General features: G+C 72.3%; 59 protein-coding genes, 2 tRNA genes and 2 pseudogenes (2 of these 63 running past the window's edge). 39 read left to right on the forward strand and 24 right to left on the reverse strand.

Going from position 1 to position 54,724, the window contains the following annotated elements; all coding sequences use genetic code 11:
* Window positions 1-807 carry the 3' portion of an SDR family NAD(P)-dependent oxidoreductase gene (locus AB0M79_RS12315; protein ID WP_357543687.1) on the forward strand. The gene continues 30 nt to the left of window position 1, outside the view, so 807 of the gene's 837 nt are visible here — the last part of the coding sequence; its start codon lies beyond the left edge, outside the window; it ends in the stop codon at window positions 805-807.
* 34 nt (window positions 808-841) lie between these two features.
* On the opposite strand, the gene AB0M79_RS12320 is transcribed toward AB0M79_RS12315, so the two are convergent.
* From AB0M79_RS12320 to AB0M79_RS12330, 3 genes are all read right to left on the reverse strand, one after another.
* Window positions 842-1,051 carry a DUF4190 domain-containing protein gene (locus tag AB0M79_RS12320; RefSeq protein ID WP_364211489.1) on the reverse strand — a complete coding sequence of 70 codons (210 nt, stop codon included), beginning with the start codon at window positions 1,049-1,051 and terminating at the stop codon, window positions 842-844.
* 318 nt (window positions 1,052-1,369) lie between these two features.
* On the reverse strand, window positions 1,370-1,777 hold the full coding sequence (locus AB0M79_RS12325) for a CoA-binding protein (protein WP_364211492.1): 408 nt from the start codon (window positions 1,775-1,777) through the stop codon (window positions 1,370-1,372).
* A gap of 27 nt (window positions 1,778-1,804) precedes the next feature.
* The gene (locus AB0M79_RS12330) at window positions 1,805-2,419 is read right to left on the reverse strand and encodes a TetR/AcrR family transcriptional regulator (RefSeq protein WP_364211495.1); all 615 of its coding nucleotides are present in this window, start codon (window positions 2,417-2,419) and stop codon (window positions 1,805-1,807) included.
* 89 nt (window positions 2,420-2,508) lie between these two features.
* Here AB0M79_RS12330 and AB0M79_RS12335 point away from each other — a divergent pair, with 89 nt between their 5' ends.
* Window positions 2,509-2,943 (forward strand): VOC family protein, encoded by a 435-nt coding sequence (locus AB0M79_RS12335; RefSeq protein ID WP_364211498.1) that lies wholly within the window; start codon window positions 2,509-2,511, stop codon window positions 2,941-2,943.
* Window positions 2,944-2,946: 3 nt separating this feature from the next.
* On the opposite strand, the pseudogene AB0M79_RS12340 reads toward AB0M79_RS12335, so the two are convergent.
* Window positions 2,947-3,983 (reverse strand): annotated as a pseudogene (locus tag AB0M79_RS12340) (Rv2578c family radical SAM protein).
* Window positions 3,984-4,024: 41 nt separating this feature from the next.
* Window positions 4,025-5,047 carry a LacI family DNA-binding transcriptional regulator gene (locus AB0M79_RS12345; protein ID WP_357543683.1) on the reverse strand — a complete coding sequence of 341 codons (1,023 nt, stop codon included), beginning with the start codon at window positions 5,045-5,047 and terminating at the stop codon, window positions 4,025-4,027.
* Between the two features lie 191 nt (window positions 5,048-5,238).
* On the opposite strand from AB0M79_RS12345, the gene AB0M79_RS12350 reads away from it, so the two are divergent.
* Genes AB0M79_RS12350 through AB0M79_RS12360 form a run of 3 tightly spaced genes read left to right on the forward strand, consistent with a single transcriptional unit; the run spans window position 5,239 to window position 7,692 of the window.
* Window positions 5,239-6,402, forward strand: coding sequence for a Gfo/Idh/MocA family oxidoreductase (locus tag AB0M79_RS12350; protein ID WP_364211502.1), 1,164 nt, complete (start codon window positions 5,239-5,241; stop codon window positions 6,400-6,402).
* A gap of 28 nt (window positions 6,403-6,430) precedes the next feature.
* Window positions 6,431-7,243, forward strand: coding sequence for a sugar phosphate isomerase/epimerase family protein (locus AB0M79_RS12355; RefSeq protein ID WP_364211505.1), 813 nt, complete (start codon window positions 6,431-6,433; stop codon window positions 7,241-7,243).
* 32 nt (window positions 7,244-7,275) lie between these two features.
* A complete protein-coding gene (locus AB0M79_RS12360) occupies window positions 7,276-7,692 on the forward strand; it encodes a DUF393 domain-containing protein (protein WP_364211508.1) in 417 nt (138 codons plus the stop codon).
* Here the strand turns inward: AB0M79_RS12360 and AB0M79_RS12365 are convergent.
* From AB0M79_RS12365 to trxA, 3 genes are all read right to left on the reverse strand, one after another.
* A complete protein-coding gene (locus tag AB0M79_RS12365; RefSeq protein ID WP_364211511.1) occupies window positions 7,659-8,573 on the reverse strand; it encodes an HTTM domain-containing protein in 915 nt (304 codons plus the stop codon). The two genes, AB0M79_RS12360 and AB0M79_RS12365, sit on opposite strands and share 34 nt — an antisense overlap.
* Window positions 8,558-8,995 (reverse strand): hypothetical protein, encoded by a 438-nt coding sequence (locus AB0M79_RS12370; RefSeq protein ID WP_364211514.1) that lies wholly within the window; start codon window positions 8,993-8,995, stop codon window positions 8,558-8,560. The genes AB0M79_RS12365 and AB0M79_RS12370 overlap by 16 nt, the downstream gene beginning before the upstream one ends.
* Window positions 8,996-9,105: 110 nt before the next feature.
* On the reverse strand, window positions 9,106-9,468 hold the full coding sequence (gene trxA, locus AB0M79_RS12375; protein ID WP_357543677.1) for a thioredoxin: 363 nt from the start codon (window positions 9,466-9,468) through the stop codon (window positions 9,106-9,108).
* An 800-nt stretch (window positions 9,469-10,268) separates the two neighbouring features.
* Between trxA and AB0M79_RS12380 the strand changes: the two genes are divergently transcribed.
* The 10 genes from AB0M79_RS12380 (at window position 10,269) to AB0M79_RS12425 (ending at window position 17,952) form a co-directional block, all read left to right on the forward strand.
* Window positions 10,269-10,790, forward strand: a complete 522-nt coding sequence (locus AB0M79_RS12380; protein WP_364211517.1) for a hypothetical protein — start codon at window positions 10,269-10,271, stop codon at window positions 10,788-10,790.
* 94 nt (window positions 10,791-10,884) lie between these two features.
* The gene (locus tag AB0M79_RS12385) at window positions 10,885-11,508 is read left to right on the forward strand and encodes an RNA methyltransferase (protein ID WP_364211520.1); all 624 of its coding nucleotides are present in this window, start codon (window positions 10,885-10,887) and stop codon (window positions 11,506-11,508) included.
* A gap of 89 nt (window positions 11,509-11,597) precedes the next feature.
* Complete coding sequence (locus tag AB0M79_RS12390; RefSeq protein ID WP_364211957.1) at window positions 11,598-12,287, forward strand: DUF6758 family protein; 690 nt, start codon at window positions 11,598-11,600, stop codon at window positions 12,285-12,287.
* Window positions 12,288-12,402: 115 nt separating this feature from the next.
* On the forward strand, window positions 12,403-12,561 hold the full coding sequence (locus AB0M79_RS12395) for a hypothetical protein (protein ID WP_212826204.1): 159 nt from the start codon (window positions 12,403-12,405) through the stop codon (window positions 12,559-12,561).
* An 8-nt stretch (window positions 12,562-12,569) separates the two neighbouring features.
* The gene (locus AB0M79_RS12400) at window positions 12,570-13,436 is read left to right on the forward strand and encodes a PH domain-containing protein (protein ID WP_357543673.1); all 867 of its coding nucleotides are present in this window, start codon (window positions 12,570-12,572) and stop codon (window positions 13,434-13,436) included.
* Between the two features lie 102 nt (window positions 13,437-13,538).
* Complete coding sequence (locus AB0M79_RS12405) at window positions 13,539-14,174, forward strand: SigE family RNA polymerase sigma factor (RefSeq protein ID WP_364211525.1); 636 nt, start codon at window positions 13,539-13,541, stop codon at window positions 14,172-14,174.
* Entirely contained in the window at window positions 14,171-15,448 is a 1,278-nt protein-coding gene (locus tag AB0M79_RS12410; RefSeq protein WP_364211528.1) for a hypothetical protein, read from the forward strand. The genes AB0M79_RS12405 and AB0M79_RS12410 overlap by 4 nt, the downstream gene beginning before the upstream one ends.
* On the forward strand, window positions 15,445-16,323 hold the full coding sequence (locus tag AB0M79_RS12415) for a PHP domain-containing protein (protein ID WP_364211530.1): 879 nt from the start codon (window positions 15,445-15,447) through the stop codon (window positions 16,321-16,323). Before AB0M79_RS12410 ends, AB0M79_RS12415 begins: the two co-directional genes overlap by 4 nt.
* 25 nt (window positions 16,324-16,348) lie before the next feature.
* Window positions 16,349-16,963 (forward strand): MarC family protein, encoded by a 615-nt coding sequence (locus AB0M79_RS12420; protein ID WP_357543669.1) that lies wholly within the window; start codon window positions 16,349-16,351, stop codon window positions 16,961-16,963.
* Between the two features lie 152 nt (window positions 16,964-17,115).
* On the forward strand, window positions 17,116-17,952 hold the full coding sequence (locus AB0M79_RS12425) for a PD-(D/E)XK nuclease family protein (protein WP_364211960.1): 837 nt from the start codon (window positions 17,116-17,118) through the stop codon (window positions 17,950-17,952).
* A 9-nt stretch (window positions 17,953-17,961) separates the two neighbouring features.
* Here AB0M79_RS12425 and AB0M79_RS12430 read toward each other — a convergent pair whose 3' ends face one another.
* Window positions 17,962-18,840 carry an oxygenase MpaB family protein gene (locus tag AB0M79_RS12430; protein WP_364211534.1) on the reverse strand — a complete coding sequence of 293 codons (879 nt, stop codon included), beginning with the start codon at window positions 18,838-18,840 and terminating at the stop codon, window positions 17,962-17,964.
* Window positions 18,841-18,946: 106 nt separating this feature from the next.
* On the opposite strand from AB0M79_RS12430, the gene AB0M79_RS12435 reads away from it, so the two are divergent.
* Entirely contained in the window at window positions 18,947-19,429 is a 483-nt protein-coding gene (locus tag AB0M79_RS12435) for a DUF2231 domain-containing protein (protein WP_364211537.1), read from the forward strand.
* A gap of 4 nt (window positions 19,430-19,433) precedes the next feature.
* Here the strand turns inward: AB0M79_RS12435 and AB0M79_RS12440 are convergent, their stop codons facing one another.
* A complete protein-coding gene (locus AB0M79_RS12440) occupies window positions 19,434-19,766 on the reverse strand; it encodes a translation initiation factor 2 (RefSeq protein ID WP_364211540.1) in 333 nt (110 codons plus the stop codon).
* A 100-nt stretch (window positions 19,767-19,866) separates the two neighbouring features.
* Here AB0M79_RS12440 and AB0M79_RS12445 point away from each other — a divergent pair, with 100 nt between their 5' ends.
* Window positions 19,867-20,064 carry a hypothetical protein gene (locus AB0M79_RS12445; RefSeq protein ID WP_364211963.1) on the forward strand — a complete coding sequence of 66 codons (198 nt, stop codon included), beginning with the start codon at window positions 19,867-19,869 and terminating at the stop codon, window positions 20,062-20,064.
* Between the two features lie 84 nt (window positions 20,065-20,148).
* Here the strand turns inward: AB0M79_RS12445 and AB0M79_RS12450 are convergent, their stop codons facing one another.
* The 3 genes from AB0M79_RS12450 to AB0M79_RS12460 all read right to left on the reverse strand — a co-directional run bounded on the left by AB0M79_RS12450 (window position 20,149) and on the right by AB0M79_RS12460 (window position 21,997).
* Entirely contained in the window at window positions 20,149-20,682 is a 534-nt protein-coding gene (locus tag AB0M79_RS12450; RefSeq protein WP_364211543.1) for a flagellar biosynthesis protein FlgA, read from the reverse strand.
* Window positions 20,683-20,885: 203 nt separating this feature from the next.
* A complete protein-coding gene (locus AB0M79_RS12455) occupies window positions 20,886-21,263 on the reverse strand; it encodes an FmdB family zinc ribbon protein (protein ID WP_364211546.1) in 378 nt (125 codons plus the stop codon).
* Window positions 21,264-21,367: 104 nt separating this feature from the next.
* Entirely contained in the window at window positions 21,368-21,997 is a 630-nt protein-coding gene (locus AB0M79_RS12460; protein WP_364211549.1) for a 5-formyltetrahydrofolate cyclo-ligase, read from the reverse strand.
* An 84-nt stretch (window positions 21,998-22,081) separates the two neighbouring features.
* Here AB0M79_RS12460 and AB0M79_RS12465 point away from each other — a divergent pair, with 84 nt between their 5' ends.
* The 6 genes from AB0M79_RS12465 to AB0M79_RS12490 all read left to right on the forward strand — a co-directional run bounded on the left by AB0M79_RS12465 (window position 22,082) and on the right by AB0M79_RS12490 (window position 28,720).
* Window positions 22,082-24,400 carry a diguanylate cyclase gene (locus AB0M79_RS12465; RefSeq protein ID WP_364211552.1) on the forward strand — a complete coding sequence of 773 codons (2,319 nt, stop codon included), beginning with the start codon at window positions 22,082-22,084 and terminating at the stop codon, window positions 24,398-24,400.
* 9 nt (window positions 24,401-24,409) lie between these two features.
* Window positions 24,410-25,372 carry a UTP--glucose-1-phosphate uridylyltransferase gene (locus AB0M79_RS12470; RefSeq protein ID WP_364211555.1) on the forward strand — a complete coding sequence of 321 codons (963 nt, stop codon included), beginning with the start codon at window positions 24,410-24,412 and terminating at the stop codon, window positions 25,370-25,372.
* A gap of 61 nt (window positions 25,373-25,433) precedes the next feature.
* Complete coding sequence (gene glp / locus AB0M79_RS12475) at window positions 25,434-26,747, forward strand: gephyrin-like molybdotransferase Glp (protein ID WP_357543657.1); 1,314 nt, start codon at window positions 25,434-25,436, stop codon at window positions 26,745-26,747.
* Window positions 26,747-27,385 (forward strand): GNAT family protein, encoded by a 639-nt coding sequence (locus AB0M79_RS12480; RefSeq protein WP_364211559.1) that lies wholly within the window; start codon window positions 26,747-26,749, stop codon window positions 27,383-27,385. Before glp ends, AB0M79_RS12480 begins: the two co-directional genes overlap by 1 nt.
* Window positions 27,386-27,584: 199 nt before the next feature.
* The gene (locus AB0M79_RS12485; RefSeq protein ID WP_364211562.1) at window positions 27,585-28,376 is read left to right on the forward strand and encodes a hypothetical protein; all 792 of its coding nucleotides are present in this window, start codon (window positions 27,585-27,587) and stop codon (window positions 28,374-28,376) included.
* Between the two features lie 270 nt (window positions 28,377-28,646).
* Window positions 28,647-28,720 (forward strand) — tRNA-Ala (locus tag AB0M79_RS12490).
* A 60-nt stretch (window positions 28,721-28,780) separates the two neighbouring features.
* On the opposite strand, the gene AB0M79_RS12495 is transcribed toward AB0M79_RS12490, so the two are convergent.
* On the reverse strand, window positions 28,781-29,260 hold the full coding sequence (locus AB0M79_RS12495) for a hypothetical protein (protein ID WP_364211565.1): 480 nt from the start codon (window positions 29,258-29,260) through the stop codon (window positions 28,781-28,783).
* A gap of 132 nt (window positions 29,261-29,392) precedes the next feature.
* On the opposite strand from AB0M79_RS12495, the gene AB0M79_RS12500 reads away from it, so the two are divergent.
* Window positions 29,393-30,559, forward strand: coding sequence for a histidine kinase (locus AB0M79_RS12500; RefSeq protein ID WP_364211568.1), 1,167 nt, complete (start codon window positions 29,393-29,395; stop codon window positions 30,557-30,559).
* A complete protein-coding gene (locus AB0M79_RS12505) occupies window positions 30,556-31,212 on the forward strand; it encodes a response regulator transcription factor (protein WP_364211571.1) in 657 nt (218 codons plus the stop codon). Before AB0M79_RS12500 ends, AB0M79_RS12505 begins: the two co-directional genes overlap by 4 nt.
* Here AB0M79_RS12505 and AB0M79_RS12510 read toward each other — a convergent pair.
* Together AB0M79_RS12510 and AB0M79_RS12515 are read right to left on the reverse strand one after the other, a co-directional pair.
* Window positions 31,209-32,048, reverse strand: a complete 840-nt coding sequence (locus AB0M79_RS12510; protein ID WP_364211574.1) for an oxygenase MpaB family protein — start codon at window positions 32,046-32,048, stop codon at window positions 31,209-31,211. The genes AB0M79_RS12505 and AB0M79_RS12510 overlap by 4 nt on opposite strands.
* Before the next feature lie 56 nt (window positions 32,049-32,104).
* Window positions 32,105-33,061 carry a LysR family transcriptional regulator gene (locus AB0M79_RS12515; protein WP_364211577.1) on the reverse strand — a complete coding sequence of 319 codons (957 nt, stop codon included), beginning with the start codon at window positions 33,059-33,061 and terminating at the stop codon, window positions 32,105-32,107.
* A 412-nt stretch (window positions 33,062-33,473) separates the two neighbouring features.
* Between AB0M79_RS12515 and AB0M79_RS12520 the strand changes: the two genes are divergently transcribed.
* Together AB0M79_RS12520 and AB0M79_RS12525 are read left to right on the forward strand one after the other, a co-directional pair.
* Window positions 33,474-33,854 (forward strand): metalloregulator ArsR/SmtB family transcription factor, encoded by a 381-nt coding sequence (locus AB0M79_RS12520; RefSeq protein ID WP_364211580.1) that lies wholly within the window; start codon window positions 33,474-33,476, stop codon window positions 33,852-33,854.
* A gap of 67 nt (window positions 33,855-33,921) precedes the next feature.
* Window positions 33,922-34,449: an SRPBCC family protein gene (locus AB0M79_RS12525; protein ID WP_364211583.1), complete on the forward strand. Its 528-nt coding sequence runs from the start codon at window positions 33,922-33,924 to the stop codon at window positions 34,447-34,449.
* A 28-nt stretch (window positions 34,450-34,477) separates the two neighbouring features.
* Here AB0M79_RS12525 and AB0M79_RS12530 read toward each other — a convergent pair whose 3' ends face one another.
* From AB0M79_RS12530 to AB0M79_RS12550, 5 genes and pseudogenes are all read right to left on the reverse strand, one after another.
* On the reverse strand, window positions 34,478-34,714 hold the full coding sequence (locus tag AB0M79_RS12530; protein ID WP_357538928.1) for a helix-turn-helix domain-containing protein: 237 nt from the start codon (window positions 34,712-34,714) through the stop codon (window positions 34,478-34,480).
* A gap of 107 nt (window positions 34,715-34,821) precedes the next feature.
* The gene (locus AB0M79_RS12535) at window positions 34,822-35,184 is read right to left on the reverse strand and encodes an MmcQ/YjbR family DNA-binding protein (RefSeq protein WP_357538927.1); all 363 of its coding nucleotides are present in this window, start codon (window positions 35,182-35,184) and stop codon (window positions 34,822-34,824) included.
* Between the two features lie 71 nt (window positions 35,185-35,255).
* A complete protein-coding gene (locus tag AB0M79_RS12540) occupies window positions 35,256-35,915 on the reverse strand; it encodes a dienelactone hydrolase family protein (protein ID WP_364211587.1) in 660 nt (219 codons plus the stop codon).
* 98 nt (window positions 35,916-36,013) lie between these two features.
* Window positions 36,014-36,667 carry an HNH endonuclease family protein gene (locus AB0M79_RS12545; RefSeq protein WP_364211590.1) on the reverse strand — a complete coding sequence of 218 codons (654 nt, stop codon included), beginning with the start codon at window positions 36,665-36,667 and terminating at the stop codon, window positions 36,014-36,016.
* Between the two features lie 436 nt (window positions 36,668-37,103).
* Window positions 37,104-38,885 (reverse strand): annotated as a pseudogene (locus AB0M79_RS12550) (phospholipid carrier-dependent glycosyltransferase); the annotation flags it as partial.
* A gap of 199 nt (window positions 38,886-39,084) precedes the next feature.
* On the opposite strand from AB0M79_RS12550, the gene rsmI reads away from it, so the two are divergent.
* Window positions 39,085-39,939: a 16S rRNA (cytidine(1402)-2'-O)-methyltransferase gene (gene rsmI, locus AB0M79_RS12555; protein WP_364211592.1), complete on the forward strand. Its 855-nt coding sequence runs from the start codon at window positions 39,085-39,087 to the stop codon at window positions 39,937-39,939.
* A gap of 95 nt (window positions 39,940-40,034) precedes the next feature.
* Here rsmI and AB0M79_RS12560 read toward each other — a convergent pair whose 3' ends face one another.
* A complete protein-coding gene (locus AB0M79_RS12560) occupies window positions 40,035-41,822 on the reverse strand; it encodes a hypothetical protein (RefSeq protein ID WP_364211595.1) in 1,788 nt (595 codons plus the stop codon).
* Window positions 41,823-41,985: 163 nt separating this feature from the next.
* Here AB0M79_RS12560 and metG point away from each other — a divergent pair, with 163 nt between their 5' ends.
* The 8 genes from metG to AB0M79_RS12600 all read left to right on the forward strand — a co-directional run bounded on the left by metG (window position 41,986) and on the right by AB0M79_RS12600 (window position 50,607).
* Window positions 41,986-43,788: a methionine--tRNA ligase gene (gene metG, locus AB0M79_RS12565; RefSeq protein WP_364211598.1), complete on the forward strand. Its 1,803-nt coding sequence runs from the start codon at window positions 41,986-41,988 to the stop codon at window positions 43,786-43,788.
* 118 nt (window positions 43,789-43,906) lie between these two features.
* Complete coding sequence (locus tag AB0M79_RS12570) at window positions 43,907-44,836, forward strand: TatD family hydrolase (RefSeq protein WP_364211601.1); 930 nt, start codon at window positions 43,907-43,909, stop codon at window positions 44,834-44,836.
* A gap of 73 nt (window positions 44,837-44,909) precedes the next feature.
* Complete coding sequence (locus tag AB0M79_RS12575) at window positions 44,910-45,374, forward strand: hypothetical protein (protein WP_364211603.1); 465 nt, start codon at window positions 44,910-44,912, stop codon at window positions 45,372-45,374.
* A gap of 47 nt (window positions 45,375-45,421) precedes the next feature.
* Window positions 45,422-46,291 (forward strand): 16S rRNA (adenine(1518)-N(6)/adenine(1519)-N(6))-dimethyltransferase RsmA, encoded by an 870-nt coding sequence (gene rsmA, locus AB0M79_RS12580; RefSeq protein ID WP_364211606.1) that lies wholly within the window; start codon window positions 45,422-45,424, stop codon window positions 46,289-46,291.
* Window positions 46,292-46,384: 93 nt separating this feature from the next.
* Complete coding sequence (locus AB0M79_RS12585; protein WP_364211609.1) at window positions 46,385-47,341, forward strand: 4-(cytidine 5'-diphospho)-2-C-methyl-D-erythritol kinase; 957 nt, start codon at window positions 46,385-46,387, stop codon at window positions 47,339-47,341.
* Window positions 47,342-47,649: 308 nt separating this feature from the next.
* Entirely contained in the window at window positions 47,650-49,485 is a 1,836-nt protein-coding gene (locus AB0M79_RS12590; protein WP_364211612.1) for an ABC-F family ATP-binding cassette domain-containing protein, read from the forward strand.
* A gap of 86 nt (window positions 49,486-49,571) precedes the next feature.
* Window positions 49,572-50,027, forward strand: a complete 456-nt coding sequence (locus tag AB0M79_RS12595; protein WP_364211615.1) for a DUF4383 domain-containing protein — start codon at window positions 49,572-49,574, stop codon at window positions 50,025-50,027.
* A gap of 112 nt (window positions 50,028-50,139) precedes the next feature.
* Window positions 50,140-50,607: a DUF4383 domain-containing protein gene (locus tag AB0M79_RS12600; RefSeq protein WP_364211618.1), complete on the forward strand. Its 468-nt coding sequence runs from the start codon at window positions 50,140-50,142 to the stop codon at window positions 50,605-50,607.
* A gap of 21 nt (window positions 50,608-50,628) precedes the next feature.
* On the opposite strand, the gene AB0M79_RS12605 is transcribed toward AB0M79_RS12600, so the two are convergent.
* Window positions 50,629-51,222 (reverse strand): TetR/AcrR family transcriptional regulator, encoded by a 594-nt coding sequence (locus AB0M79_RS12605; RefSeq protein ID WP_364211966.1) that lies wholly within the window; start codon window positions 51,220-51,222, stop codon window positions 50,629-50,631.
* 290 nt (window positions 51,223-51,512) lie between these two features.
* Window positions 51,513-52,481 carry an acyl-CoA desaturase gene (locus AB0M79_RS12610; RefSeq protein ID WP_364211621.1) on the reverse strand — a complete coding sequence of 323 codons (969 nt, stop codon included), beginning with the start codon at window positions 52,479-52,481 and terminating at the stop codon, window positions 51,513-51,515.
* Window positions 52,482-52,619: 138 nt separating this feature from the next.
* Here AB0M79_RS12610 and AB0M79_RS12615 point away from each other — a divergent pair, with 138 nt between their 5' ends.
* The 3 genes from AB0M79_RS12615 to glmU form a co-directional block, all read left to right on the forward strand.
* Complete coding sequence (locus AB0M79_RS12615; RefSeq protein ID WP_364211624.1) at window positions 52,620-53,324, forward strand: helix-turn-helix domain-containing protein; 705 nt, start codon at window positions 52,620-52,622, stop codon at window positions 53,322-53,324.
* A gap of 46 nt (window positions 53,325-53,370) precedes the next feature.
* Window positions 53,371-53,442: transfer RNA gene (locus tag AB0M79_RS12620), tRNA-Gln, on the forward strand.
* Between the two features lie 108 nt (window positions 53,443-53,550).
* Window positions 53,551-54,724 carry the 5' portion of a bifunctional UDP-N-acetylglucosamine diphosphorylase/glucosamine-1-phosphate N-acetyltransferase GlmU gene (gene glmU / locus AB0M79_RS12625; protein WP_364211626.1) on the forward strand. It continues 344 nt past the right edge of the window, so the window shows 1,174 of its 1,518 coding nt (coding positions 1-1,174); its start codon is at window positions 53,551-53,553; the stop codon falls past the right edge of the window.

Genomic DNA, 54,724 nt, shown 5'->3' on the forward strand with positions numbered 1-54,724 from the left:
ACCAGCGACCTCCTGGCCGGTGACGGCGCCGCCGAGCCCGGCCCGGCGACGCTTCGGCTCGACGGCCGGGTCGCGCTGGTGACCGGAGCGGGCAGCGCCGACGGTATCGGCTACGCCACCGCCCGGCGGTTGCGTGGTCTCGGCGCCCGGGTCGCGATCGTGTCGACCACCCGGCGGATCCACGAACGCGCGGCCGAACTCGACGCGACCGGCTTCGTCGCCGACCTGACCGACGAGGCGGAGGTCGGCGCGCTAGCCGACGCGGTCGCCGAGCAGCTCGGTGACGTCGAGGTGCTGGTCAACAACGCCGGACTGGCCAGCCGGGCCAGCCCCGAGGTGCTGCGCCCGGTCGCCCAGCTGACCTACGACGAGTGGCGGGCCGAGATCGACCGCAACCTGACCACCGCCTTCCTGTGCAGCCGCGCCTTCATCGGCGGGATGGCCGAGCGTGGCTGGGGGCGGATCGTCAACCTGGCCGCCACCGCCGGCGCGGTCAACGCCCTGCCGACCGAGGCGGCGTACGCGGCCGCGAAGGCGGGGGTGATCGGGCTGACCCGGGCACTGGCGATGGAGATGGTCGCCGACGGGGTCACCGTCAACGCGGTCGCGCCGGGCACGATCTACACGGCGGCGTCGACGGTCGCCGAGCTGAAGCAGGGGCTCGGCACACCGGTCGGCCGCCCCGGCACCCCGGACGAGGTGGCCGCGCCGATCGCCTTCCTGTGCTCGCCGGCCGCGTCGTACATCACCGGGCAGATGATCGTGGTCGACGGCGGCAACAGCGTCCGCGAGGCCGAGTTCCGGTGAACCGGCCGCGCGCCCGCCGGCCGGCGGGCGCGGCTCAGTAGGTGCTCAGGGACATGTCCCAGGGCATCAGGCCGACCCAGAGGACACACATCAGCAGGTACAGGATGGTGGCGGTGTAGCCGAAGAACAGTCCGACGTTCGCCAGGGCGCTGCCCTGCTCGCCGGTCTGTCGGATCTGCTTCTTCGCGATGTGGCCGACGACGATGCTGGCCGGCGGGAAGACCAGGAGAAGTATCAGCGCCACGATCGCCATGGTGTTCGTGCGCGCCGGAGGGTATCCGGGCGGCGGATAGCCCGGCCGCACGGGATATCCCGGTGGCGGGTAGCCGGGGTTTGCCGGGTAACCGGGCGGCGGGTAGCCGCTTACCGGGGCGCCCGGCTGGTTCCAGCCCGCGGGGGAGCCTGGCGGCGAGGCGTAGGGATCGTACGACTGGTGCGGATCCCGGTTGTCCGCCGGTGACGGATAGCTCATGACACCTGCTCGATCATCACGTTCGGTCGTGGTTCTCGGGCAGGGTATCGGCGCTGTCAACGGGCGCCGTCCTCTTCGGAGCGACGGGTGCTACGTCAGGCTGAGCCCGCCGACCGCACGCTCGACCGCGAGGCAGCGGTCTTCGACGTAGTCGACGCCGGCCTCCTCGGCGAGCCGGCGCGCCTCTGGCGAGACGATGCCGAGTTGCAGCCAGACCGACGGGGCGCCGATCGCGATCGCCTCGCGGACCACCTCCAGCGCGTCGGCGGCCGGCCGGAAGACGTTGACCATGTCGACCGGGTGCGGTATGTCGGCCAGCGAGGCGTAGACCCGCTCGCCGAAGAGTTCGTCGCCGGCGTAGGGGTTGACCGGGATGATCCGCCAGCCGTGCCGCTGCATCTGCAACGGCACGCTGTGGGCCGGCTTGTGCGGGTCACGGGAGGCGCCGACGACCGCGATCACGCGGGCTTCGGCCAGGATCTGCAGGGCATCACGCACCCTGCGACGATATCCCGTACGCGGCCCTCACGCGGTCGGCTGGCGTAGGCCGTCGAGCAGCATGGTCAGGGCCGCCATCGTGGCGTCCAGCGGAGACCCGTCGGGTTGCCCGGGCGGGGTCGGCCCGGTGGGCTGGGCCAGCCACAGAGCGGCCTCGTTCATCGCTCCGGACAGCAGCCGGGTCAGCGGCTCGACCGGCTGCGGCTCGATGACACCGGCGGCGATCAGGGACTCCAGTGCCTCGGCCAGGTGCCGCGCGGACGACGACTCGTCCATCGTCCGCCACTCGTTCCAGCCGAGTACGGTCGGCGCGTCGACCAGCATGATCCGTCGCAGTTCGGGGTCGGAGCTGGCGGCCAGGAAGGCCCGGCAGCCGGCGAGCAACTGTTCCCACGGGTCGTCGTGTTCCCCGGCGGCGCGGGCCACCCGGTCGGCGACCTCACGCTGCGCCTCCTCGACGACGGCGCGGAAGAGCCCGGCCTTGCTGCCGAAGTGGTGGTAGGCGGCGCCCTTCGTCGCGCCGATGCCCTGGGCGACCTCGGCCAGGACCACCTCGTGGAAGCCGTCGCGGGCGAACCGGCGCCGGCCCTCGGTCAGGAGCGCCCGCCGGGTCGCGGCTCGCTGTTCGGCCCTGGAGGTCATGGTCACACTCCCCGTCGCGTTGACATACCCGGGGTATGTTACTAGCGTCGTTGGCATACCCAAGGTATGCGAAACTCTCTGGAGGACCGATGAACGGCCGGCTCGACAGCTTCTACCCGGTGATCTGCACCGCCGATGTCGCGACTTCCCGCGCCTTCTACACCCGGCACTTCGGCTTCGAGGTGACCTTCGAGGCCGACTGGTACGTCAGCCTGCGCCGGCCCGGGCCGCCGCACTACGAACTGGCGCTGCTCGACCACACCCACGAGACGCTGCCGGAGCGCTACCGGGCGCCGGCGCGGGGGCTCCTGCTCAACTTCGAGGTGCCCGACGTCGACGCCGAACACGAGCGGCTGGTCGGCCGTGCCGGGCTGACCGAGGAGCTGTCGCTGCGCAGCGAGGACTTCGGCCAGCGGCACTTCATCGTGGCCGCCCCGGACGGGGTGCTCATCGACGTGATCACGCCGATCGAGCCGTCGGCGTCGTACGCCGCCCAGTTTCTGGCCGGAGCCGCCGGGACGTGACCGCTAGAGCAGAGTCAGCTGCTCGGGCCGGGCCGGTGGCGGCCGCTCCGGGGCGGCCTCCGGCTCGAAACGGCGCAGGCCGTGCCGGCGGGCGGCCAGCCGGACCCGGGCCACCAGCTCCCGCTGGTAGCTCTGCGGCAGGTAGGAACCGGCCCGGTAGAGCTCCCGGTAGAGCGGCACGAGGTGCGGGTGGTCGCGGGCGAGCCAGCGCCCGTACCACTCCCGGGCGCCGGGGCGCAGGTGCAGGGGGATCGGGGTGAGGCTGGCCGCGCCGGCGGCGGCGATGGCGGAAACGGTCGCCTCGATCGAGTCGTCGGTGTCGGTCAGCCCGGGCAGGATCGGCGCCATCAGCACGCTGACCCGGAAGCCCGCCTCGGCCAGCGCGCGTACGGCGTCGAGCCGCCGGCGCGGGCCGGGGGTGCCGGCCTCGACCGAACGCCACAGTGGCTCGTCGACGAAGCCGATCGAGTAGGCGACGCCGACCCTGGTGACCTCCGCCGCCTGGCGGAGCAGCGGCAGGTCACGTAGCAGCAGCGTGCCCTTGGTCAGGATCGAGAACGGGTTGGCGAAGTCGCGCAGCGCGGCGATGATCTCCGGCATCAGCCGGTAGCGGCCCTCGGCGCGCTGGTAACAGTCGACGTTGGTGCCCATCGCGATGTGCCCGCCCCGCCATTTCGGCGCGGCCAACTCGCGGCGCAGCAGTTCGCCCGCGTTGACCTTGACGACGACCTTGCTGTCGAAGTCCTGCCCCGCGTCGAGGTCGAGGTAGGTGTGGGTGTTGCGGGCGAAGCAGTAGGTGCAGCGGTGACCGCAGCCGCGGTAGGGGTTGACCGTCCACTCGAACGGCACGTGGGAGGTGCCGGGCACCCGGTTGACGATTGATTTGGCCCGCACCTCGTAGAAGGTCATCCCGGCGAAGTCCGGGGTGTCGAAGGTGCGGACGGTCGCGCCGGGCAGCGCCAGCGGCAGGGGTGGGGCCGCTGGCGCTGCCCTTCCTGGGACTCCTGCGTCGGGGGAGCCGACAGGTTGTCCCAGCGCATGTAACTCATTCGAACATGCGTACGAGGAATGTGCAAGCTGTTCAGCGGCGTGGCGGCGCGGTGCTCTCCCGGCGGACCAGCGCGGCGCCGGCCTCCTCTATCTGTGGGGTCGCGGTGTCGTCCGGCGGGCGCAACGCGAGGGTCATCGCCCGGGCACCCATGTCGGCCAGCGGCAGCCGCACGGTGGTGAGGGTGGGCGTGACGTCCTGGGCGACGGGCATGTCGTCGAAACCGATGAGACTGATGTCGCCCGGCGCCGTGCGGCCGGCCTGGCGCAGGTGGCGCAGGGCGCCGACCGCCATCGAGTCGTTGAGGGCGGCGATGGCGGTGATGTCCGGGTGCGCCTCGAGGAGCCGGGCCGTCGCCGTGGCGCCACTCGGCGGGTCGAAGTCGGCGTAGGTGATGTGGGTCGGGGCGATCGTGTGCCCGTGCTCGGCGGCGGCCTGCTGGATGCCGGCCAGCCGGTCGGTCGTGGTGGTCAGGTGTGCCGGCCCGGCGATCACTCCGATCCGGGTGTGGCCGAGCTCGTACAGTTCGGTCGCCGCGAGGTGGCCGCCGGTCGTGTTGGCCGGTACGACCGCGTCGCCCGCGTGCTGGTGCCGGCCGATGACGGCGACCCGGCCGCCGGTCGCCTCGTAGACCCGCAGCTTGTTGTCCAGCGTGGTGGTGTAGGACTCGTCGTGGTAGCCGGAGCCGGCCAGGATGATGGCCGCGACCTGGTGCGCGCGTAGCAGTTCGACGTATTCGAGTTCCTTGTCCGGGTCGCGGTAGCTGTTGCAGATGATCACCAGTCGCCCGTTCTCGGTGGCGACCCGTTGCAGCCCCTTGGTGATCTCCGCGAAGTAGGGGTCGGAGACGTCGTGGACGATGACGCCGACCGCGCTGCGGTGCGACCGGGCGAGTAGCTGGGCGTGCGCGTTGGGGACGTACTGCAGTTCCTCCACCGCGGCGAGCACCCGTTCGCGCAAGCCTTCGGTCACCGGCTTGGGGCTGCCGTTGATGATCCGGGAGGCGGTCGCGGGTGAGACACCCGCCCGCCGTGCGACATCCGCCAAGGTGGCCATCGGTCCAGCCCTTCCCCGGCCGCCCGATGCCGGATGAACGTGAGGATAGCGCGCCGTCGGCCCGGACGAATGCCTGGGAAAGCCCTTGCCTTAACCGTTGCAGTATCGGTAATCTCCAGCAGGAAAGCGCTTACCTGATGCTCGCCCGAGCATCCCGCGCGACAAGCGACGTTGGCCGAGGAGGCAGCCGCATGGCCCGCAAGACCATCGGGATCGTACTCAACGGTGTCACCGGCCGAATGGGTTACCGGCAGCACCTCGTCCGCTCCCTGCTCGCCATCCGTGAGCAGGGAGGCCTCCCGTTGGTCAACGGCGACCGGCTCTGGCCCGAGCTGGTCCTGGTCGGCCGGAACGAGACCAAGCTGCGCGAGATCGCCGACCGGCACGGGCTCACCGACTGGACCACCGACCTGACCGCGGCACTGGCCCGGCCCGACGTCGAGATCTACTTCGACGCGCAGGTCACCGCCCAGCGGGAGAAGGCGCTGCGGCTGGCAATCGAGGCCGGCAAGGCGATCTACACCGAGAAGCCGACCGCCGAGGACCTCGCCGGCGCGGTCGACCTGGCCCGGCTGGCCGACGCCGCCGGCATCAAGCACGGCGTGGTGCAGGACAAGCTGTTCCTGCCCGGGCTGCGCAAGCTCGACCGGCTGGTCAAGGGCGGCTTCTTCGGGCAGATCCTGTCGATCCGCGGCGAGTTCGGCTACTGGGTCTTCGAGGGTGACTGGCAGGCCGCCCAGCGTCCGTCGTGGAACTACCGGGCCGCCGACGGCGGCGGCATCACCGTCGACATGTTCCCGCACTGGCACTACGTGCTGGAGCAGATCTTCGGCCGGGTCACCTCGGTCAACGCCCACCTCTCCACCCACATCGACCGGCGCTGGGACGAGGCCGGCGAGGCGTACGACGCCACCGCCGACGACGCGGCGTACGGCATCTTCGAGATCGACCGGCCCGGCCAGGGCAAGGTCGTCGCCCAGATCAACTCGTCCTGGGCGGTCCGGGTCTACCGCGACGAACTGGTCGAGTTCCAGGTGGACGGCACCGAGGGCAGCGCCGTCGCCGGCCTGCGCAACTGCCGGATCCAGCACCGGTCGACGACCCCGAAGCCGGTGTGGAACCCCGACCTGCCGGCCACCGAGGACTTCCGTTCGCAGTGGCAGGTCGTGCCGGACAACGAGGAGTTCGACAACGGGTTCAAGGCGCAGTGGGAGCTGTTCCTGCGCCACGTCGTCGAGGACGCGCCGTACACCTGGGACCTGTGGGCCGGCGCCCGCGGCGTGCAACTCGCCGAACTCGGCATCCAGTCGGCCCGCGAGGGCCGGCGCGTCGAGATCCCGGAACTCGAGTCCTGACCGGCCGACCACAGTGGGGGACCACCCGATGAGTTCGCTCGACCGCTTCTCGCTCAACCAGGCCACCACCAAGTACTGGCCGATCCCCGACCTGGTCGCCGGCTGCGTCGACGCCGGTGTCAGCCAGATCGGCCTGTGGCGGGAGGAGACCGCGGCCTACGGCCTCGACAAGACCGCGGCCCTGGTCCGCGACGCCGGGCTCACGGTGACGTCGCTGTGCCGCGGCGGGTTCTTCAACCAGCCCGGCTGGTACGACGAGAACCGGCGGGCGATCGACGAGGCGGCCACCCTCGGCGCCCCGGCGCTCGTGCTCGTCTCCGGCGGGCTGCCCGAGGGCAGCCGCGACCTCGACGGCGCCCGGGCGCACATCGGCGACGCGATCGGCCAGCTCGTGCCGCACGCGCTCGCCGCCGGCGTACGGCTCGCGATCGAGCCGCTGCACCCGATGTTCTGCTCCGACCGGTGCGTGGTCGCCAGTCTCGGCCAGGCCCTCGACCTGGCGGCACCGCACCCGTCGGCCGCCGTCGGCGTGGTGGTCGACACCTACCACGTGTGGTGGGACGACCAGGTGTGGGCGCAGATCGGGCGGGCCGGCCGGGAGGACCGGATCGCCTGCTTCCAGGTCGCCGACTGGATCACGCCGCTGCCCGAGGGCGTGCTGCTGGGGCGGGGCCTGCCGGGCACCGGGAGCGTGGAGCTGCGACGCTTCCGGGAGGCGGTCGACGCCACCGGCTTCACCGGCCCGATCGAGGTCGAGGTCTTCCACGCCGACGTCTGGGCCCGGCCCGGGCGCGCCGTGCTCGACGAGACGATCCAGGGTTACGTCGGGCACGTCCTGTAGGAGTCCGCCGCCGGTACGGGAATGATAGACCCATGGAAACCGCGACTTTCGTGTACGACGGCGACTGCGCGTTCTGTACGACGTGTGCCCGGTTCGCGGAGCGCCGGGTTCCCGGGCCGGCGACGATCGTGCCGTGGCAGTTCGCCGACCTGGCCACGCTCGGGCTCACCGTGGACGAGTGCGAGCAGGCGGTGCAGTGGGTCGGTGCCGACGGGCGACGGGCGGCCGGACCGGACGCGATCGCGCTGCTGCTGCGTGGCAGCTCGTGGCTGTGGCGGGTGGCGGGCCGGATCCTCCAGTTCCGGCCGGTGCGCACGGTCGCCTGGCCGGTCTACCGCTGGGTGGCGGCCAACCGGCACCGGATGCCGGGCGGCACGGCGGCCTGCTCGCTCCCGCAGGCCACCCGCGAGCGGCTCTACGGTGCGCCGCCCGCCGGATCCGCCAACTGATCCGGGGCCGGCTCGGCGGTCCCCTTGCGACCGTCCGTCCGGCGCAGGCGACGGCGTACCCAGACGATCGGGCGGACCCGTTCCAGTGCCAGGAAGCTGGCCATCGCCACCAGGTGCGGCGCGAACGAGATGGTGATGGTCGCGAACGTGACCACGTGGAACGAGTAGAAGAAGGCGACCGCGCGGTTGCGCCAGCGCTCGTTGAGCAGGAACACGACCGGGCTGAGTATCTCGAACGCCATGATGCCGAACTGGGCGGCGATCAGGAGCCCCGGCACCTGTGCGATGACGTCGGCGAGTTCGGTGCCGCGGCGGATGATGGCGCGGGCCAGGACGGAGCCGGTGAGCCACTCCACCCCGCCGAAGCGGAGCTTGGCCCAGGCGGCGAGGAAGTACGTGCACACCACCGCGATCTGGGTGACCCGCAGCGCCCACCCGCCCGCCTCGGTACGGGTGGGGTCGCCGTGCCGGGCCCGGCCGGCCGTCGGCAGTACGGCCAGTGCCACCAGCAGGCCGAACCGGTCGTGGTCGACCTTGCCGTAGCTCATCGCGATGATCATCCACTCGAAGTAGAGCAGGAAGATCGACCAGCCGAGCACCCGCGGCGCCCGTCCGGTCGCGGCGAGCGCCGCGAGGGCGAGGAGCAACCAGAAGACGACCGACACCAGTTCGGGGCTGGGGGTGGGCAGCGGGAGCAGCCGGCCGACGAACAGCGGCTGGTAGAGCGCCCCCGGCACGGTGGCGTGGTCCCGTACCCACGGGGTGAAGAGCAGCAGGTCGCCGACGACGAAGAGGTAGACCAGCGTACGGAAGGCGGCGACGCGCCCCCGGGGCACGGCTTCGGTGAGCCAACGACCGAGCGCCCTCACGATGCCTGCCACCGTACGACGGTCTCGTCGACGTACGTCCGGGTCGGCCGGCCGTCGACGATGCCGTGCCAGCGCACCACGATGCGTACCTCGACCAGGGCCGGCTGACTGGGGTTGCGCTGTGCGTACGCCTGCGCGATCTCGGCGAGGAGCGCCGGGTCGTCGGTGTAGCGGGCCTGCTGTCCTTCGATCTCGGCGCGCCGGATCCCGCTGTTGCGTTCGGAGAGCACGACGACCGACCCGTCGGTGCCGACCGCTTCGACCCGGGTGTCCGGGGCGGGCTGGTCGGGCGGGTTGGAGGTCGAGTACATCCGGAACGGGCCGAACGGGAAGTGGTCGTCCTGGCCCCAGAAGGTGCCGACCAGGAGCAGTGCCCCAGCTACCAGGGTGGCCAGCACTCGGTAGGCGCGCCCGCGCGCCGTCAGGGTCTCCATTGGAACGTTGACCCTACCGTCCCGCCAGCGTCGGCGGACCGGACAATCCGCCAGAAACAGCGCCCGGCCGGACACATGTGCGTGTCCGGCCGGGCCGCTGTCCGCGGGGCTCAGTGCTCGTGCGCGGCGAGCTTCTCCTTGACCTCGGCCATGTCGAGCGCCTCCACCTGGCTGATCAACGACTCGAGCGCCGACTCGGGCAGGGCGCCCGGCTGGGCGAAGACGATGACGCCGTCACGGATCGCCATGATCGTCGGGATCGAGCGGATGTCGAACTTGGCGGCGATCTCCGGCTGGGCCTCGGTGTCGACCTTGCCGAAAGTGATGCCCGGGTGCTTGTCGGATGAGCGGTCGTAGACGGGGGCGAAGCGGACGCACGGCCCGCACCAACTCGCCCAGAAGTCAACCAGCACGATGCCTTCCTGGCTGGTCACCTCGTCGAAGTTCGCCGTGGTCAACTCAACGGTCGCCATTGATCTCTCCGATCACCGGTTTCGGGGCCTACGCCAGGGAAGAACCTGGAGTCCGGCTGCCGCATTCCCCGCTGTCGGCCGGCGGAAACGGACGAGCCGCACGGTGCTTACCGTACGTGTCTGTCATCGACCTGCATAGTGTTAACCGCAGCTTGAGCAGGCGTTCCGGAGTGCTCACCGATGGTGATGGGAGCGTTTCCAGGTGGTGACGCCGGCCGAACCTCGCTCCAGGGTTGAATCAGTGCTTGGCAAGGGCAAATGGGAAGCGTGACGATCGGTTGCGGGAACGTCAACTCTCACGGTAAGTAGTGTCACAAAATCATAACTGTGACCTCCGTCTCGGGTTCACCTCTTCTCAGTGATCCGCGTCTCGGGCAGAATCTTCTTCATCAAAGCGTGGGCGGCGGGTGCCGGGGAGGGCCCCGCCGCTCATTGCGTCCGCAGGAGTTTTCTCCCCTGCCGACTCTTCCCGCTCGAAACGCCGTGGCGCTGCCTTAATCATCGGTAAGGCGTGCCATGTGGCACTTCGCCGTCGTGGCGTCGGAAGTTTCGATGTGGTTCATCTTCGGATGCAATGTGAATACGGCGGGCCGCGAATTCACTTTCCCCGGTGTCCGGCTGCTCCCGGCCCGAGTTGCCCGCCGTACGCCGCTCGCGGCCGACCCCGGGCCGGCATCAGCGCGGCCCGGGATCGGCGGGCTCTGCCAGGGATAGGTGCTACGCCCCTTCTTGATGCTTTTAGGGGTTGAACGTCTGCTTTCGCAAGAGTCAGGCATATGCTGGCCGCGGGAGGTCGCCCAATGTCGAGCCAGATCCCGTCCGGAGGCCCCGTCTTCCCAGGTCGCCCGGTTGGCCAGCTCTCCACGCTCGCCTATCCGGCCGCCGAGTGGGAACTGCTCACCCGGCTGCCCAGTCGGATCGTCGTCGCGGCCACCTCGGCCGAATCCGACGATCCCGGGCACCGGGTCCGTGAGGGGTTGGCCGGCCTCGAAGGGATCGCGGCCGGGCGCGCCTTCGACAGTGAACTCGTCCGGGTGGTGGCCAGCACGATCTACGCCGAGCACGAGCAGGACCGGCCGGCCACCGGCCGGGCGCCGGCGCTCGCCGACGTACTCGGGTCGTGCCGGGAGGCGGTCCGGGTGCTGGGCGCGCGAGCCGATCCGGCCGACTCGGCGGCCTACCGGCAGTGGGTCCAGTCGATCGCGGCGCGGGTGTGCCGGGCCCGCCGGGCCGGTGGGGTGGCCGGTGCTGGCGACGAGCCGGTCAGCGCGGCCGGGCGGCGGTTCCTCGACGACCTCGGGGCCGCTCTGGGGCTCTGCTGATCCCGGCCCGACCGGCGGCTGATCCCGGTCCGGGCCGGCGGCGTGGCCAGGGGACCGTCGCCCCTGGTCCAGGGCCGCGTACCCTCTGACAACCGTGAGCGGTGATGAACTGGAGGTCGGCGTCGGACCCTGGGTGGGCGACCCACCGACCGATCCGCGCTACGACCCAGAACTGCTCGCGCTCGGCGACCGGCGCAACGTCGTCGACCGCTACCGCTACTGGCGGCTCGAGGCCGTGGTGGCCGACCTGGACCGGCGCCGGCACGACTTCCACGTCGCGATCGAGAACTGGCAGCACGACTTCAACATCGGGACCGTCGTACGTAATGCCAACGCCTTCCTCGCCGCGCAGGTGCACGTCGTCGGCCGGCGGCGGTGGAACCGGCGTGGGGCGATGGTGACCGATCGATACCAGCACGTACGGCACCACGAGAGCGTCGATCTTCTCGCCGCGTGGGCACGGGAGAACGACCTGGTCATGGTGGGAATCGACAACCTGCCGGGAGCGCGCCCGCTGGAGACCGTGACCCTGCCGCGGCGCTGCGTGCTGCTCTTCGGGCAGGAGGGGCCCGGCCTGTCCGACGCCGCCCGGGCCGGCTGCGCCCAGCTCTTCTCGATCGCCCAGTACGGCTCCACCCGGTCGATCAACGCCGGGGTGGCGAGCGGTATCGCGATGCACGCCTGGATCAGGAGCCACGCGGGTCCGCCACCGGACTGACCCGCCGAGGTGGTCTGAGATGACCGAAAAGGCCGCTTCGCTTGACTCTGCGGGACGATCGGCGCAACGTGGGTGCTGTGGCTGTTGCGGTGAGTTGTCCCCGATGTGGTGGTCCGGTGCGGCCGCCCGACCTGATGCACACCGACTGGCGCTGCGACGACGACGGCGCCGTCCCCCCGTTGCACACGGCCCGGCACATCGGTGCCGAGATCCTGCACAGCACGGTCGCCGGGATGGCCGACGCGCACTCCGGGCACGGCCGGCCGCCGAGCCCGCTGTGGTGCCCGTGGCCGCTGCTGGCCGGCTGGACGGTGACCGGCGTCGCGTGGGCCGGCGACGTGCACACCGGGGTACGGGCGGCGACGGTCGCCTGCAGCGGGCCGGATCCGCTCGCCGGCGGCCCGGCCGACCTCGTACTCGTCGCCGAGGAGCCCGGTCTCGGACTGGGCAACCGGTTCGCGGGTATCCCCGGACCGGACCCGGGCGCGTTGCTCGCCGACGCGATGACCGAGGTCGCACCGGGACACGCCGAGAACGGGGTGTCGCACGCCAAGATCCGGGCAGGGGGGCACCCCACTCCACTCTGGTCCGTCAAATCCCCGACAGATCGCAGCGTCTACGTGGGCGAGGCGAGGGGTATGTGGCTTTATGCGATAACGTGGCCGGCGAGTGCGGGCTACGTTCTCGCGGAGGATGTCGTACTGCAGGATCTCTCCGAGTGGACTCCGGCCGAGCTTGTTTTCGGTGCACCCTCGCCCTACCTGCATGGCAAGGTTTGATAGCCGTTCGGGTGGTCCAAGATGCATGCAGTTGATTCACTGTGAGACGTACGACTGATACTCTGGGTGCTGCTGCGGCAGAGACCCGGCGCCGCGCGGAGGGGGATGGCCCGTAATGGTCAAGAAGGTCCTCACCTGGGGCGGACTCGCGTTCCTAGTTTTCTTTATCGCCTTCCGGCCCGATTCCGCCGCGGACGTCTTCAAGTCCCTCGGCGGGGGCATCATGGACATCGCCCAGGGCTTCGGTGACTTCTTCACGAGCCTCGTGGCTTAGCGGCGCCGATGGCCAACCCTCCCGTCGAACCACCCGACCCCGACGAGCCTGACCGACGGCGACGGGACCGCCGGGAGTACGACACCGAGCCGATCCCGGTGGCCCGCGACGACGGGCCCGGCTACTCGGACGGTCCGTCCTACTCGGAAGGGGCCTCCTACGGAGAGAGCGTCGGCTTCGGGCACGAGCAGCGTCCGCGCACGACCACCTGGGTCGATGACACCGCCTACCCGCCGACCGACATCTCCGAGGAAGAACTCGCCGGCCTCCAGGTCGACGCCTCCGGCATGCCGCTCGGCCCCCGACGGGTCCTTCCGCTCGAAGACGAGCCGACGCCGCTGGTCGCCCGCTACCTCTTCCCGACCGAGCGCTACCGGGGCGAGTGGAAGCGGCACTGGGTGCACCTCAGCACGCCGCTGCTGATCGGGGTCGCCGCCACCTTCGTGCTCGGCTACCTGTCCGGCTTCCTCGCCGGCCAGGAGGTCGGCGGGCTGACCACCGTGGCGGTCATCATCTGGCTCGGCATCATGGGCTGGGTGGCGTGGAAGGTCGCCGACTGGTACTTCGACCGGTTCATCCTCACCAACAAGCGGGTCATGGTGGTGAACGGGATCATCACCCGGCGGGTCGCCATGATGCCCCTGCTGCGGGTCACCGACATGAAATACGAGCAGTCGCCGCTGGGCCGGGCACTCAACTACGGCACGTTCGTGCTGGAGTCCGCCGGCCAGGAGCAGGCGCTGCGCGAGGTCAAGCACCTGCCCAACCCCAACGAGCTCTACCTGCGCGTCGTCGAGGAGATGTACGAACCGCAGGCGGTCGAGGCCCGGTTGGGCAAGGAGGGCGAGGACAACAAGGCCGACGACGGCGCCTGACGAACTCTGTCCGAACATCGGATGAGGTCGGAACGCTCCTCCCTGGTGCCGGCCGGCGCTTCGTGAAAGCCTTTCCGCACAAGCGCTAGCGAAGGGCGGCAGGTGAGCGGGCAGCGGGTGGAGGACGAGTTCCGCGACTTCGTCGCCACGCGTTCGTCGTCGCTGCTGCGCACCGCCTACCTGCTCGCGGGCGACTGGGCCACCGCCGAAGACCTGCTCCAGACCGCGCTGACCAAGACCTATCTGGCGTGGAAGCGGCTGGGCGAGATCGAGGCCGTCGAGCCGTACGCCCGCCGGGTCCTGGTCAACACGGCGACGAGCTGGTGGCGGCGGCGCTGGCACGGCGAGCGTCCGACCGAGGTGCTGCCCGAGCGGGCCGCCCCGGACCGGATCGAGGAGCAGTTGGAGCGCGACGCGCTCTGGCAGCACGTCAAGATGCTGCCGGCCCGCCAGCGGGCGGTGCTCGTACTCCGCTTCTACGAGGACCTTTCGGAGGCGCAGACCGCGGCGATGCTCAGCATCTCGGTGGGCACGGTCAAGAGCCAGACCTCCCGGGCACTGTCCACCCTGCGCCGGCGGCTGGCCGACGACGGGGTGCGACGGCCGGCGGACCAGGTGATCGAGCCGACCGGTGAGCGGTCGCCGGCCGCGCCCCGCAGCCGGCCCCCGGTCGCGTCCGGCATCCGGCCGGCGGTGCTCGCGGCCGGTGCCGGTCCGGCCACTCTGGAGGGCCGGTGAGCAGGATCGAGAAAGACCTGCGGGACATGTTCGCCGACCGGGCGACGTCCGGCCCGTACGGCGGGCGGCCGGCCGCCGACGCCGCGGACCGGGCCATCCGGCACGGTGCGGCCGTCCGGCGTCGCCGCCGCGCGGGCGCGTCGATCGGAGCGGCCCTGGTGCTGGTGCTCGTGGCGGCCGGCGTCGCCCCGGGCCGGTCCTGGTGGCAGCCGGACGACCCGCCCGCACACCGGCTGGGCCTGGAAAGCACGCCGGCGCCGGCCCCGACCGGCCACGTCGTCCCGACCGGCGCCCCGGCGGCACCGCCACCACCGTCCCCGGCCGCGGTCGTCCCCGGCGCCGACGCCGCCGTCCTGATGCACGCGCCCGACCGCGAGACCACGATCGGGATCGACCTGCGGGTCGGCGATCAACTGTGGACCACCGACGGCCGCCGGCTGCCACTGTCCGGTGTGGGGGAGGTCCTGCGCGCCTACCGGGTCCCGGTGGGCTGGGTCTACGGCGGCGCCACCAACGTCCGCCTGCTGCGGCCCGACGGCGACAGCGTGCCGCTGCGCGGCGGTGGCGACGGCTGGACCGTCAGCTCCGACGGCGCCCGCTTCGCGTACGTCTCCGACGGGGCGCTGGGGGTCGCCGACCTGACCGCCGACGGGCTGTCCGTCCGGTCCACCACCGACGTGCCGCCCGGAACCGTGCCGGTCGCGTTCCTGGACCGGCGGGTGGTGGTCGCCGGACGGGTCGGCCACTCCCGCGGCTACGACCTGCTCGACCCGACCGGCCCCTACCGGCCGTCCTGGAACCTCGACGTCACCGCCATCTACGGCACCGCCGGGGGAGCCGTCGCCGCCCTGATCCGCACCGGTGACCGGGGCCTCTGCCTGGCCGCCCTCGACGGCCGGGCCCAACGGCTGCGGGTGGACCGCTCCGGGGCCTGCACGCTCGGCCTGCGCGCCGAGTTCACCCCCGGCCGGCTGGCCCCGGGCGGCGGCTGGCTGGTCGCGCCGGCCGCCGACGGGCTGACCCTGGTCGACATCGACGCGGCCCTGACCGGTGACTACGCGACCGTCGGCTGCCCGGTCCGCAGCACCGTGCCGGCCGTCTGGGCCGACGACATGACCGTCGTGGCCGGTGACGACCGCGGCGTGGTGCAGTGCCGCACCGACGGCACCCAGCAGGTCGTCTCGCTGCCCCCCGATGCCGGCGCGGACTGGCAGCCGGTGCCGCGGATGACCGCGAAGCCGATCACCGCCGCCGACCGGTCCGGCCGGTCGTGACCGCCGGTACCGGGGCACCGGCGCCGGCCCGCATCGACCTGCACACCCACTCCACGGCCAGCGACGGCACGCTGACCCCGGGCGAACTGATGGCGGCCGCCAGCGGGGCCGGGCTCGACGTCGTCGCGCTCACCGACCACGACACGACCGCCGGCTGGGCGGCGGCGTCCACCGCGCGCCCCGCCGGCCTGACCCTCGTCCGCGGAGCCGAGATCTCCTGCCGCTGGTACGGGCCCGACACGGCGATCCCGCTGCACCTGCTGGCATACCTGTTCGACCCCACCGACCGCGCGCTGGCGGCGGAACTGGCCCGGGTACGGGTCGCCCGCGAGGCGCGCGGCGAGCGGATCGTCGAACTGCTGCGTGCCGACGGGGTCGACATCACCTGGGACGAGGTACGCGGCTACGCGGCCGGCGGCACCGTCGGCCGGCCGCACATCGCCACCGCCCTGATCCGGGCCGGGCTGGTCGCCACCACGAGCGAGGCGTTCGAGCCGCGCTGGCTCGGGGAACGCTACCGGCTGCCGAAGGACGACATCGACGTGTTCACCGCCGTACGACTGGTCCGGGAGGCCGGCGGGGTGCCGGTCTTCGCCCACCCGCGGGCCACCCGGCGCGGGCGGATCGTGCCCGACGAGTTGATCGTCGAACTGGCGGCGGCCGGGCTCTTCGGCCTGGAGGCCGACCACACCGACCACTCACCGGCCGAGCGGGCCCACGTCCGGGCCATCGCCACCGAGCTGGGGCTGGTGGTGACCGGATCGTCGGACTTCCACGGCAGCCACAAGACGGTACGGCTCGGCGCCCACACCACCGCGCCCGACGCGTACGAGCGGATCGTGTCGGCGGCCCGCGGCGTCCCGCCGGTCGGCTGAGCCGGTCTGCGGTTACCTTGACCGGATGGATCTGAAACTGTTCGGCGAGGTCTTCCTGACCCTGCTGGTGATCACGGATCCGCCGGGCATGGTGCCGATCTTCGTCGCCCTGACCAGCACGCTGCCCCGCCGCGAGCGGCACCGGGCCGCGTGGCAGGCGGTGGCCCTGGCGCTCGGTGTGATCGTGGTGTTCGCCGTCGCCGGGCAGACGCTGCTCGACTACCTGCACATCGACCTGCCGGCGTTGCAGGCCGCCGGTGGGCTGCTGCTCGTCCTGGTCGCCCTCGAACTGCTGACCGGCAAGGCGAACGACCCCGACCAGCAGGCGACCGCGAACATCGCCCTGGTCCCGCTGGGTACGCCGCTGCTCGCCGGCCCCGGCGCGATCGTGGCGACCATGCTCTTCGTGCAGCGGGCCGACGGGGCGGCCGACTATCTCGCGATCGGGGGCGGGATCGTCGCGGTGATGGTGGTGGTCTGGCTGACCCTGCGCTTCTCCGGCGGGATCGTCAAGGTGCTGCGGCCGGGTGGCATCGAGGTGCTGACCAGGATCGCCGGCCTGCTGCTGGCCGCGATCGCGGTCCAGTTGATCGCCGACGCGGTGGCGGCGTTCGTCACCCAGTACGTCCAGCAGGGGTGACCGGCCGGGCGTGCTGTGCCCGGCCTGTCGGACCCGGATGGCAGGATCGGGGCGTGCGCAGGCCGACCTCTTCCCCGACCAGTTCGTCCCGTTCGCGGGGCGCCACCCCCCGGCCGCGTGGCGGCCAGCCCGAGCAGCTCGGGTTCGACGGGATGCCGGAGCGGCTGTTCGTGTGCACACCGAGCAAGCTCGGCACCTACGCCGACTGCCCGCGCCGCTACCGCTACTCCTACGTGGACCGGCCGGCGCCGCAGAAGGGGCCGCCGTGGGCGCACAACTCGCTGGGCGCCAGCGTCCACACCGCGCTGCGTAACTGGTACGCGCTGCCGGCCGACCGGCGCCATACGGGTGCGGTCGCCGGCCTGCTCAAGGCCACCTGGGTCCGGGAGGGTTACCGCGACGTGGAGCAGGAGCGCGAGCTGTTCCGGCGGGCGCTGGACTGGCTGGAGTCCTATGTCGACGGGCTCGAGCCCGGGGCCGACCCGCTCGGCGTCGAGCGGGTCGTCGCGGTCAAGACCGCGGTGCTGGCCTTCAACGGCCGTGCCGACCGGATCGACTCGCGGCCCGGCCCGGACGGCGAGCCGGAGTTGGTGATCGTCGACTACAAGACCGGCCGTAGTGGCACCGACGCCGACGACGCGCGCGGCTCCCAGGCCCTGGCGCTGTACGCCTACGCCGCCGAGCGGGTCTTCCGCCGCCCGTGCCGCCGGGTCGAGTTGCACCACCTGCCGACCGGCACGGTCGCGGCGCACGAGCACACCACGGAGTCGATCGCCCGCCAGGTCGGGCGGGCCGAGGACACCGCCCGGGACATCATGGCGGCCGAGAAGGTGGTGGCCGACGGCGGCGACGCCGACGAGGCGTTCCCCACCAACCCGGGCACGTTGTGCACCTGGTGCGACTACCGCCGGCACTGCCCGGCCGGCGCCGACGCACCGGTCAAGGAGCAGTGGGCCGCCGTCGAGCGCCTGCTGACCCCCGACGCCTGACCGGGTGCCTCAGGCGGCCGCCCCGAGCCGGGCGGCCCGGGCCATCGCGGCCTGGTAGATCGGACCCTCGACGTAACGGCGCGGGATCGCGCTCAGCGCCAGCCGCAGGCCGCGCACCGAAAGGTCGGCCGACAGGTCGGTGGTCGGCAGGCCGAGCCCGCCGTACAGCCGGCGGGCCCACGCGGGAAGCAGCCCGATCGCGGTCCCGGCGAGCCCGAGGTATGCCCACCGGGGCGGCCCCAGCTCGACCGCCAACCGCAGCGGCAGACCCATCTTCCACGGCAGCGGCGGCATCGGCGGGGCGGTGAGGAACACCATCGTCTCGGCACTGTCCCTGGTCAGGCGCAGTTCGGGGCGTACCTGCCGGTAGTAGTCGGCGACCTGTGCGGCGGTGCCGGGCACGGTCGCCGGGTCGAGGCCGACGAGTTCGGCGGCGAGCAGCTGTTCGGTGTAGTAGGCGTCGACGTCGTCGTCGGTCAGCGCGGCACCGGCCCGGCGTGCCGTGGTCACGAACGACTCGACCTCGGTCACGTGCACCCAGCGCAGCAGGTCGGGTTCGTCGATCCGGAAGGTCTCCCCGGTGGCCGGGTCGACCGCCCGCATCCGGGCGTGCAGGCCGCGCAGCCGCCGGCCGGCGTCCCGCGCCTGCGTGCTGCTGCCGTAGACGACGGTGGCGACGTAGGTGGCGGTGCGGACCAGCCGCCCCCAGGGGTCGCTCTGGTAACTCGAGTTCTGGGCGACCCCGGCCACCGCCCGGGGGTGCAGCGCCTGGAGGTAGAGCGAACGCAGCCCGGCGACGAGCAGCACCGGCTCCTGGTGTACCCGCCAGGTCACCGAACCCGGACCGAACAGGCCGAGGTCGTCGTCGCTGGGATCGGTGGCAGCCATGCGACCAAGACTGCCACGGCCGCGCCGACGCGGTGAACCGTCGGACCCCGTCGCATCGTGTAGAACGTCGAAGGGTCACGTCGTATCCGCCCCCCAGGAGGCGTCCGTGTTCGATGAGTTCATGGGCCTGCCGGCCCACCCGTTGCTCGTGCACGCGGCCGTGGTCTTCGTGCCGCTGCTGGCCGTCGTCGGGATCGTCTACGGGTTCGTGCCGAGGGCACGCACCCGCATCGGTTGGGCGGCCGTGCTGCTGGCCGTGGCCGCACCGGTGTCGGCGCTGTTCTCGAAGATCTCCGGCGAGGCGCTGGAGGAACGCCTGATCACGGCGGGCTACGGCCAGGAGATCCTCGACAAGGTCAACGAGCACCAGGCGTACGGCGACCTGACCTTCTGGTTCTCGCTGGCGCTGGCGATCGCGATCGGGGCGCTGGTGTTCCTCACCACCCGCGGCGAGCGTGGGCCCCACGTGCCGGCATGGGTGCCCACCGTGCTCGCGGTGCTGGTCACGATCTTCGGTGTGGTGACGATGATCTACGTCTACCTGACCGGGGAGACCGGTGCGCAGGCGGTCTGGAGCGGCGTCGTCTGACGGCTCAGAACAGCACCCGTGAGCAGAGCAGACAGATGACGATGACCAGTACGGCGCCGCCGACCATCGCGATGCCGTAGGTGAGCGTGCGGGCGCCGCGCTCGTCGGCGTCGATCGAATCCTGGTCCTGCGACGGGAGCTGGCGTGGTGCCATCGGGTTGACGACGGTGGGTGGCCGCCAGCCGGTCGTGGCCGGGGTGGTCGGCGGCGGCCCCTGGTAGCCGGGCGTCCCGGGGGCGGCCGGCGCGGCGGGCCGTGGGGCCGGCTGGCCCGGTTCGAGGTCGGCGGGGCGGCGCCAGTACTCGTGGTCGGTCGGGTCACCGCTGGGCGTCGTCACGCCGACTGACGCTACCAACCGGTCGCCGTCGGGACCCGCTGACGTTCGGTGTGCCGGCCCGTGGCTGGGTACGCTTTCTGCCGTGGACAGATCGGCACGTATGGCGGACGGGGCGGCGGCGACCGAGCCGGCGCGGGTACGGATCGACGCCGACGACCGGACGGTCGAGTTCGGCGAGGACGAGCTGGTGGTGTTGCCGGAGCAGACCGCGGACGACACCGACCGGGGCTGGGGCGAGCGGCCCGGATCGAACGACGACCGGCTGCTGGCCGAGCGCCCGCCGCACTACTGGGACTGAGCCGGCCAGGGGCCGGTCGATATCGGGACTGAGTCGGCCAGGGGCCGGTCGATATCGGGACTGAGCCGGGCCGGATCCGGTCGATCAGGGTGGCACGACGACCCCGAAGCGGGTCGTCTCGGGCATACCGAGCGTGCGGTTCGCCTGGTCCGGAGTGAGCGCCAGGTAGAGGGCGGTGGCGCCGTCGACCGCCACGACGTCGAGCACGAGCGCCCCGGTGGCCAGCCGGAGCGGTTCCGGCGCCGGCTGTGCCCCGGCGCCGGCCGGTAGCGCCAGCAGGTCGATCCGGCTGCCGGGGCGTACGACGGCGAGAGCGGCGGGTTCGGCGGGCCGTACCGGTACCCCGACCGATCCGGCGGGCACCGCGAGCCGGCCCGGTGGGGCGTCCGGGGCGGGGAAAGACCCGCCGGATGGTGGTCCGGTCGGGTCTGCCGCGATCGGGGGGCCGCAGGCGGCCGTGCGGTCGGGGTCGGCCCGCGCGGTCAACACCGCGGCGGCCAGCGCCAGCAGGACGGCGACCAGGGCGGCCCGCAGCACGCTGGCCGGACGGGGCCGGCCTGGCCAGCGGACCGGTGTGAGCGCGCCGTCGGCGTCGCCGGACCGGGTGCGACGGAACATCGGGGTGCCTCCCTCCGACCGGCTTCGACGGCTGGCGGTGGGGGACCGTGGGCCGCCGGTCGGCAGGGACGCTAGACGCCGACGGCCCGGTCCCGTTGGACCGAGCCGTCCGCCTGTGGACGACGGGGCTTCCTGTGGACAACCCCCGTCGGCCGGGTCGATCTGTTATGCCCGAGCCGGCGGGTGCCGCTTCGGCCGAGCCGCTACGTGGCGGCCTTGCCGGCCGACGACGAGCCGCCGGAAGAGGAGCTGGAGCCGCTGGAGGCGGTGCCGCTCGACGCCGGCTTCTCCTTCGACCCGGAGCCGGCCGAGTCCTTGCCGCCGGAGCCGTTCGACCCGGAGCCCGAGGAACCGGACGACTCCGCCTTGGCCGGCTTGCCGCTGGTGGCCGACTCCGACGAGCCGGACCGGGAGTCGGTGCGGTAGAACCCGGAACCCTTGAAGACGATGCCCACCGAGTTGAAGAGCTTGCGCAGCCGCCCCTCACAGGCCGGGCACTCGGTCAGCGGCTCGTCGGCGAACGACTGCACCGCCTCGAGCTGGTGGCCGCACGCGGTGCAGGCGTACTGGTACGTGGGCACTGTCTCCTCCGGATCATGATCATCGGTTGGCACTCGACGCGTTCGAGTGCCAATGGTGCGCTATCCGCACCGGATTCGTCCAGCGGGAGTGTGGGGCGCGACACTCAGCCGGCCGGGAGCCGCCGTACGCCGCTGGGAGTGATCACCGCGTGGACCGGACGGTCGTGCTCCTCGGCCGGTACGGCGTCCAGCAGTTCGCCGTCGTGCAGCAGCGCCACGGTCAGGGTCGCCGGGGCGACGCGGGCGAGCGCGCGGTCGTACGAGCCGCCGCCGCGGCCCAGCCGGAGCCCCCGCCGGTCCACCGCCACCGCCGGCACCACCACCAGGTCCGCGGCGCCGACGGCGGCCGGCCCGAGGCGCGGCCCGGCCGGCTCGCGCAATCCGCGCCCGGCGGCCACCAGCGGCTCCGAACCGGCGTACTCCGCCCAGTCGAGGTCGAGATCCGGGCACAGCACCGGCAGCAGCAGCCTCGACCCCGGCGCGCCACCGGCGGCGAGCATCGCCAGCAGGGCTTCCGGCAGGTCGGGTCCGCCGGGCTCGGAACCGACCGGCACGTAGGCGGTCACCGTCCGTGGCCGATGCCGCCGTACCAGGTCGGCCAGGCCAGCCTGCACGCGGCCGGCGGCGGCCGATCGGAGCGCCGCCGGCAGTGACCGACGGCGGGCCAGGACGTTGATACGGATGTCCGTCTTGTGGCGGCGCGCCGCGTTCGCTCCATTCGACAAATCCGACATCGACCGCTCCTGCAACAGGCCGTAACTGAAAGGTCCGTCTGTGTCAGCATCGCACCAACGGGTGCGGAACCTCCGGGGGGAAGAGTGACGCTGCGTGGACGGTTGACGACCGCCTTCCTCGCGGTCGTCCTCGGTCCCGTGCTGCTCGGCGCCGTCTTCGTCGGTACGACCGTCGCCGCGGTGAGCTACGAACGTACCGTCGACCGGCTGGACACCGCCGCCGCCACCGTACGCACCTCGGTCAGCGCCCTCTGCCAGCAGATGCACGCCGCGGCCGACGCGGTGGCCGTACCCGCCGACCCGGCCCGCCGGGCCGGCACCGCGAGCCAACTGGTCGCCCGCGGGCTGGTCTCGGCGGTCCTGATCAGCGACGCCGACGGCCGCGCCGCCTTCGCCACCGCCGGCAACCCACCCCAGCCGTGGGCCGACTGCGCCGCGCAGACCGCCCCGGACGCCGACTACGAGGCGATCGCCGTACGCGTCGAGATGCGCGCCGAGAGCGGCGCCCTGATCGGCGAGGTGGTCGTCACCCAGGTCCTCGACCACGCCTTCCTCTCCCGGCTGGCCGCCGCGACCGGCACCGGCGTCACCCTCCTGCCGGGCGTCGCGGCCCCGACCGTACGGCACACCACCGAGCCGGCGACCGGCGTCGACGCGGTCCTCGACGCGGCGGCACGCGCCGAGGGCGACGCCATCGCCGAGACCGGCACCGGCCGGTACGTCCGCCGGATCAACCCGTCACCGGGCCAGCCGCTGCCGCTGGCGCTCTCCGTGCCCCGGGGGCAGCCGCAGGGCCTCTACGTGGTGCTGATCGGCGCGGTCCTGGCCGCCGGGTTCGCCGCCGTCGTCGCCGCCTGGTGGCTGGCCCGCTCGACCACCCGGCCGCTCGCCGAACTGGCCCGCGCCGCCGACCGGGTCGCCGACGGCGACCTCGCCGCCCGGGTGCCGGTGCACGGGCACGACGAGGTGGGCCGGCTGGCCACCACGTTCAACCGGATGACCCGCGAGACGCAGTCGTACGTCCAGGCCCTGACCGCCAGCCGCGACCAGCTCCGGGGACACCTGGCGGTGCTCGGCGACACCCTGTCCAGCACCCACGACCTGCAACGGATCCTCCAGGTGATCCTCCAGACCGCGCTCGCCGCGACCGGCGCCCGGGCCGGCGTGGTGCTCCTGCTCGACCCGGCCAGCGGACTCCTGGTCGGCCAGTGCGCCGAGGGACTCGACGAACGCTGGCCGGTCGGCCTCACCGGACGGCCCGGCGCCGCGAAGGCCGGCGCCGGCAAGGCCGGCGTCCGCACCAACGGGGCCGTCGTCGGTGTCGCCGTCGCGCTCCAGGACCGGCCCGGCCGGCCCGACCACGACCCGGCGGCCCTGCGGGTGTCGCTCGGCAGCGGCCTGCTCGGCGCCGTCGCCGCCACCGGCGAGCCGCGCCGCGGCCGCGTCGACCGCGACGGGCCACACCTGTCGACGCACGAGCCGCGCTGCCGCACCTACGTGGCCGTACCCTTCTCGGCACCCGGGCCGGCCACCGACGCCCCGGCCACCGGGGTTCCCGCCGGGCGACTGCCCGGCGGGCTGTGGCCGCCGACGCTGCCGACCGCGCTCGGCGTCCTCGCCCTCTACGACCGGCTCGGCTCCGACGAGTTCGACGACACCGACCTGGTCACGCTGCGCACGTTCGCCGGCCAGGCGGCCGTCGCCGTCGACAACGTACGGGTGCACGAGGAGGCCCAGCGGCTCTCGCTCACCGACCCGCTGACCGGGCTGTGGAACTACCGCTACCTGAAGGAGTCGATCCGGCGCGAGGTCGAACGCGCCAACCGCTTCGGGCGCATGCTCACCGTCCTCGCCCTCGACCTCGACCGCTTCAAGCACGTCAACGACACCCACGGGCACGCGGCCGGCGACACCGTCCTGGCCGAGTTCGCCCGCCGGCTGCGGGCCGAGATCCGGGAGGTCGACCTAGCCTTCCGGCAGGGCGGCGAGGAGTTCGTCGTGCTGCTGCCGGAGACCGACGCGGCCGGCGGGGCCATCGTCGCCCAGCGGCTGGCGGCCGCCGTACGCGACGTACCGGTCCCGATCGAACCGCACCTGGGCGCCCCGCCGACCAGCATCCCGGTGACCGTCTCCATCGGAATCGCCGTATACCCCGACCACGGCGCGACCGGCGACCAGGTGCTCGACGCCGCCGACGAGGCGCTCTACGCGGCCAAGGCGGCCGGACGCGACACCCACCGGGTCGCGTCGACGGGCCCGCGACCGGAACCGGGGAAAATCGCTGGTTCGGTCGGCCCGCGGCCACCGGACGACGGCGTCCCCCACGCGGGTGGACGGTCCGCCGATGGGCCGGGCGGCGCGTCATCCGGGCCACAACCGCCACGACAGAGCCGCGGCCGATAGTCTCGCGGAATGTCGGAGCGTGCAGCCAACCCAGGAACGACCACCAGTCCAGCGACCGGACGGCGGGCGGTGAAGGCCGTCATCCCGGCTGCCGGACTCGCGACCCGATTCCTGCCGGCGACCAAGGTCGTACCCAAGGAACTCCTGCCGGTCGTCGACCGGCCGGTCCTGCAGTACATCGTCGAGGAGGCCGCCGCGGCCGGCATCGAGGACGTACTGCTGGTCACCGGTCGGGGCAAGACATCGATGGTGGACCACTTCGACCGCCAGCCCTACCTGGAATCCCGGCTGGCCGAGAAGGGCGACAAGAAGAGGCTGGAGGCCGTACGCCGGCCGAGCGAGCTGGCCGAGATCTTCACCACCCGCCAGCACGAGCCGCTCGGGCTGGGGCACGCGGTCGGCTGCGCCGAGTCGCACGTCGGCGACGAGCCGTTCGCGGTCCTGCTCGGCGACGAGTTCGTCGACCTCGCCGAGCCGCTGCTGCCGGCGATGCTGGAGTTGCAGGCCCGCACCGGCGGCATCGTCCTGGCGTTCATGGAGGTCGACCCGGAGGAGACCAACCGGTACGGCATCGCCTCGGTCGCCCCGGCCGAGGACGGCCTCGACGCGATCGCCGACGTCGTACGGGTCACCGGCCTGGTGGAGAAGCCGGCACCGGCCGAGTCCCCGAGCAACCTCGCCGTCCTCGGCCGGTACGTACTGCCCGGCGTGATCTTCGAGGCGATCCGGCGGACCGGCCCGGGCAGCGGCGGCGAGATCCAGCTCACCGACGCCATGCAGACGCTGCTCGACGAGGGCCTGCCGGTGCACGGCATCGTCTACCGCGGCACCCGCTACGACACCGGCATGCCGCTGGGCTACCTCCAGGCGGTCGTGCAGATCGCCGTCCAGCGCGAGGACATCGGCCCGGCGTTCCGCGAGTGGCTCGGCCAGTTCGCCGGCTCCGAATCGTTCCGGGGGCCCGGCACATGACAGGCCAGCCCGACGGGTCAGGTGCCGGCCACGTGGTCACTGAACGTGACGAGGTGACGATGTGACAGCTACGGCCGATGCCGAGGCGGCCGCCAACGAGTTGACGCCGCTCGCCGACTACCTGGGCAGCGTGCTGCGCAGGCTGCGGGCGCTGCCCCCGCTCGACCTCGACCTCACCCAGGCGTACGGCAACGTCCTCGCCGAGGACGTCGTCGCGCCGCACTCTTTCCCGGCCTTCGCCCAAGCCGCCATCGACGGCTACGCGGCGCGCTGGGAGGACATCACCGGTGCCGGCCGGGGCGGATTCGCCTCGGCCGGTTCCGCGTTGGACGGACGCGGGCGCGGGGTACGCATCAACGTCGTCGGCGACCTCGGTGCCGCCAGCTGGCGCCCGGTCCGGCTCACCCCGGGCACCTGCTTCTCCGTCGCCGCCGGTGCGCCGCTGCCGATCGCCGCCGACGTCGTGGTGCCGATCGACTGGACCGACCAGGGCATGGCCGCCGTCGAGATCTTCCGGACCCCCAAGCGCGGATACGGCGTACGCCGGGCCGGTGAGGAACTGCCCGCCGGCAAGGTGCTGGCCCGCGCCGGCACGTACGTCTCACCCGCCCTCGTCGCCGTCTTCGCCGCCACCGGGATCGGGCACGTCGTCGTACGCCCCAGCCCCCGGGTGGTCCTCGTGGCCACCGGCGACGAACTGGTCGAGGTCGGCCGGGGCAGCCAGCCGGGCCAGGTCGTCGACGCCAACTCGCACGCGCTGACCGCGGCGGCGGTCGAGGCGGGGGCGCTCGCGTACCGGATCGGGATCTGCGACGACGACCCCGAAGGGCTGCGCGGGCTCCTCGAAGACCAGACGCTACGGGCCGACCTGATCATCACCACCGGCGGCACCGGCACCGGCCCCGGCGACATGGTGCGCCGCATCCTGTCCCGCCGGGACGGCGGCCGGCCCGGACCGGTCGCATTCACCGATGTCGCGCTATACCCTGGAACCTCGCTCGGATTCGGTACGGTCGGTGCCGAGGAGGTGCCGGTCGTGTGTCTACCCGGTGAACCAGGTGCGGCGTTGATCGGTTTCGAAGTGCTGGCCAGGCCGGCGATCCAGCTCCTGGCCGGGGCTGACCCGGTCTTCCGTCCCAGCGTGCGCGCCCACCTGCTGGAGACCGTGTCGTCGCCGGCCGGGCTGCGCGAGTTCCGCCCGGCCCACGTCGCCGAGCGGCGCGGCGGCGGCTACACCGTCCAGCCGCTGCCCGGCGGCCCCTACACCCTCTCCGGCCTCGCCGAGGCGAACGGCCTGCTGGTGCTCGGCGAGCGGGTGACCACGGCCGCCGCCGGTTCCACGGTGGACGCCCTGCTCCTGGACCGCAGACGGTGATGTTCGACGGCGTGCCGGGATGGCCGGTCGTCCTCGCCGACGGCCCGGTCCTGCTGCGTCCCTACCGGCGCTCCGACGCGACGGCCTGGTCAGAGGTACGGCGGGCCAACGAACGCTGGCTGGCGCCGTGGGAGTCGACCCCCGTCGGACGGTGGGAAGAGCTCAACTCGCCCAGTGCCTTCCGCTACGTCCACCGCGACCAGCGCCGCTCGGCCCGCCGCGGCGAGAGCATGCCGTTCGCGGTCTGCCTGCGCGAACACGGCCGGGAACGCTTCGTCGGCCACCTCAACATCGGCAACATCGTGCGCCGCGCGTTCTGCTCCGGTTACGTCGGCTACTGGGTCGACGCCCGGGTGGCCGGCCGCGGCGTCATCCCGACCGCGATGGCGCTGGCCGTCGACCATGCCTTCACCGCCGGTGGGCTGCACCGCGTCGAGGTCAACATCCGTCCCGAGAACAAGCCGTCACGGCGCGTCGTGGAGAAGTTGGCTTTCCGTGAAGAGTCCTACCATCCGCGCTACATGCACATCGCCGGCGCCTGGCGCGACCACATCGGATACGCCCTGACCAGCGAGGAAGTGGCGGCCGAAGGCGGCCTGCTGGCCCGCTGGCACCGGCTGCACGCCGCCGCCTCTTGATCTTTTCCGGCAGCCCTGGTCGGCGCGGCGCACGAGAATCGCGGCAACCGGCCGTAACCTCAGGTAACTGGGACGTACGGCAACTCACACACCTTCATGATCCACCTGGTCAGCGGACCGCCCCTGAGCGTCGTCGGCGCGTCCCGCCCGGATCTTGTCGGGAACGTCGGTTGCCGCTGGGGTGACGGGAGGGGAGAGGGTGCCGACCTCGGTGCTCCTCGCCGTCCTCGCCGCCGCCGGCCTACTCGCTCTCGCACCGGCACTCGTACGCCGATACGACGCCACCGAGCGGCTGGTCGCGGAGCGGGCGCAGTCGACGGCGCGGGTGCTGCAGCGCCGCCGTCGCCGCCGGACCGTGCCCGGCCGGCGGCCACTCAACGCCGGCCACTCCACGACACCCACCCCCCGGGCCAACGCACCCGTCTCCGGACCACCGGTGTCCGTGTCCGGCCCACCCGGCACCCGCCGCTCCACCCGGCTACGCCTCGTGCCGTTCGGCGCCACCCGCCCCCGCCGGCGCAAACCGGCCCGGCGCGGCCCGAGCGCCATGCACCGCCGCCGCCGGGTCTTCGCCGCCCTCCTGCTGCTCAACGTCGTCGAGCTGATCGGGGTCGTGGTCGTCGGCCCCGGTTTCTGGATCAGCTTCGCGGTGACCGCCGTCCTGCTCGCCCTCTACGTGGTGCACCTGCGCAACCGGGCCATCGCCGGCCGGCGCCGCCAGCGCGCCGACGCCCGCGAAGCCGCCTGGCTGTCCGCCCGGCAGGCCGAGGTACGCCGCGAGCAGGCCCGCCGGGCAGCCGCCCGGCGCGAGGCGCAGCGCCGGCTCGCCGCCCAGCGTGAGGCCGTACGCCGGGCCGCCATGGGCCTGGACGGGGCCCGGGACCTGCCGCAGGCGGCGTCCGGGGGCGGCGTCACGGGTTCGGTGTCGTACCGGCGGGCGGGTGGGCTGCGCGGGCGCGCGTACGAGGCCCGCCGCCCGAACTCCCGCTGACCTGTCCCTGCACCGGGTCAGCGGGCCGGGGCGCCGCCTTGATCGTCTGCGGCTCAGACAGTCGACACGCCCCGTCCCGGGACGCCTGAAGTGCAGACGATCACGACGACCGGAGCGGGTGCGGACCGGACGGCGCTGCCGGGTGGGTGGCCGACGGGGTGACGCGCCGGGTACTGATTCGCGGAGCGGCGGCCGGACCTGTTAGCCTGACTCCCGGCTCGCTCCACGAGATGTGGTGCCGGGTCGACCTTCCGGGCTCCGGTCCGGTGAGGGGCTGTGGCGCAGACTGGTAGCGCACCTCGTTCGCATCGAGGGGGTCAGGGGTTCAAATCCCCTCAGCTCCACCTCAGGTCAAAGGCCGTTTCCGGTAGTCGGAGACGGCCTTTTCGTAGTTCAAGCGCGGATCAGCGTTTCGGGCCGATGACCTTGCTCAGACCCCAGGCGATCAGACCGGTGATCGCTCCGACGATCACGCCGGTGAAGACGCTGCTGATTCCGGCGAACGTACGCAGGATGACGGACTGGGCGGCCGGGTCGAGGTCGGTCAGGTTCCCGCCGAGCGCGGGCGGGTTGTCACCGAAGCTGACGTTCCAGAGCAGTTGGTGCCCGAGGGCGAGGAAGACGCCGTAGAAGAGACCGACGACGAGCAGCGTGATGAACGGGTTCGGCACCCGCTTCCAGAGGACGACCGCGATCCAGATGATCGGCGGTACGAACACGAAGAGGGCGTTGACGAGCGTCCCCTCCTGAATGAGTTCCAGGTCGTGGAGTACGACCCGGGGGGTCGCGAGCAGGGCGAGGCTGATCACGGCGAGCAGCGGCAGCCCGAGAGTCGGACGGTGGGGCGCGGACGTCTGGCGCGGCGGATGGTTGTGGTAGGTCATGGATCGAAGTTAGGAACCGGCGGGGGTGCGGCACATCCGTATCCGCTCTCGATGTCGATACGTCCGGAAGCGACTCCGGGTGTCGCCTTCCGACGACGGTCAAGCGCCATCGGGTTCCGTACGGTGGAAACCATGATGTGGGCGTCGAGGAGGCTGCCGCCGTGGGCGGTCGACGCGTTGCTCGGTGCGGGGGTGACGCTCGTCGTGTCGGTCGCCATCTCGGCGAACCAGGGCGGACGGCACGGCCCGGACGCGGTCGCCTACCTGTGGGCGGTCGGCCTGGGCGCCCTGATGTTCGCCCGCCGGCGCTATCCGGTGGTCGTGCTCGCCGTCACCGCGTTGGGACTGTTCGCCTACTACGCCGCCGGCTATCCGGCCGTCGGTCTGGGCGTTCCGGTCGCGGCGGCGCTGTTCTCGGCCGCCGAGTTCGGTCGGCTGGTCCACGCGGTCGTGACCGGGGTGGTCGTGGTCGCCGTGTCGGTGTTCTTCCGACTGGTCGAGGGGCAGGCTTTCTCGTTCGTCGTCAACTACGAGTTGGCCGGGCACATCCTGCTCATGGCCGCCGCGATCGCGCTCGGTGACAGCGTGCGCTCCCGCCGGTCGGTGCAGGAGGGGGCGCGGCGGATCGCCGAGCTGACCGCGCAGCGGTACCGGCAGGAGGCGGATGCGCGGGTGCACGCCGACCGGCTCGCGATCGCGCGGGAACTGCACGATTCGATCGGGCACACCACGTCGGTGATCTCGTTGCACGCCGATGTGGCCCGCGAGGCGCTCGGCCGCGACGAGGCCCAGACCCGGGCGGCGCTCGATCTGATCAAATCGACCGCCACCCGTACGATGAGCGAGTTGCGCAGGACGGTCGCCCTGCTGCGGGCGCCGGACGAGAGTTCCCGGTCGGTCGTCTCGCTGTCGAACGTCGGCACGCTGTGGGAGTCGGCTTCGGCCGCGGGGATCGACCTCGAATTCGACGTACGGGTCGGCGCCGAACTTCCGGCCACGGTGGACGCGTCCGCGTTCCGGATCGTGCAGGAGGCGGTCACCAACGTCGTGAAGCACTCGCGCGGCAGCCGGGCGCTGGTGACGGCGTACGACGACGGGAGCGTGCTGCACCTGCGGGTGGTCGACGACGGGGCCGGTGGGTCCGTTGGCGCCGGTCGCGAGCACGGCATCACCGGCCGGGGGCACGGCATCACCGGGATGCGGGAGCGGGCCGAAGCGCTCGGCGGCACGCTGACCGCCGGGCGCGAGGAGCCGGGGTTCGTGGTCCGGGCGGTGCTTCCGCTGGAGGAGCCGTCGTGATCAGGGTGCTTGTCGTCGACGACCAGGATCTGGTCCGGGCGGGGCTGCGGACCCTGCTGGAGAACGACCCGGAGATCACCGTCGTCGGCGAGGCGGCCGACGGCCGCGCCGCGCTTTTCCAGGTACGGGAACTGTGTCCCGACATCGTGCTGATGGACATCCGGATGCCGGGCATGGACGGGCTGGCGGCGACGGCGGCGATCCGCGCCGACGAGTCCCTGGCCGGCTCCCGGGTCCTGATCCTGACCACGTTCGACGACGACGAGGACATCGTCCAGGCGATCGCGCTCGGCGCCGCCGGTTACCTGCTCAAGGACACCTCGTCCGACGAACTCCGACGGGCGGTCCACACCGCGGCGGCCGGCGGCAACCTGCTCTCGCCGTCGATCGCCCGGCGTGTGATGGAACGCCTCGCCCGGGCGCCGAAGCCGCCCGTACCGGATCCGCGGCTGGCCGCGCTGACCGAACGGGAACTCGCCGTCCTCGCCCGGATCGGGTCCGGCGCGACGAACGACGAGATCGCCGCCGCACTCCACATCAGTCCGGCGACCGCCCGCACCTACGTCAGCCGGATCCTCTTCAAGCTCGGTGCCCGGGACCGGACCGCGCTGGCGGTCATCGCCCACCGGTCCGGGCTCGACATCATCGACTAGCCCGGAACCGGGGCGTGGCCGGCTGCCGGCAGCGGATCGCCCGGCAGCAGCGGTGGCAGGCCACGGCGGGTACGTGGCGTCGTCGGCACCCGTCGGGGCGGCAGGAACCGGAGCAGCCGGCGCCGGACGTACAGCATGGTCCGCAGTGACCAGCGGACGGCCCGGCCCGCGCGGGGCAGGCCGACCGCGGCGCGTACCGGGTCGTCGAGCAGGGCGGCGATGGCGGGGCCGACGAGCGGGGCCAGCGGTCGGGGCACCCGGGCGCGGGCCATCGCGATCGTCCGCTCGCTGCACCGCCGGCCCTCGGCGGTGTACGCGAGCCGGTCGCGTTCGTACCCGGCCAGGTAGTCGGCCAGGACGTCGGGGTCGCGGGGCAGGTCCGGTACGCCCATGCGGCGGCCGAGTTCGGCGAAGAAGACGGCCACGGCTACGCGTTCGTTGGTGGACGGTCGCCGCCAGCCGTGCCGGTCGAGCCAGCGCAGCGTGGTGACGGTGAGCCCGGCGAGGGCGTAGCGGTGGTCCTCGGTGGTGATCGGCCAGCCCCGGTGCGACCGGTTGACGAGGCGGATGGTCGCCCGGCCCTGCGGCGAGTCGAGGCCGTGCTCGATGAGGTCACCGAAGGTCAGCGCGGTGCCCTCGGCCCGTTCGAGCAGTGCGTCGGTCGACCCGACGACCCGGGCGGTCGACGGTAGGGCGTACAAATGCCAGATCATCAGTTTGCCGGCTGTTCGCAGATCCCACGGGAATTCGTGGAAGACCATCAGCCGGTAGATTTCCGCATAGTCCCGGTGCGGGTCCAGTTCCTGGATAACGGCCAGGTGGTCAGATCTCTGCATCGGCACAAGGTAGGAATTGCGCTCAAGCCCGGTTTTGCGCCGGCGTGCTATTGAATTCAGATCGGCGATGGGCGGGCCAGCACTGTACGGGCGGCGTGCCGGATCGCGGCGACGGCCGGCTGGTCCCGGTTGCCGTCCAGCCAGGCCAGCGCCGACGTGCTCGGCGGGAGATCCGCCACGTCGCGATAGGCGATGCCGGGCCGGGGGTAGAACTCCCGCGCCGCCGCCGGCAGGAAGCAGATGCCCTCGCCCCGGGACACCGCGTGCAACAGACCCTCCATGTCGGCGACCGCCGGACCGAAGCGCACCGCCGTGCCGTCCGGGCGGGGGTTCACCGCCCAGAAATCCCACCAGACCCGGGACGCCGCCGGCGGTACGTCGAGGAACGTGTGCCCGGACAGCCGGGCGAGGGTGAGTCGGGGCTCGGCGGCGAGCGGGTCGTCGGCGGACAGGCAGGCGACCCGTGGCTCGGTCGCGAGGTGCAGCAGGCCGATGCCGGGCGGCACCGGCGGGCGCAGGAAGACCACGTCGACAACGCCGCTGAGCAGGGCGGCGATGTGCTCGACGAAGTTCAGGCTGGACATCCGTACGTCGAGGTCGGGGTGCCGGCCGCGCAGTTCGTCGAGGATGGCGCGGGTGAACGGCATCGCCGCCTCGGCACCGATGGAACCGATCGACAGGCGCCCGGTGAGGGTCCGCCCGTGGGTGTCGGCTTCCCGACGGAGCAGGTCCATCGCGCTCACCGTCTCCCGTACCGCCGGGAGCAGGGCCCGCCCGGCGGGGGTGAGTTGGACCGTACGGGTGGTGCGTTCGACCAGGCGCACGGCGAGGCGGTCCTCCAGGGTCTTGATCTGTCTGCTGAGCGCCGGCTGGGTCATGAACAGCCTGGCTGCGGCCCGGCCGAAGTGCAGCTCCTCGGCGAGGACGAGCAGCAGCCGGAGTTGATGGACGCTGGGATCGGTCTGCGGGCCGGGGGTAACCGGCGTCTTCCGTTGCGTGGGGTAGCCACCCATAAATCAAACGCTATCAATTGCCTGCGGGTCGGAATGGGCATTTTCCTGGCCCGTCGCACACCGCCGACGAGTATTGGTTCCGGGTTGGCCGACCTTCTGTTGTTCCAGTCGGAATACGGGCTGGAGCAAAACGCGGCATGGGTCAACGTCGGCGACCCGAACGCCGCCAAGGCGCGGTGTGAACCGGCCGGGGTGAAGGGCATGGTCCGGGGGCGCTGGCTCGACCACCGCTGTGACTGGAACGGTCTCTGCACCTACACCCTCTGGACCTACCGCCAGGGGTTGATGTCCGGGTGGCGGTACTGCGCGGCGCCGCCCGAGGTGCTGTCGAGTCGGAGGTCGGCCGTCGCGGGGAGGTTTCCGCGGCGGCCGGCTTCTTGCCGTACTCGTAACCATGTGGTTACATGTTTTCGTGGATGTCGTCGCCCATGCCATCGCCGACCCGGTCCGTCGGGAGATCCTGGAGGCGTTGCGCGAGCGTCCGCTCGCCGCCGGCGACATCGCGGCACGGTTCACCGTCAGTCGCCCCGCGATCAGTCGCCACCTGCGGGTGCTGCGGGAAAGCGGCCTGGTCGTGGACCGGATCGACGGGCGGCACCGGGTCTACTCGATCGACACCGGGCCACTCGGCCCGCTGGTCGCGTGGATCACCGGCCTCGACCGGGCCGGCGCGTGGGAGCGCCGGCTCGACGCTCTCGACACCGAGGTGCGCCGCACCCGGCGCGACCGTCGCGCCGCCCCGACCGACCGGTCCGGACGGCGCACCACAGCCGATCAGGAGGAGATCGCGTGACCGAACGAAGTGAGGGAGCCGGCTGGCTCAGTGGCGATGCGTCAGCCGAACGAAGTGAGGAGGACGCATGACCGAGCGAAGTGAGGGGATTGTCCCGAAGCCGACCGGGCGGGTCGGCAGGGGCGCGGCCGGGGCGTACGACATGGTCCTGACCCGGACGTTCCGGGCCTCGATCGACGACGTCTGGGCGAGCGTCACCGAGCCGGACCGGACGGTTCGCTGGTTCGGCGCCTGGCGCGGCGAGCCCGGCCCTGGTCGCACCGTCGAGGTGCAGATGGGCTTCGAGGAGGGCGCGCCCTGGTGCGACCTGCGGATCGAGGTGTGTGAGCCGCCCCGGCGTCTCGCCGTCTCGATGCTCGACGAGGCGGGGGACTGGCGGATGGAGGTGCGGCTGACCGAGGACGGCGGGGTGACCACACTCGAACTCGTGCACCACCTGGCCGATCCGGGGATGGCCGAGAACGCCGGCCCGGGCTGGGAGTACTACCTCGACATGCTGGTGGCGGCGCGGGACGGGCGGCCACTGCCGGACTTCGCCGACTACTTCCCGGCGCAGGCCGACTACTTCGCGGCGCAGGCCCGCGTCGCCGGCTGAGCCGGGTCGGCCGGCCGTGCGGTCCGGGCTATCGTTCGCTGTGGAACAGGACGCGGCCGCCGTACTTCTTGTGTACGGCCTGCTTGCTCACGCCGAGCGCGGTGGCGATCTCGGCCCAGGTGCCGCCCTGGGCGCGGGCGCGGCGAACCTGCACCGCTTCCAGGCGTTCGAGTTCGCGGCGGGCGGCGGCGGTGGCGGCGAGGGCCCTTTTCGGATCGTCGTCGCCGGCTACCTTGACCAGGCTCATCAGCTCGTCAGCCTCCATGCCCGACAGTCTGGGCAGACTCCGGGAGTCCGTCAACTTTGGTTGATAAGTCAACGGTAGTTGACGTCCGAAAGGCTGTCAACGACAGTTGACGCCTAGCCGTGGCGCTAGCGGGCGTCGAGTTCGGCGACCAGACCCTTCGGCGCGATCACCCGGTAGGCGTCCTCGCACAGCTCGGCGATCTCGGTCCAGTCCACGTCGCCGTCGAGGCGTACGCCGAGCCAACCCCGGTGGCCGACGTAGGGCGGGCGGAAGAACCGCTCCGGCTCGGCCGCGATCAGCTCCTCCTGCGCGCCCGCCGGCGCCGCGCACCACAGGTGCGGGAACTGGTTCCGGTGATGGCCGGTCTCGTGCAGCGTCACGAAGGTGCTCTTGCCACGCACGAACCAGGTCGGTGTGCCGTGACTCAGTCGCTCGGTGACCTCGGGAAACCCGAGACAGATCTTGCGTACGCCCGCCAGCAGGTCCATCCGTCCGCCCCTCCGTAGCCGGTCCGGTCAGGCTACGGCGGGGGTCGGACAGAAGGCGGGTGATCCGTCGGTCAGGCCGGCATGGTCAGGTGGTCGTGGAACCAGGTCGCGGCCTCGTCGGCCACCTGTTCCAGCGCGCCGGGCTCCTCGAAGAGGTGGGTGGCGCCGGGGATGATCCGCAGCTCGGTGCCGGCGCACAGCATCTTGGCGGCCTGCCGGTTCAGTTCGAGTACGTCGTGGTCCAACTCGCCGACCAGCAGCAGGACCGGTGCCCGTACGTCGCCGAGCGCCGGGCCGGCGAGGTCGGGCCGGCCGCCACGCGACACCACCGCCCGGATGTGGTCGCGTGCCGCGGCGGCGGCGACCAGGGCGGCGGCCCCGCCGGTGCTGGCGCCGAACAGCCCGATCGGCAGCGGCGGCGTGGCCCGGCTGTCGCCCAGCCAGTCCACGATGTTGACCAGCCGGTCGGCGAGCAGCCCGATGTCGAACCGCAGCTCGGCGGTCTGCAGGTCGGTCTGCTCCTCCTCGGGCGTGAGCAGGTCGACGAGCAGGGTGGCCAGGTGACGTTCGTTGAACACGGCGGCCACCGCCCGGTTGCGCGGGCTGTGCCGGGAGCTGCCGCTCCCGTGGGCGAACACGACCAGGCCCTCGGCGTCGGGCGGCACCACCAGGTCGGCGTCGAGGCGTATCTGGCCGATCTTGATCTGGGTTTCGGTTGTCTGGACGTTCACGACATACCCTCCGGTTCCGCCGACGACGGTCCCGAAGGACGTACCCGGTCCACCGCCGGACTATCCCGTGATCTTCCGGCGGTGGACCGGACCCGGGGTCAGAAGGCGTGGGTGACGGTCAGCGTGACGTTGGAGCAGCCGGCGGCGCGACTGGTCAGGGCGTTCTTCTCGGCGGTGTCGACGGTGAGACGCCAGCGGGTCTTCACCGCGGTCCACTCGCCGATGTAGCGGCACAGGTCGCGCGACGGCGTCCACTCGGCCGGGTCCTTGTCGCCCTTCGAGCGGTTGCTGCTGGCGGTGACGGCGACCAGGGACCGGGCGTCGCCGAGGTCGTTGGCGAACGACTGCCGGCGCGAGTTGGTCCAGTTGCGGGCGCCGGAGTCCCACGCCTCGGCCAGCGGCACCATGTGGTCGATGTCGAAGCCGCTGGGCGTGGTGGTGGAGACACCGTCGTAGTACGAGTACCAGCGGCCGCCGGACAGCGTGCAGCCGGAGCCGACGGAGGGCCGGGTGGTCGCCTCGGCGATGAGCACCTCGTAACGGGTGTTGCAGCCGTTGCTGTTCGCGTCGATCCAGTGCGGGAAGAGGTCCCGGTTGTAACCCGTACGGACCTCGCTGGCGACGGGCAGGTTGGCAATCATCGTACGTAGTGGCTGGGAGATGGTGGCGGCCTGAGCGGGGGCGGCGACGCCGAGTACGGCGACGGTGCTGCCGGCCAGTAGGGCGGCAGCCCAACGGAGGGTCCGTGACATGTCGACTCCATCCACGTCGAGAGATAAATCGTCTGACGCAGATATAGACATATACGGTTCCCTTGGGGGAAGGGATCTTGCGTAAACAGTGGGAGAAGGTGAGCCGGCCAACCGGCGATCATGGCGGTCCCGCCGGTCGCAAGCTGAGGCTATGGTCAGAAATCTGACCGGAGGTCACCCGTTGTGCGGGTGATCCAGGGTGGTTAAGCTCATGCGTGCGCGCCCCAATCGCCCGCTTCCCCCGTGGCAGGCGATCGGGGCGCGCACCTTTTTGCGCCTGATCCGCCTGGTAGGTGCGCCTGATCCTGCCTGCTTGTCGCGCCTGAGCCTGCCGCCTGTCGTGCCTGATCAGCCCGGTGTCAAGCCGTGCGGGGCCGCAGCCCACCGGGCCGGCACGCCGCGGTGGAACCCGTGGCGCCCCGGCCGGTCGACCCGATCAGATCCAGCGACTGCCCAGCCACATCCGCGCCGACCACTCGGCATAGGGCAACAGCTTCCCGACGAACACCGGGTGGAAGTACGCGAAACAGACCGCCACCAGCAGGACGTACACGCCAGCGATGACCGCGCCGACCAGCCGGCGGTCGGAGCTACCCGACGACGCCGGCTCCGGCTCGGTGGTCGTCGACTTCTCGCCAACCACGACCACGTCGGAGCCCTCGGCCGGCGCGGCGCCGGCCGCTTCCGACCTGGGCGGCGGCTCGCTCGGCCGCCCCACCCCCGGGCCGGCGACGCTCTCCGGCGGGCCGGCGTCCGGCGGTCCGCCGGTGTCGCCCGGCTGTGCCGGGGACGCGTCGGCACCGCCGGCCGGCACCGCCGGCCGGGTCTGGCCGATGATCGCCCCGAGCACGTAGACCACCGCCAGCACCAGGAAGGGCTGGGCCGGCGCGGTGTAGAAGTTGAACATCGTGCGGCTGTCGAGCGCGTAGTAGAACCAGGGCAGCAGGCCGGCGGCCAGGGCGAGCAGGATCGTGCCGGCCCGCCAGTCCCGGCGGGCGATGCCGAGCCAGGCCACCGCCACGATCGCCGGCAGGAACGACCACCACAGCAGCGGCGTGCCGAGCAGCAGGATTTCGGCCGCACAGCTCGCCGCCCCGCAGGCCCCGTCGGTCGACCAGTAGAAGGCCACCGGGCGGCCGAGCAGCAGCCACTGCCACGGCCACGACTGGTAGGTGTGCGGCCGGTCCAGGGTGCTGTGGAAGTTGTACGCCTCGGAGTGGTAGTGCGCCAGGTTGAGCAGCGCCCCGATGATCGGCGGCTCGGACAGGCCGGAATCGGCCCGCCAGTGCCGGTAGTAGCCCTCGTCGCTGAGGAACCAGCCGGTCCAGGTCGCCAGGTAGGTGAGCGCCAGCACCACGGCGCCCAGGGCCAGCCAGCCGGTCTCGTCGAGCAGCGTGTCGCGCCACGGCCGCCGTACGCCGGCCGAACGGCGGGCCCCGGCCTCCCACCACACGATCATCAGCACGAAGACCGGTACGAAGGCGAGCGCGCTCCATTTCACCGCGACGGCGCAGCCCATCAGCACGAAGGCGAGCAGCCGCCACCACGGGATCCCGGTGCGCCAGTCGAAGGCGGGCCGGCCGGCCCGTCCGGGGCGGCTCGGGTCGAGGCCCGTCTCCATCGCGTTCAGCCAGCGGCGGCGCCGTACGTCACGGTCGACGACCAGGGCGGCGAAGGCGGCGAAGACGAAGAACATGATGAAGATGTCGAGCAGCGCGGTGCGCGACAGTACGAGGTGGAAGCCGTCGAGGGCGACCAGCAGACCGGCGGCGCAACCGAGCACGGTGGAGTGGAAGAGCCGGCGGGCCGTCCGGACCATGATGAGCACGGACAGGGCGCCGATGATCGCCGGGGCGATCCGCCAGCCGACCTCCGGCGAGAGGGTCACGATGTTGCCGGCGACCGAGATGTTCTGCTCGGTGTCGGCGTAGCCGAAGGCCCACTGGCCGAGCCCGATCAGCCACTTGCCGAGCGGCGGATGCACCACGTAGGAGGCGACGTTGTCCGTGTAGTTCCACTCGACGCCCTTGGTGACCAGGCCCCACGCGTCGCGGGCGTAGTAGATCTCGTCGAAGATCTTGCCCGGCGGATGTCCCAGCCCGACCAGGCGCAGGATCGCGGCGATCGCCACGACGACGCCGGTCGCGACCCAGGACCACGGGTCGAGGCGTGCGTCGAAGGGCGCCAGGCGGCGCCGTACGATCGCCGGGATGCCGCGCGCCGGGCCGTCGTCCGGTCCGCCGCCGGACGCGGTGGGCACCGATTCGTCCGGTTGTTCGCGGACGGTCTGCGCGCTGTCGATGCGCTTCTGCGCTGTCGCCGCCGGGGTCACCCCGCGATCGTAGGCTGCGGAGGCGTAAAACGACGTCCGTTGTCCAACTGTTGTAAGTCACGCGTGTCGATGAAGGGCTCGATTGGTGGGAAATTTGTCCGCAAAAGGGCGACTGGTGCTTGTTGGCGCACCGCTCGGGAACCCCGCCGACGCCTCCACCCGGCTGCGGGACACGCTCGCCGCCGCCGACATCGTCGCCGCCGAGGACACCCGACGCCTCACCCGGCTGGCCCGCGACCTCGACATCACCGTTGCCGGCCGGATCGTGTCGTACTTCGAGGGCAACGAGGAACGGCGCACCGCCGACCTGGTCCGGGCCATCGTGGACGGCGCGCTGGTCGCGCTGGTTACCGACGGCGGCATGCCGAGCGTCTCCGACCCCGGCTATCGCCTCGTCCGGGCCACCCTCGACGCCGGGGCACCGGTCACCGCCGCCCCCGGTCCGAGCGCCGTCACCACCGCGCTCGCCGTCTCCGGCCTGCCCAGCGATCGGTTCTGCTTCGAGGGCTTCCTGCCCCGCACCGGCGGCCCGCGCCGCGCCCGGCTACGCGCCCTCGCCACCGAGGAACGCACCCTGATCTTCTTCGAGTCGCCGCACCGGATCGCCGGCACGCTCGCCGACCTCGCCACCACCTTCGGCCCCGACCGGCCGGCCGCCGTCTGTCGCGAGCTGACCAAGACGTACGAGGAGGTGCTGCGCCAGCCGCTCGGCGAACTGGCCACCTGGGCCGCCGCCGGCGAACCGCGCGGCGAGATCACCCTGGTGGTGGCCGGCGCGCCGGCCGGCCCGCCGCCGCGGCCGACCGACGCCGAGCTACGGGCCGAGGTGGCCGGCCACGAGGCCGCCGGCATGACCCGCCGCGACGCCATCGAAGCGGTGGCGACCACCCACGCGCTCCGCCGACGCGACGTCTACCAGATCGTCCACGCCCCGGCCTGACCGCCAAGATCCGCGTGATCAGGGAGTTCGCACCCCGACGCGCCGACGACACGCCCGACCCACTCCCTGATCACCAGGATCATGCGGGGCGGCGGTCAGAACGTCGCGGCCAGGAAGCCGATGGTCAGGAGCAGCGGGGCGGCCAGGCTGGTCAGGGTCGCCAGGCGCCGGGACCGCCGGTCGGTCAGGCGCAGCGCGCCCGTCGCCCAGACGATGCCGACCCCGCACAGCAGGACCAGCGTCAGCCCGAGCGCCCACCGCAGATGCAGCGTCGCCGTGTCGCCGGCCACGTACGCCGTACCGCTGTCCGAGTCGACCATCCGCGCCGACACCTGCGTACCGGCACTCCGCTGCTCCTGTGCCACCCCGAGCAGCCGTACCGACCCGCTGGTGAACGTCCCGCCCGTGGACGTGAACGCACCCTCGCAGCGCTGGCCGACACCGTCGCCGGCACAGTTCGTCACGGTCGCCGTACCGGCGCTGCCGCGCCCCAGCGCGAGCCACAGCGGCTCGGCACTCACCCACGCGAAGAACGTCGCCACCAGCGCCAACAGCACCAGCGACGCCAGGCCGGCGATCGGGCGGCGCGGCGGCCGGGGCACCTTGCCCCGTCGCGGCGCGGCCGTCGCCGGCTGCCGCCGGCCGGCCCGCATCCGCTGCCCCGGCCACTCCGGCCCGTCACCGGGCACGTCCTCGGTCGGCAACCAGAACGGTTCGCCGTCCGCCGGGGCCGTCCGCGCGGGCTCCGCCGCGCGTGCGGCAGGGACCGCGGCCCGGGCCGTCGCCCGGCCACCCCCATCCGGTACGGCGGGTACCGGCCGCGCCACCACGACCGGTTGCGCCGGCAGTTCGAGCTGGGCGGACTCCACTCCGATCGTCGGCTCGACCCCGTCGCGCCGGCTGCCGGTGCCGCTGTCACCGTCGACGACGGCCGGCTCGGGGTCGGGTTCGGCGCGGACGCCCTCGGGGGTGCCGGCCGGGTCGGGTTTCGTCGCGGGGGCGTGGCCGCCGGCCGGGAGCGGCACCGTGCCGGCCACGGCTTCGTGCACCGGCTCGGCTTCGTGCACCAACTCGGGTCCGTGTGCCGGTTCGGGTTCGTCGGCCTGCTCGGGCCGTTCGGCGGCCTCGGGTTCTCCGGTCGTCCCCGCTCCGCCGGTCGACCCCTCGTCGGCTGGTTCGGGTTCTGTAGTGGGTTCGGGTGCTTTGCCTGCTTCAGGGGCATCGGCCGGCTCGGGCTCGTCGGTGACGTCGGGCGCGGCGACGGGTGCACTCACCATGGCCGGCTCGGTTGTGGCGGTCGGTGCCCCGTCCGGATCCGGGGTGTCCGGATCCGGGGCGTCCGTGGCCGCCGGGATCGGGGCGGCCGCCCGGGGTGCCGGGAGGTCGGTGCCGGGCCGGGTGGGCGCGTCCGTGGGCGCGGGGGCCGGCTTCACGAACTCGGCGGCTCTGGGCGCGTCGTCGGACGGTGCCGGCGGATCCGCCGGCACCGCGGGGGCGGGTTCGGCCGGAGCCGCAATTCGGCCGGGGACCGCCGCACCCAGGGCGGCCGGACCGGGCGCGACGGGCGTCGGCATCGGGTCCGGCTCGACGGGCTCCCGCACCGGGCCGGGCCGGTCGGCCTCCGTCTCGGTGGGTGGCGCGGTCCGGGCCTCCGGCGTCAGGCTGACGGTCGGGGCCGGCGGGACGGCCGGTTCGGATGCCGGTGCCGAAGCGAACCTGGCCGCCGTGGCGGCCGGATCGCCCCGCCACCAGGCGGCGTCCGGGCCCGTTTCCGCCCAGGGGCCGGCACCGCTGCCGCCCCGGCCGGTCCCGGGCCGGGCCGTCGTGGCCGGTGTGCTGTCGGTGCTGTCGCCCGGTCGCGCCGCCGTAGATTCGCCCGTCACAACCTTCATTGGACTACGCCCCGGTCGGATGGTGGCGCAGCCGGCCGCGCGTGTCGGCCGACAAAGCGGACAAGTCGCCCGGCTGGCGTGAAGAAGGTCGGGAGTCGGTCGGCTCGGCTATCCGTTCGCGTCGTCCCGTACCCGGTCACTAGGCTTGTCCGCCATGAGTCACGTTCTCGCCGCGGTCGCCTGGCCCTACGCCAACGGCCCGCGCCACATCGGCCACGTCTCCGGCTTCGGAGTGCCCTCCGACGTATTCAGCCGGTACATGCGGATGGCCGGGCACGACGTACTCATGGTTTCCGGCACCGACGAGCACGGCACCCCGATCCAGGTCCAGGCCGACAAGGAGGGGGTGACCCCGCGCGAGCTGGCCGACCGCTACAACCGGGTCATCGTCGAGGACCTGCACGGCCTCGGGCTGTCGTACGACCTTTTCACCCGGACCACGACCGGCAACCACTACGCGGTCGTGCAGCAGATCTTCGAGGGGCTGTACGCCAACGGCTACATCGTGCCCAAGGTCGCCATGGGCGCCATCTCGCCGTCGACCGGCCGTACCCTGCCCGACCGCTACATCGAGGGCACCTGCCCGATCTGCGGTTACGACGGCGCCCGCGGCGACCAGTGCGACAACTGCGGCAACCAGCTCGACCCGGTCGACCTGATCAACCCACGCTCGAAGATCAACGGCGAGACGCCGAAGTTCGTCGAGACCGAGCACTTCTTCCTCGACCTGCCCGCCTTCGCCCAGGCGCTCGGCAAGTGGCTCGACACCCGCGAGGGTTGGCGCACCAACGTGTTGCGGTTCTCCAAGAACCTGCTCGACGACCTGCAGCCGAGGGCGATCACCCGCGACCTGGAGTGGGGGGTGCCGATCCCGCTCGACGGCTGGCGTGACCGCGGCGACAAGCGGATCTACGTCTGGTTCGACGCGGTCATCGGCTACCTGTCCGCCTCCATCGAGTGGGCCCGCCGCTCCGGCGACCCCGACGCCTGGCGTCGGTGGTGGGCCGCCGACGGCGAGGGCAGGGACGCCCGCGGCTACTACTTCATGGGCAAGGACAACATCGTTTTCCACTCGGTGATCTGGCCGGCGCTGCTTCTCGGCTACTCGGGCGAGGGCGACCGCGACGGCAACCCCGGCGAACTGGGTCGGCTCAACCTGCCGACCGAGGTCGTCTCCAGCGAGTTCCTGACCATGGAGGGCCGCAAGTTCTCGTCGTCGCGCCAGGTCGTCATCTACGTACGCGACTTCCTGGCCCGCTACGACGCCGACGCCCTGCGCTACTTCATCGCGGTCGCCGGCCCGGAGAGCAACGACACCGACTTCACCTGGGCCGAGTTCCTCCGCCGCAACAACGACGAACTCGTCGCCGGCTGGGGCAACCTGGTCAACCGGTCGATCTCGCTGGCGGCGAAGAACTTCGGTGCCGTCCCGCCGGTCGACCCGGCCGGGCTCACCCCCGCCGACGAGGCGCTGCTCGCCACCGCCCGCGCCGGCTTCGACACCGTCGGCGACCTGATCGGCCGGCACCGGCAGAAGCAGGCGATCGGGGAGGCGATGCGGGTCGTCGCCGAGGCCAACCGCTACCTGTCCGACCAGGCGCCGTGGAAGCTCAAGGGCGACGACGACAAGCCCCGGATGGGCACCATCCTGCACGTCGCGCTCCAGGTGGTCAGCGACGCGAACACGCTGCTCACCCCGTTCCTGCCGCACTCGGCGCAGAAGGTGCACGAGCTGCTCGGCGGCACCGGCGTACACGCCCCGATGCCGTCGATCGTCGAGGTCGAGGACCTCGACGGCGGGCCGGCCTACCCGGTGCTGACCGGCGACTACACCGTCGGCACCCGGTGGGAGTCGGTGCCGCTGCCGGTCGGCCGTCCGCTGGCCGTGCCGAAGCCGGTCTTCCGCAAGCTCGACCCGTCGATCGTCGACGAGGAACTGGCCCGCCTGGCGGGGTGAACCCGACGAACTGAGCGTCAGCGGGGTTATCCAGCCGAGGCAACCCCGCTGACGCACAGTCCGTGCCGAGGTGTGGAGCGGCGGCGGGGAGGGAGCGGGCGGGTGACGGCGGTGTGTGATGCTGGCGGCGATGACTGAGTCGACCGAGACCCGCCGCCAGCGCGCGGCCCGGCGGGCCGGTGAGTTTCCGCCCGCGCCCGAGCCGCTGCCCCGGCCGGTGATCGACAGCCACACCCACCTCGACATCACGATCACCGAGGCCGGCACGCCCGGCGGCGGTCCGGCGACCGGCGACCGCGCGGCTGACACCCCGCCGGCCGATCCGGTTGCCGCGATCATCGCCGTCGCGGCCGAGGCCGGCGTCGACCGGCTGGTGCAGGTCGGTGTCGACGTCGCGTCGTCGCGGTGGGGAGTCGAGACGGCGGCCAGGCATCCCTCGGTGCTGGCCACGGTCGCGCTGCACCCCAACGAGGCGCCCCGGCTGGCCGACCTCGACGAGGCGCTGCGCGAGATCGAGACGCTCGCCGCCGACGACCGCGTACGCGGCATCGGCGAGACCGGCCTGGACTTCTTCCGCACCGGAGAGGACGGCCGGGCGGCCCAGGAGCGCAGCTTCCGGGCGCACATCGCCATCGCCAAGCGCTTCGGCAAGGCACTGGTCATCCACGACCGGGACGCGCACCCCGACGTACTGCGGGTGCTCGACGACGAAGGCGCGCCGGAGACCGTCGTACTGCACTGCTTCTCCGGCGACGCCGAGTTCGCCGCCGAGTGCGTACGCCGGGGCTACGTGCTCAGCTTCGCCGGCACCGTGACGTTCGGCAGCGCCACCGCGCTGCGCGACGCCGCGAAGATCACCCCGCTGGACCAGTTGCTGGTCGAGACCGACGCGCCCTACCTGACGCCGATGCCGCACCGGGGCCGCCCCAACGCGTCGTACCTGATCCCGCTGACCGTGCGGGCACTGGCCGAGACGACCGGCACCGACCTCGACGAACTCTGCGCGGCCATCTCCGCCACCGGCGACCGCGTCTTCGGCCCCTGGTAACGGGGCAGCGGTCGGGCCCTGGCCCGGCGTACGCCGCCGGGCGGGCACAGGTGGATCACCGAAGGGCACGCGGATGAGGGCTGACCAGACGGGGCGTCGCCGGCTGCTCCGTGTCGCGCCGTCACACCTACTGGCCGTGGTGATCTTCGGCCTGGTCGCGGCTGCCGGCGGCAACGGGATCACCGCGGGCGTGACCGGAATCGGCCTGCCGTGGCTGATCGCCGGGCTGGGCGGCGTCGTCGGCTCGCTGACGATCCTGGTGACCGCGCTGCTCGTCAGCCACCCAACTGCCCGCGGCGCGGCTGTCCCGACCGGGTCGGCGGGTTCCGCCGCGCCTGCCGCGCCGGTGACCATCGCCCGCTACCTCATGCTGGCCGCCGCACTTGCCACGGCGGTGGCCGGGATCATGTCGGCGCCCGCCGCCACCCACCCCGATCGCCCGCTGGTGATCAGCGTGACCGTCGGCCTCGGCGTCGCGTTGGCACTGTTCGCGCTGCTGGCCGACGGCCGGGTCCGGCGAGCCGGCCGCACCGCCTGAACCTGCCCCGCCAGCGGCCGACGACGGGGACCGTAGGCTCTGCGGGCATGGGACTGCTTGGGCCGGTGGAGATCCGGGAACTCGCCGCGCGGCTCGGCGTCGCACCGACGAAGAAGCTCGGCCAGAACTTCGTCCACGACCCCAACACGGTGCGCCGGATCGCCGCCGCCGCCGACCTCGACCCCGACGACGTCGTCGTCGAGGTCGGGCCGGGCCTCGGCTCGCTGACCCTCGCCCTGCTGCCGGTGGCCCGGCACGTCCACGCCGTCGAACTCGACCCGGTGCTGGCCGGCGCTCTCCCGGACACCGTCGGGACGTACGCGACGCCGGCGGAGGCCGCCCGGCTGACCGTGCACCACGCCGACGCGCTGCGGATCACCGCCGCCGACCTCGCCGCCCCGGCGCCGACGGCACTGGTCGCCAACCTGCCGTACAACGTCGCCGTACCCGTCGTCCTGCACCTGCTCGCCGAGCTGCCGAGCCTGCGGCGCGGCCTGGTGATGGTGCAGAAGGAGGTCGCCGACCGGCTGGTCGCCGGTCCCGGCTCCAAGGTGTACGGCATCCCGTCGGTCAAGCTGTCCTGGTACGCCAGCGCGAAGAATGCCGGCCGGGTGCCGCCCAACGTCTTCTGGCCGGTGCCGAACGTCGACTCCGGACTGGTCGCGTTCACCCGGCGCGAGCCGCCCCGGGCCGACGTACCCCGGGAGGTGGTCTTCACCGTCGTCGACGCGGCGTTCGCGCAGCGGCGCAAGATGCTGCGCGGGGCGCTCGCCGGCTGGGCCGGCGGCCCGGACCGGGCCACGGCCGCGCTGACCCGCGCCGGGGTGGACCCCGGCGCCCGCGGTGAGTCGCTGACCGTCGAGCAGTTCGCGGCGATCGCCGCGGCGGCTCCCGGCGGTACGGCGGCCGCCGAGTAGGCTGTCGCCCGTGCCGGACAGGAGATCAACGACCGGGCGGGCCGAGCCGATCAGGCCCCCCGCCCCCCGCCGCCTCGCCGCTGGTCGCGTCCGGTGACCGAGGCGTGGGGACCGGGTGGCGACGGCGACCAGCCACGCCGGGGGGCGACCGGACCGGTCCGGGTACGCGTGCCCGCCAAGATCAACCTGCATCTCGGGGTCGGACCACCGCGCCCCGACGGCTACCACGAACTCAACACCGTCTACCACGCGATCTCGATCCACGACGAGCTGACCGCCCGCCACGGCGACACCCTCATCCTCACCATGGAGGGCGAGGGCGCCGGTGAACTCGCCCTCGACGAGACCAACCTGATCATCCGGGCCGCCCGCGCCCTGGCCGCCCACGCGGGGATGCCCGCCCACGCCCGCCTCCACCTGCGCAAGCAGATCCCGCTCGCCGGCGGCCTCGCCGGCGGCAGCGCCGACGCCGCCGCCACCCTGCTCGCCTGCGACACGCTGTGGGGCACCGGCCTCAGCCGCGACGAACTCGCCGACATCGGCGCCGGACTCGGCTCCGACATACCGTTCCTCGTCCACGGCGGAACCGCGCTCGGCACCGGCCACGGGGAGACGGTCAGCCCCGTCCTCGCCCGCCCCAGCACCTGGCACTGGGTCGTCGCCATCGCCGACGGCGGCCTGTCCACCCCGGCGGTCTACCACGAGATCGACCGGCTGCGCGACACGGGCACCGCACCCCCCGCCCTCGGCAGCGCCGACGCCCTCCTCGCCGCGCTGCGCCAACGCGACCCGGCCGTGCTCGGCGCCGCCCTCGGCAACGACCTCCAACCCGCGGCCGTGTCGCTGCGCCCGGCCCTCGCCGACGTACTCGACGCCGGCCGGGCCGCCGGCGCCCTCGCCGGCCTCGTCTCCGGCTCCGGCCCGACCTGCGTGTTCCTGGCCGCCGACGCCGCCGACGCCCGCCGCATCGCCGACGAACTGGCGGCCAGCGGCGTCTGCCGGGAAGCCCGCACCGCCCACGGACCCGTCGCCGGCGCCCGGATCGTCTGACCGCCCGCGTTAGTCTTGGCGGTCGCCCGCACAAACCCGCGGTCGCAGTTAGTCCCGGCGGTCGCCCGCACAAACCCGCGGTCGCAGTTGGTCCCGGCGGTCGCCCGCACAACCCGCGGTCGCAGTTAGTTCCGGCGGTCGCCCGCACAACCCGCGGTCGCAGCTAGTCTTGGCGGTCGCCCGCACAACCCGCGGTCGCAGCTAGTCTTGGCGGTCGCCCGCACAACCCGCGGTCGCACATTAGTTCTGGCGGTCGCCCGCACCCGCGGACGACCGCACACATGCGCACAGCCAGCAGAGGTGGAGTTTTGGCCAACATCGTCAACCTGGACCGGGTGTCCAAGGGCTACGGCGCGGCCGGCCAGCTCCTCACCGACGTCTCCCTCGGCCTCGACGACAGCGACCGGATCGGCGTCGTCGGCCTCAACGGCGCCGGCAAGTCCACCCTGCTCCGGATGCTGACCAAGATCGAGGAACCGGATGCCGGCCGGGTGACCCACCGCCGCGACCTGCGGGTCGCCTGGCTGCCGCAGACCCTCGACCTGGCCCCCGAAGCCACCGTCCGCGACGTCGTCATCGGCACCGCCTGGCTGCCCGAGGGCTTCGGCGCCGAACACGAATGGGCCGGCGACGCCGGCGTACGGTCGATCCTCGACGGCCTCGGCATGCCCCACCTCGGCCTCGACCAGCCCGTCGGACCGATGTCCGGCGGCGAACGGCGCCGGGTGGCACTGGCCGCCCTCCTGGTCCGCACCGCCGACCTGCTGATCCTCGACGAGCCCACCAACCACCTCGACGTCGCCGGCGTCGACTGGCTCGCCCGCCACCTCACCGGCCGGCGCGGCGCCCTCGTCGTCGTCACCCACGACCGCTGGTTCCTCGACGCCGTCTGCACCACCACCTGGGAGGTCGCCGACCGCGCCGTACGCGTCTACGAAGGCGGATTCGCCGCCTGGACGCTGGCCCGCGCCGAACGCGAACGGGTCGCCGCCGCGACCGAGGCCCGCCGGCAGAACCTGCTCCGCAAGGAGATCGCCTGGCTGCGGCGCGGCCCGCCGGCCCGTACCTCCAAGCCGCGCTTCCGGATCGAGGCCGCCAACGCGCTCATCGCCGACGTGCCGGAACCCCGCGACACCGTCACCCTGCAACGGCTGGCCACCGCCCGCCTCGGCAAGCAGGTCTACGACCTCACCGACGTCACCCTGCTCGCCGGCCCCAAACTCATCCTCGACGACCTCACCTGGCAGGTCGGCCCCGGCGACCGGATCGCCCTGCTCGGCGCGAACGGGGCCGGCAAGACCACCCTGCTCCGGCTGCTCGCCGGCGTACGCGAACCCGACAAGGGACGCATCGTCACCGGCTCCACCGTCCGGCCCGCGTTCCTCTCCCAGGAACTCGCCGAACTGCCCCGCGAACTCCGGGTCCTCGAAGCCGTCGAGGAGGTCGCCCGCCGGGTCACCCTCGGCGACCGGGAACTCGCCGCCTCCCAACTCGCCGAGATGTTCGGCTTCGACGACCGGAGGCTCTGGACCCCGGTCGGCGACCTCTCCGGCGGCGAACGGCGCCGCCTCCAGATCCTGCGTCTGCTCGCCGCCGAACCCAACGTGCTGCTCTTCGACGAGCCGACCAACGACCTCGACACCGACACCCTCGCCGCGCTCGAGGACCTCCTCGACTCCTGGCCCGGCACCGTCGTCGTCGCCAGCCACGACCGCTACCTGATCGAACGGGTCACCGACGTCGCGTACGGGATGTTCGGCGACGGCCGGCTGGTCCACCTGCCCGGCGGCATCGACGAATACCTGGCCCGGGTCACCGGCCCCGCCGCGCGGACAGCTGGTACGTCCGGTGGGCGTGCCGGGGACGGTGCCGGCCGCCCGGCCGGTGGAGGAACGCCCGAGGCCGGTGCGCCGGGACTCAGCGCGGCCGAGGTCCGCACCGCCCGCAAGGAACTCACCCGGCTCGAACGCCAGGTCGCCAAGCTCGAACAGAAGGCGGCCGGACTGCACGAGCAGCTCGCCGCCAACGCCACCGACTACGCCAAGGTCGCCGAACTCGACGCCCAACTGCGGACCGTCACCGCCGACCGCGAAGCCGTCGAGGAAGCCTGGCTCGTCCTCGCCGAACAGCTCCCCGACACCTGACCACCAGGGGTGTCCGCCGTCACGCTGGGGCTGTGCGCGAGAATCGTCGGCGACCACCACTGGAAACGGCGTTGGAGACTTCAGACATGGCGCACAACCCCGTCAACCATCCCGCGCGGCCGATCTACCGGGCCATCGGCGCGCTGATCGGCCTCTACCTGATCGTCTTCGGCGTGCTCGGCTTCATCGAGACCGGCAGCGGGGAGTTCTTCGCGCAGGACGGCAGCGCCGTGCTCGGCCAGGGCACCAACCTCGGCTTCTCGGTCGTCTCCGCCGTACTCGGGGTGATCATCCTGGTGGCCACCGGACTCGGCCGCAACATCGACGCCGCCGTCAACAAGTGGCTCGGCTACCTCTTCATGGCACTCGGCCTCGGCGAACTCGCCGTGCTGCGCACCGACGCCAACATCTTCAACTTCACCGTGGCCACCGTCGTCGTCACCATGATCATCGGCATCGTCCTGCTGATGGCCGGCATGTACGGCAAGGTCGGCACCGACGACGAGCACCGCGCCTGGCAGGACGCCCGCCTCATCCTCTAGTCACCCCTCCCGCCGTAGCCACCACGGGCGTCCGCCGTTCGGCGGACGCCCGTGCGCGTCCCGGGTGAGAATCAGGCCGAGCCCCCACGGAGGTACGGCAGGAGAAGACGCGATGGCGCACATACCCGTCAACCACCCGCTGCGGCCGCTCTACCGGACAATCGCCGGCCTCGTCGGCGCGTACGTCCTCTTCTTCGGCATCGTCGGCGTCGTCCGCACCTGGGGCGACCCGCTCTTCGAACGCGGCCCCGTCTGGGTGCTCGGCCTACGCACCAACCTGGCCTTCGCCATCATGTCGGTCGTCTTCGGACTGGTCATCCTGATCGGCTCGGTCCTCGGCAGGAACTTCTCCCACTACCTCAACCTCGGTATCGGCATCCTGTTCATGGCCGCCGCCATCGGCATGATGGCCGTGATGCAGACCGACCTGAACTTCCTCAACTTCTCGATGTCGACCGTGATCGTGTCGATGATCTTCGGGCTGATATTTCTCGCGACCGGCCTCTACGACAAGGTCGGCTCACCCGAAGACGCCCACGCCGAAGAGATGTACCGCCGCCAGCCGTCCTCCCGAAGTTGACCGACCGCCCCGTGACCGTGCTCAGCGGGTGAGCAGGGTGGGCTTGGCCTCCAGGTGCGACAGGCCGTTCCAGGCGAGATTGACCAGATGGGCCGCCACCGTCTCCTTACGCGGCTTGCGCACCTCCAGCCACCAGCGGCCGGTCAACGCCACCATGCCCACCAGCGCCTGCGAGTAGAGCTCCGCCAGCTTCGGGTCGTACCCCCGGCTCTTGAACTCGGCACCCAGAATGTGCTCGACCTGGTGCGCCACGTCGTTCATGACACTGCTGAAATTGCCCGTCGCCGACAACACGGGCGACTCGCGGACCAGCACCTGGAAGCCGTGGGTCTCGTTCTCGATGTAGTCGAGGAGCGCCAGCGCCGCCTGCTCCAGCAGTTCGCGCGGATGCCCGGCGGTCAACGCGGTCGTGATCCGGTCGAGCAGCGCCCGCACCTCCCGGTCCACCACCACCGCGTAGAGGCCCTCCTTGCCGCCGAAGTGCTCGTACACGACGGGCTTCGAAACCTTGGCCCGGGCCGCGACCTCCTCGATCGACGTCGCGTCGAAGCCGCGCTCGGCGAACAACTGCCGGCCGGTCGCGATCAACTGCTCGCGCCGCTGGGCGGCCGACATCCGTACCCGGGAACCGCTCTTGGCCGCCGAGGCAGCCGGCCGGGCACGTCCACCGCCTGTGACAGCCGGACTCTCGCTCCGCTCGGTCACGGTGTCCCCTTGCTGCGCTCGGCGCCACCGTGGTGATCACTGAGCCTGATGGTTCCCTCGCTCCGCTCGGTAACGTCGGCACCTCGCTGCGCTCGGCGCCACCGTGGATCACTGAGCCTGATGGTTCCCTCGCTCCGCTCGGTCACGGGGGCCATCCTGCCAGGCGTTGGACATGGGCGGGATGTCCGGGACCGCGCTGCTCACTGCGGTGTGGTTGATTTGATCAGCTTCGCGGCGATCCGCTCCTGCTTCGGCCACCGTACGTCCGACGCGGCGCCCAGCTTCTCGAACAGCCAGATCACCCGGGCCGAGATGTCGACCTGCCCGCGCAGCACGCCGTGCCGGGCACTGGTGGGGTCGGCGTGGTGCAGGTTGTGCCAGCTCTCCCCGAACGACACGATCGCCAGCGGCCAGAAGTTCGAGGCGCGGTCCCCCTGCCGCACCTCGAACGGGCGCTCGCCGTAGACATGGCACACCGAGTTGATCGACCAGGTGACGTGGTGCAACAGGGCGATGCGGACCAGGCCGGCCCAGAAGAACGCGGTCAGCGCGCCCTGCCACGACCAGGTGACCAGGCCGCCGATCAGTGCCGGAGCCAGCGCCGAGATGATCACGAGAACCGGGAAGAGGCGGTCGACGCGCCGGATGTCCTTGTCGGCCAGCAGGTCGGGGGCGAACCGGGCCCGGTTGGACAGTTCGCGGTGGAAGAGCCAGCCCACGTGGGCGTGGAAGAGGCCCTTGGTCAGCCCCCAGACGCTGGTGCCGAACCGCCACGGCGAGTGCGGGTCGCCCTCGACGTCGGAGAACGCGTGGTGGCGCCGGTGGTCGGCGACCCACTGCGTGACGTTGCCCTCGACGGCGAGCGAGCCGGCGACCGCCAGGGTGATCCGCAGCCACCGCTTGGCCTTGAACGATCCGTGGGTGAGGTAGCGGTGGAAGCCGACCGTGATACCGAGGCCCGCGACGAGATACCAGACCAGGCCGATCGCCACGTCCGTCCAGCTCAGCCAGCCACCCCAGGCCACGGGTACGGCGGCGATCAGGGCGAGGAACGGGATGATCACGAAGGACCAGAGGGCGATCAGGATGCCGAGCGGCTCCTTGCCCTCGGTGAGCGGCTTGGGGGCGTTGGCGGTCCGGGGCGGTGGTGGCTGGACTGCGGTGGTCATGGCACCTCGATGCGTGCGGGGGAGATCAATAACTTACGCCTACGTTACCGTAACTTACGGTGCCGTAGCTATTCATCGACCGTCCTGCGTACGTGGAACCCTCGCTCGAATCCGTACGTCTGTGCGAGTGTCGAGGGCATGACGGATTCCCTGGCCACCGAGGCCCAACCGGCCGAGCGAAGGACCAGAGCACTGGCGATGCGGGCCGCCGGCCGGTCGGTGCCGAAGATCGCCGACGAGTTGCAGGTCGCCAGGTCCACCGTCTACGGATGGGTGCGGCACATCCCGGTCGACCCGGAGCGTCGGGCCGAACATCGCCGGGCACACGCGAAGGTGATGACGGATGCCCGCTGGGCGGGACATCACGACGAACGGGCACGGCGGCGGGCCGTGGCCCATGACGCCGTCCGCGCCCGGATCGGCGTCGTCGGCGACCGCGACCTGATGCTGGCCGGCGCCGTCATCTACTGGTCCGAAGGACGCAAGTCGAAGCCGTGGCGCCGTGACGAGCGGGTCACCCTGACCAACAGCGACCCGCGTCTGGTGGAGCTGTTCCTACGGTTTCTGGCGGTGTGCGGGATAGAACGGGACGTGCCGCACTATCGGGTCAGCATCCACGAGTCCGCCGACGTAACCGCGGCCGAGGCGTGGTGGGTCGAGGTCCTCCAGTTGCCGGCCCACCGGTTCCGGCGGGCCACCCTGAAACGCCACCGCCCGACGACCACCCGCCACAACACCGGCGACGACTACCACGGATGCCTTGTCGTGGAGGTGCCACGCAGCCGCGAGCTGTACTGGACGATCGAGGGAATTGTCGATGCGGCGGTCGGCCGGCGCGGTTAAGGTTGCGGCCGGTGGTGGGCGAGGCAGTAGGCTGACACCGTCTCTTTCGGCCGTGGTGTAACTGGCAACACCCGGGTCTTTGGTACCCGTATTTCAGGTTCGAACCCTGGCGGCCGAGCTCAGCCCGTTGGGCGGGTTTCTACTCCGGTGTAACCGGACGGCGTCAGCCCGGTCATGGCTAGCATGGGGCCGCAGACAACCAGTCGCCCCGACGGGAGCCTTTCTCGTGCCTCAGTCCCGTACCCGCACCGTCGTCGTCCTTGCCGCCGGTGAGGGCAAGCGGATGAAGTCAGCACTGCCCAAGGTCCTGCACCCGCTGTTGGGTCGTACCCTGGTCGGTCACGTCCTGGCGGCGGCCGCGCCGGCCGCCGCGGATCGCACCCTGGTCGTGGTCGGCCACGGCGCGGACCAGGTCGCGGCGCATCTCGGCGAGATCGCCCCGGACGCGGTTCCGGTGCTGCAGGCCGAGCAGCGCGGCACCGGTCACGCCGTACGTATCGCGGTCGAGGCGATCTCCGACGCCGAGGGCACCGTCGTGGTGCTCAACGGCGACGTGCCGTTGCTGCGGCCGGAGACGGTCACCGCGCTGGTCGAGGCGCACGAGACCGCTGGTGCCGCCGCCACGGTGCTTGCCGCCGAGGTCACCGACCCGACCGGGCTGGGCCGGATCGTCCGGGACGCCCGGGGTGGCCTGGAGCAGATCGTGGAGGAGCGCGACGCGACCGCGGAGCAGCGGGCGATCCGTGAGATCAACGCCGGCATCTACGCCTTCGACGCCCGGCTGCTGCGCGGGGCGCTCGGCAAGCTGTCGACCGACAACGACCAGGGTGAGGAATACCTGACCGACGTCTTCGGGCTGCTGTCGGCGGCGGGTGAGGCGGTCGCGGTGCACATGGCCGCCGACGCGACGGAGACGCTCGGTTGCAACGACCGGGTCGAGTTGGCCGCCCTGCGCCGGCTGCTGCGCGACCGGGTCAACGCCGGCTGGATGCGGGCCGGGGTGAGCATCCTCGACCCGGAGACGACCTGGGTCGACGTGACGGTGCGGCTGGAGCGGGATGCCGTGCTGGACCAGAACACCCAACTGCGGGGGAGCAGCGTCGTCGGCGAGGGGGCCATCGTCGGCCCGGACGTGACGCTGATCGACACGACGGTGGGCGGGGGCGCCACGGTGCTGCGGGCGCACGCGGTGCAGGCCGAGATCGGGCCGCAGGCGAGCGTCGGCCCGTACGCCTATCTGCGGCCGAAGTCGCGGCTGGCGCGTAAGGCGAAGGTCGGTACGTTCGTCGAGACCAAGAACGCCGCGGTGGGCGAGGGGTCGAAGGTGCCGCACCTGTCGTACGTCGGTGACGCGACGATCGGTGAGCAGAGCAACATCGGTGCGGCGACGGTGTTCGTCA

Source organism: Polymorphospora sp. NPDC051019 (assembly GCF_040683055.1).
Classification (GTDB): Bacteria; Actinomycetota; Actinomycetes; order Mycobacteriales; family Micromonosporaceae; genus Polymorphospora; species Polymorphospora lycopeni.

Coding starts and splice junctions, on each gene's coding strand:
- AB0M79_RS12400 (WP_357543673.1), top strand. CDS start 12,570: ATGGCCAACCCTCCCGTCGAACCACCCGACCCCGACGAGCCTGACCGA.
- AB0M79_RS12370 (WP_364211514.1), bottom strand. CDS start 8,995: ATGGAGACCCTGACGGCGCGCGGGCGCGCCTACCGAGTGCTGGCCACC.
- AB0M79_RS12535 (WP_357538927.1), bottom strand. CDS start 35,184: ATGGACCTGCTGGCGGGCGTACGCAAGATCTGTCTCGGGTTTCCCGAG.
- AB0M79_RS12445 (WP_364211963.1), top strand. CDS start 19,867: ATGGCGGACGGGGCGGCGGCGACCGAGCCGGCGCGGGTACGGATCGAC.
- rsmA (WP_364211606.1), top strand. CDS start 45,422: ATGGGACTGCTTGGGCCGGTGGAGATCCGGGAACTCGCCGCGCGGCTC.
- AB0M79_RS12430 (WP_364211534.1), bottom strand. CDS start 18,840: ATGGCTGCCACCGATCCCAGCGACGACGACCTCGGCCTGTTCGGTCCG.
- AB0M79_RS12395 (WP_212826204.1), top strand. CDS start 12,403: ATGGTCAAGAAGGTCCTCACCTGGGGCGGACTCGCGTTCCTAGTTTTC.
- AB0M79_RS12510 (WP_364211574.1), bottom strand. CDS start 32,048: ATGCAGAGATCTGACCACCTGGCCGTTATCCAGGAACTGGACCCGCAC.
- AB0M79_RS12420 (WP_357543669.1), top strand. CDS start 16,349: ATGGATCTGAAACTGTTCGGCGAGGTCTTCCTGACCCTGCTGGTGATC.
- AB0M79_RS12480 (WP_364211559.1), top strand. CDS start 26,747: ATGTTCGACGGCGTGCCGGGATGGCCGGTCGTCCTCGCCGACGGCCCG.
- AB0M79_RS12330 (WP_364211495.1), bottom strand. CDS start 2,419: ATGACCTCCAGGGCCGAACAGCGAGCCGCGACCCGGCGGGCGCTCCTG.
- AB0M79_RS12380 (WP_364211517.1), top strand. CDS start 10,269: ATGTCGAGCCAGATCCCGTCCGGAGGCCCCGTCTTCCCAGGTCGCCCG.
- AB0M79_RS12345 (WP_357543683.1), bottom strand. CDS start 5,047: ATGGCCACCTTGGCGGATGTCGCACGGCGGGCGGGTGTCTCACCCGCG.
- AB0M79_RS12610 (WP_364211621.1), bottom strand. CDS start 52,481: ATGACCACCGCAGTCCAGCCACCACCGCCCCGGACCGCCAACGCCCCC.
- AB0M79_RS12600 (WP_364211618.1), top strand. CDS start 50,140: ATGGCGCACATACCCGTCAACCACCCGCTGCGGCCGCTCTACCGGACA.
- AB0M79_RS12460 (WP_364211549.1), bottom strand. CDS start 21,997: ATGTCGGATTTGTCGAATGGAGCGAACGCGGCGCGCCGCCACAAGACG.
- AB0M79_RS12450 (WP_364211543.1), bottom strand. CDS start 20,682: ATGTTCCGTCGCACCCGGTCCGGCGACGCCGACGGCGCGCTCACACCG.
- AB0M79_RS12425 (WP_364211960.1), top strand. CDS start 17,116: ATGCCGGAGCGGCTGTTCGTGTGCACACCGAGCAAGCTCGGCACCTAC.
- AB0M79_RS12595 (WP_364211615.1), top strand. CDS start 49,572: ATGGCGCACAACCCCGTCAACCATCCCGCGCGGCCGATCTACCGGGCC.
- AB0M79_RS12530 (WP_357538928.1), bottom strand. CDS start 34,714: ATGGAGGCTGACGAGCTGATGAGCCTGGTCAAGGTAGCCGGCGACGAC.
- AB0M79_RS12350 (WP_364211502.1), top strand. CDS start 5,239: ATGGCCCGCAAGACCATCGGGATCGTACTCAACGGTGTCACCGGCCGA.
- AB0M79_RS12545 (WP_364211590.1), bottom strand. CDS start 36,667: ATGTCACGGACCCTCCGTTGGGCTGCCGCCCTACTGGCCGGCAGCACC.
- AB0M79_RS12360 (WP_364211508.1), top strand. CDS start 7,276: ATGGAAACCGCGACTTTCGTGTACGACGGCGACTGCGCGTTCTGTACG.
- AB0M79_RS12495 (WP_364211565.1), bottom strand. CDS start 29,260: ATGACCTACCACAACCATCCGCCGCGCCAGACGTCCGCGCCCCACCGT.
- AB0M79_RS12335 (WP_364211498.1), top strand. CDS start 2,509: ATGAACGGCCGGCTCGACAGCTTCTACCCGGTGATCTGCACCGCCGAT.
- AB0M79_RS12575 (WP_364211603.1), top strand. CDS start 44,910: ATGAGGGCTGACCAGACGGGGCGTCGCCGGCTGCTCCGTGTCGCGCCG.
- AB0M79_RS12525 (WP_364211583.1), top strand. CDS start 33,922: ATGACCGAGCGAAGTGAGGGGATTGTCCCGAAGCCGACCGGGCGGGTC.
- AB0M79_RS12515 (WP_364211577.1), bottom strand. CDS start 33,061: ATGGGTGGCTACCCCACGCAACGGAAGACGCCGGTTACCCCCGGCCCG.
- AB0M79_RS12570 (WP_364211601.1), top strand. CDS start 43,907: ATGCTGGCGGCGATGACTGAGTCGACCGAGACCCGCCGCCAGCGCGCG.
- metG (WP_364211598.1), top strand. CDS start 41,986: ATGAGTCACGTTCTCGCCGCGGTCGCCTGGCCCTACGCCAACGGCCCG.
- trxA (WP_357543677.1), bottom strand. CDS start 9,468: ATGGCGACCGTTGAGTTGACCACGGCGAACTTCGACGAGGTGACCAGC.
- AB0M79_RS12470 (WP_364211555.1), top strand. CDS start 24,410: ATGTCGGAGCGTGCAGCCAACCCAGGAACGACCACCAGTCCAGCGACC.
- AB0M79_RS12615 (WP_364211624.1), top strand. CDS start 52,620: ATGACGGATTCCCTGGCCACCGAGGCCCAACCGGCCGAGCGAAGGACC.
- AB0M79_RS12355 (WP_364211505.1), top strand. CDS start 6,431: ATGAGTTCGCTCGACCGCTTCTCGCTCAACCAGGCCACCACCAAGTAC.
- AB0M79_RS12500 (WP_364211568.1), top strand. CDS start 29,393: ATGATGTGGGCGTCGAGGAGGCTGCCGCCGTGGGCGGTCGACGCGTTG.
- AB0M79_RS12605 (WP_364211966.1), bottom strand. CDS start 51,222: ATGTCGGCCGCCCAGCGGCGCGAGCAGTTGATCGCGACCGGCCGGCAG.